General features: G+C 67.4%; 52 protein-coding genes (2 of these 52 cut by a window edge). 40 read left to right on the forward strand and 12 right to left on the reverse strand.

The window, feature by feature from the left end:
- Positions 1-1,650, reverse strand: the 5' portion of a protein-coding gene (gene pknB / locus ITJ61_RS01590; protein WP_194686674.1) for a Stk1 family PASTA domain-containing Ser/Thr kinase. 366 nt of this gene lie to the left of the window's left edge; only the first 1,650 of its 2,016 coding nucleotides appear in the window; it begins with the start codon at positions 1,648-1,650; its stop codon lies beyond the left edge, outside the window.
- Between the two features lie 134 nt (positions 1,651-1,784).
- Here pknB and ITJ61_RS20190 point away from each other — a divergent pair, with 134 nt between their 5' ends.
- Positions 1,785-2,129: an Rv2175c family DNA-binding protein gene (locus tag ITJ61_RS20190; RefSeq protein ID WP_104241128.1), complete on the forward strand. Its 345-nt coding sequence runs from the start codon at positions 1,785-1,787 to the stop codon at positions 2,127-2,129.
- A gap of 61 nt (positions 2,130-2,190) precedes the next feature.
- Here ITJ61_RS20190 and ITJ61_RS01600 read toward each other — a convergent pair whose 3' ends face one another.
- Positions 2,191-3,273 carry a polyprenyl synthetase family protein gene (locus ITJ61_RS01600; protein ID WP_194685293.1) on the reverse strand — a complete coding sequence of 361 codons (1,083 nt, stop codon included), beginning with the start codon at positions 3,271-3,273 and terminating at the stop codon, positions 2,191-2,193.
- Positions 3,274-3,360: 87 nt separating this feature from the next.
- On the opposite strand from ITJ61_RS01600, the gene ITJ61_RS01605 reads away from it, so the two are divergent.
- The 24 genes from ITJ61_RS01605 (at position 3,361) to ITJ61_RS01720 (ending at position 30,254) form a co-directional block, all read left to right on the forward strand.
- The gene (locus ITJ61_RS01605; RefSeq protein ID WP_104241130.1) at positions 3,361-3,744 is read left to right on the forward strand and encodes a DUF3040 domain-containing protein; all 384 of its coding nucleotides are present in this window, start codon (positions 3,361-3,363) and stop codon (positions 3,742-3,744) included.
- 269 nt (positions 3,745-4,013) lie between these two features.
- On the forward strand, positions 4,014-4,445 hold the full coding sequence (gene mraZ / locus ITJ61_RS01610) for a division/cell wall cluster transcriptional repressor MraZ (RefSeq protein WP_104241131.1): 432 nt from the start codon (positions 4,014-4,016) through the stop codon (positions 4,443-4,445).
- A 192-nt stretch (positions 4,446-4,637) separates the two neighbouring features.
- Entirely contained in the window at positions 4,638-5,639 is a 1,002-nt protein-coding gene (gene rsmH, locus ITJ61_RS01615; protein WP_228496552.1) for a 16S rRNA (cytosine(1402)-N(4))-methyltransferase RsmH, read from the forward strand.
- Positions 5,636-6,199: a hypothetical protein gene (locus ITJ61_RS01620; RefSeq protein WP_194685295.1), complete on the forward strand. Its 564-nt coding sequence runs from the start codon at positions 5,636-5,638 to the stop codon at positions 6,197-6,199. The genes rsmH and ITJ61_RS01620 overlap by 4 nt, the downstream gene beginning before the upstream one ends.
- Before the next feature lie 36 nt (positions 6,200-6,235).
- Positions 6,236-8,005 carry a peptidoglycan D,D-transpeptidase FtsI family protein gene (locus tag ITJ61_RS01625; RefSeq protein WP_194685296.1) on the forward strand — a complete coding sequence of 590 codons (1,770 nt, stop codon included), beginning with the start codon at positions 6,236-6,238 and terminating at the stop codon, positions 8,003-8,005.
- A 23-nt stretch (positions 8,006-8,028) separates the two neighbouring features.
- On the forward strand, positions 8,029-9,561 hold the full coding sequence (locus ITJ61_RS01630; RefSeq protein WP_194685297.1) for a Mur ligase family protein: 1,533 nt from the start codon (positions 8,029-8,031) through the stop codon (positions 9,559-9,561).
- 4 nt (positions 9,562-9,565) lie between these two features.
- A complete protein-coding gene (locus ITJ61_RS01635) occupies positions 9,566-10,984 on the forward strand; it encodes a UDP-N-acetylmuramoyl-tripeptide--D-alanyl-D-alanine ligase (RefSeq protein WP_104306576.1) in 1,419 nt (472 codons plus the stop codon).
- Complete coding sequence (gene mraY, locus ITJ61_RS01640; RefSeq protein WP_104241137.1) at positions 10,981-12,078, forward strand: phospho-N-acetylmuramoyl-pentapeptide-transferase; 1,098 nt, start codon at positions 10,981-10,983, stop codon at positions 12,076-12,078. Before ITJ61_RS01635 ends, mraY begins: the two co-directional genes overlap by 4 nt.
- Positions 12,075-13,586, forward strand: a complete 1,512-nt coding sequence (gene murD / locus ITJ61_RS01645; protein ID WP_104241138.1) for a UDP-N-acetylmuramoyl-L-alanine--D-glutamate ligase — start codon at positions 12,075-12,077, stop codon at positions 13,584-13,586. Before mraY ends, murD begins: the two co-directional genes overlap by 4 nt.
- On the forward strand, positions 13,546-14,775 hold the full coding sequence (gene ftsW / locus ITJ61_RS01650) for a putative lipid II flippase FtsW (RefSeq protein ID WP_104299063.1): 1,230 nt from the start codon (positions 13,546-13,548) through the stop codon (positions 14,773-14,775). Before murD ends, ftsW begins: the two co-directional genes overlap by 41 nt.
- Positions 14,772-15,857, forward strand: coding sequence for a UDP-N-acetylglucosamine--N-acetylmuramyl-(pentapeptide) pyrophosphoryl-undecaprenol N-acetylglucosamine transferase (locus ITJ61_RS01655; protein WP_104299062.1), 1,086 nt, complete (start codon positions 14,772-14,774; stop codon positions 15,855-15,857). The genes ftsW and ITJ61_RS01655 overlap by 4 nt, the downstream gene beginning before the upstream one ends.
- Positions 15,858-15,946: 89 nt before the next feature.
- A complete protein-coding gene (gene murC, locus ITJ61_RS01660; RefSeq protein ID WP_194685298.1) occupies positions 15,947-17,356 on the forward strand; it encodes a UDP-N-acetylmuramate--L-alanine ligase in 1,410 nt (469 codons plus the stop codon).
- On the forward strand, positions 17,353-18,075 hold the full coding sequence (locus tag ITJ61_RS01665) for an FtsQ-type POTRA domain-containing protein (protein ID WP_104299061.1): 723 nt from the start codon (positions 17,353-17,355) through the stop codon (positions 18,073-18,075). The genes murC and ITJ61_RS01665 overlap by 4 nt, the downstream gene beginning before the upstream one ends.
- 253 nt (positions 18,076-18,328) lie before the next feature.
- Positions 18,329-19,555, forward strand: coding sequence for a cell division protein FtsZ (gene ftsZ / locus ITJ61_RS01670; RefSeq protein ID WP_104241143.1), 1,227 nt, complete (start codon positions 18,329-18,331; stop codon positions 19,553-19,555).
- Between the two features lie 7 nt (positions 19,556-19,562).
- Positions 19,563-20,279, forward strand: coding sequence for a YggS family pyridoxal phosphate-dependent enzyme (locus tag ITJ61_RS01675; protein WP_104306583.1), 717 nt, complete (start codon positions 19,563-19,565; stop codon positions 20,277-20,279).
- 33 nt (positions 20,280-20,312) lie between these two features.
- Positions 20,313-20,819, forward strand: coding sequence for a cell division protein SepF (locus tag ITJ61_RS01680; protein WP_104241145.1), 507 nt, complete (start codon positions 20,313-20,315; stop codon positions 20,817-20,819).
- A 118-nt stretch (positions 20,820-20,937) separates the two neighbouring features.
- Positions 20,938-21,222: a YggT family protein gene (locus ITJ61_RS01685; protein ID WP_104241146.1), complete on the forward strand. Its 285-nt coding sequence runs from the start codon at positions 20,938-20,940 to the stop codon at positions 21,220-21,222.
- A 306-nt stretch (positions 21,223-21,528) separates the two neighbouring features.
- The gene (locus ITJ61_RS01690; protein ID WP_104241147.1) at positions 21,529-22,275 is read left to right on the forward strand and encodes a DivIVA domain-containing protein; all 747 of its coding nucleotides are present in this window, start codon (positions 21,529-21,531) and stop codon (positions 22,273-22,275) included.
- Positions 22,276-22,285: 10 nt separating this feature from the next.
- On the forward strand, positions 22,286-22,837 hold the full coding sequence (gene lspA, locus ITJ61_RS01695) for a signal peptidase II (protein WP_258063115.1): 552 nt from the start codon (positions 22,286-22,288) through the stop codon (positions 22,835-22,837).
- Positions 22,837-23,763 carry an RluA family pseudouridine synthase gene (locus ITJ61_RS01700; protein ID WP_104241148.1) on the forward strand — a complete coding sequence of 309 codons (927 nt, stop codon included), beginning with the start codon at positions 22,837-22,839 and terminating at the stop codon, positions 23,761-23,763. The genes lspA and ITJ61_RS01700 overlap by 1 nt, the downstream gene beginning before the upstream one ends.
- A 76-nt stretch (positions 23,764-23,839) precedes the next feature.
- Positions 23,840-27,349 carry a DNA polymerase III subunit alpha gene (gene dnaE / locus ITJ61_RS01705; RefSeq protein ID WP_104241149.1) on the forward strand — a complete coding sequence of 1,170 codons (3,510 nt, stop codon included), beginning with the start codon at positions 23,840-23,842 and terminating at the stop codon, positions 27,347-27,349.
- Positions 27,350-27,412: 63 nt separating this feature from the next.
- Positions 27,413-28,717, forward strand: coding sequence for a histidinol dehydrogenase (gene hisD / locus ITJ61_RS01710; RefSeq protein ID WP_194685299.1), 1,305 nt, complete (start codon positions 27,413-27,415; stop codon positions 28,715-28,717).
- Positions 28,717-29,226, forward strand: coding sequence for a transcriptional regulator NrdR (gene nrdR / locus ITJ61_RS01715; RefSeq protein WP_104241151.1), 510 nt, complete (start codon positions 28,717-28,719; stop codon positions 29,224-29,226). The genes hisD and nrdR overlap by 1 nt, the downstream gene beginning before the upstream one ends.
- Positions 29,223-30,254 (forward strand): quinone-dependent dihydroorotate dehydrogenase, encoded by a 1,032-nt coding sequence (locus tag ITJ61_RS01720; RefSeq protein WP_104241152.1) that lies wholly within the window; start codon positions 29,223-29,225, stop codon positions 30,252-30,254. The genes nrdR and ITJ61_RS01720 overlap by 4 nt, the downstream gene beginning before the upstream one ends.
- Positions 30,255-30,451: 197 nt before the next feature.
- Here the strand turns inward: ITJ61_RS01720 and ITJ61_RS01725 are convergent, their stop codons facing one another.
- Positions 30,452-31,036, reverse strand: a complete 585-nt coding sequence (locus ITJ61_RS01725) for a DUF3043 domain-containing protein (RefSeq protein WP_181059337.1) — start codon at positions 31,034-31,036, stop codon at positions 30,452-30,454.
- 40 nt (positions 31,037-31,076) lie between these two features.
- Here ITJ61_RS01725 and ITJ61_RS01730 point away from each other — a divergent pair, with 40 nt between their 5' ends.
- The 5 genes from ITJ61_RS01730 to ITJ61_RS01750 all read left to right on the forward strand — a co-directional run bounded on the left by ITJ61_RS01730 (position 31,077) and on the right by ITJ61_RS01750 (position 36,195).
- Positions 31,077-32,495, forward strand: coding sequence for a dipeptidase (locus ITJ61_RS01730; protein ID WP_194685300.1), 1,419 nt, complete (start codon positions 31,077-31,079; stop codon positions 32,493-32,495).
- A 100-nt stretch (positions 32,496-32,595) separates the two neighbouring features.
- Entirely contained in the window at positions 32,596-32,961 is a 366-nt protein-coding gene (locus tag ITJ61_RS01735; protein ID WP_104241155.1) for a HesB/IscA family protein, read from the forward strand.
- A 128-nt stretch (positions 32,962-33,089) separates the two neighbouring features.
- Positions 33,090-34,043, forward strand: coding sequence for a cytochrome c oxidase subunit II (coxB, locus tag ITJ61_RS01740; protein ID WP_104241156.1), 954 nt, complete (start codon positions 33,090-33,092; stop codon positions 34,041-34,043).
- Positions 34,044-34,054: 11 nt separating this feature from the next.
- On the forward strand, positions 34,055-35,776 hold the full coding sequence (ctaD, locus tag ITJ61_RS01745) for a cytochrome c oxidase subunit I (protein ID WP_104241157.1): 1,722 nt from the start codon (positions 34,055-34,057) through the stop codon (positions 35,774-35,776).
- Positions 35,773-36,195: a cytochrome c oxidase subunit 4 gene (locus tag ITJ61_RS01750; RefSeq protein ID WP_104241158.1), complete on the forward strand. Its 423-nt coding sequence runs from the start codon at positions 35,773-35,775 to the stop codon at positions 36,193-36,195. Before ctaD ends, ITJ61_RS01750 begins: the two co-directional genes overlap by 4 nt.
- An 805-nt stretch (positions 36,196-37,000) precedes the next feature.
- Here the strand turns inward: ITJ61_RS01750 and ITJ61_RS01755 are convergent.
- The 4 genes from ITJ61_RS01755 to ITJ61_RS01770 all read right to left on the reverse strand — a co-directional run bounded on the left by ITJ61_RS01755 (position 37,001) and on the right by ITJ61_RS01770 (position 41,229).
- Positions 37,001-38,605, reverse strand: coding sequence for a cytochrome b (locus tag ITJ61_RS01755; protein WP_104241160.1), 1,605 nt, complete (start codon positions 38,603-38,605; stop codon positions 37,001-37,003).
- On the reverse strand, positions 38,589-39,668 hold the full coding sequence (locus ITJ61_RS01760) for a ubiquinol-cytochrome c reductase iron-sulfur subunit (protein ID WP_104241161.1): 1,080 nt from the start codon (positions 39,666-39,668) through the stop codon (positions 38,589-38,591). Before ITJ61_RS01760 ends, ITJ61_RS01755 begins: the two co-directional genes overlap by 17 nt.
- 72 nt (positions 39,669-39,740) lie before the next feature.
- Complete coding sequence (locus ITJ61_RS01765) at positions 39,741-40,574, reverse strand: c-type cytochrome (protein WP_104241162.1); 834 nt, start codon at positions 40,572-40,574, stop codon at positions 39,741-39,743.
- A gap of 22 nt (positions 40,575-40,596) precedes the next feature.
- Complete coding sequence (locus ITJ61_RS01770) at positions 40,597-41,229, reverse strand: cytochrome c oxidase subunit 3 (protein ID WP_236558405.1); 633 nt, start codon at positions 41,227-41,229, stop codon at positions 40,597-40,599.
- Between the two features lie 106 nt (positions 41,230-41,335).
- Between ITJ61_RS01770 and trpD the strand changes: the two genes are divergently transcribed.
- Positions 41,336-42,394, forward strand: a complete 1,059-nt coding sequence (trpD, locus tag ITJ61_RS01775; protein ID WP_104241164.1) for an anthranilate phosphoribosyltransferase — start codon at positions 41,336-41,338, stop codon at positions 42,392-42,394.
- A 125-nt stretch (positions 42,395-42,519) separates the two neighbouring features.
- Here trpD and glpK read toward each other — a convergent pair whose 3' ends face one another.
- Complete coding sequence (glpK, locus tag ITJ61_RS01780) at positions 42,520-44,034, reverse strand: glycerol kinase GlpK (RefSeq protein ID WP_194685301.1); 1,515 nt, start codon at positions 44,032-44,034, stop codon at positions 42,520-42,522.
- 154 nt (positions 44,035-44,188) lie between these two features.
- Positions 44,189-44,986, reverse strand: a complete 798-nt coding sequence (locus ITJ61_RS01785) for an MIP/aquaporin family protein (RefSeq protein ID WP_104241166.1) — start codon at positions 44,984-44,986, stop codon at positions 44,189-44,191.
- A gap of 188 nt (positions 44,987-45,174) precedes the next feature.
- On the opposite strand from ITJ61_RS01785, the gene dhaK reads away from it, so the two are divergent.
- The 6 genes from dhaK (at position 45,175) to ITJ61_RS01815 (ending at position 50,277) form a co-directional block, all read left to right on the forward strand.
- Positions 45,175-46,176, forward strand: a complete 1,002-nt coding sequence (dhaK, locus tag ITJ61_RS01790; protein ID WP_104307257.1) for a dihydroxyacetone kinase subunit DhaK — start codon at positions 45,175-45,177, stop codon at positions 46,174-46,176.
- Between the two features lie 3 nt (positions 46,177-46,179).
- Positions 46,180-46,812, forward strand: coding sequence for a dihydroxyacetone kinase subunit DhaL (dhaL, locus tag ITJ61_RS01795; protein ID WP_104241167.1), 633 nt, complete (start codon positions 46,180-46,182; stop codon positions 46,810-46,812).
- Complete coding sequence (dhaM, locus tag ITJ61_RS01800) at positions 46,809-47,522, forward strand: dihydroxyacetone kinase phosphoryl donor subunit DhaM (RefSeq protein WP_194685302.1); 714 nt, start codon at positions 46,809-46,811, stop codon at positions 47,520-47,522. Before dhaL ends, dhaM begins: the two co-directional genes overlap by 4 nt.
- A gap of 133 nt (positions 47,523-47,655) precedes the next feature.
- Positions 47,656-48,123, forward strand: a complete 468-nt coding sequence (locus ITJ61_RS01805; protein WP_104241169.1) for an NfeD family protein — start codon at positions 47,656-47,658, stop codon at positions 48,121-48,123.
- A gap of 95 nt (positions 48,124-48,218) precedes the next feature.
- Positions 48,219-49,694, forward strand: a complete 1,476-nt coding sequence (locus ITJ61_RS01810; protein ID WP_104241170.1) for a flotillin family protein — start codon at positions 48,219-48,221, stop codon at positions 49,692-49,694.
- A 91-nt stretch (positions 49,695-49,785) separates the two neighbouring features.
- Positions 49,786-50,277 (forward strand): hypothetical protein, encoded by a 492-nt coding sequence (locus tag ITJ61_RS01815; protein WP_194685303.1) that lies wholly within the window; start codon positions 49,786-49,788, stop codon positions 50,275-50,277.
- On the opposite strand, the gene ITJ61_RS01820 is transcribed toward ITJ61_RS01815, so the two are convergent.
- Complete coding sequence (locus ITJ61_RS01820; RefSeq protein WP_104241172.1) at positions 50,274-52,217, reverse strand: potassium transporter Kup; 1,944 nt, start codon at positions 52,215-52,217, stop codon at positions 50,274-50,276. The two genes, ITJ61_RS01815 and ITJ61_RS01820, sit on opposite strands and share 4 nt — an antisense overlap.
- 87 nt (positions 52,218-52,304) lie before the next feature.
- Here ITJ61_RS01820 and ITJ61_RS01825 point away from each other — a divergent pair, with 87 nt between their 5' ends.
- The gene (locus ITJ61_RS01825; protein ID WP_258063116.1) at positions 52,305-53,762 is read left to right on the forward strand and encodes an amino acid permease; all 1,458 of its coding nucleotides are present in this window, start codon (positions 52,305-52,307) and stop codon (positions 53,760-53,762) included.
- On the opposite strand, the gene ITJ61_RS01830 is transcribed toward ITJ61_RS01825, so the two are convergent.
- Entirely contained in the window at positions 53,744-55,759 is a 2,016-nt protein-coding gene (locus ITJ61_RS01830) for an ABC1 kinase family protein (protein ID WP_194685304.1), read from the reverse strand. The two genes, ITJ61_RS01825 and ITJ61_RS01830, sit on opposite strands and share 19 nt — an antisense overlap.
- Positions 55,760-55,888: 129 nt before the next feature.
- Positions 55,889-56,995 carry an LLM class flavin-dependent oxidoreductase gene (locus tag ITJ61_RS01835; RefSeq protein ID WP_194685305.1) on the reverse strand — a complete coding sequence of 369 codons (1,107 nt, stop codon included), beginning with the start codon at positions 56,993-56,995 and terminating at the stop codon, positions 55,889-55,891.
- 235 nt (positions 56,996-57,230) lie between these two features.
- Here ITJ61_RS01835 and ITJ61_RS01840 point away from each other — a divergent pair, with 235 nt between their 5' ends.
- Positions 57,231-57,410: a hypothetical protein gene (locus ITJ61_RS01840; protein ID WP_160071711.1), complete on the forward strand. Its 180-nt coding sequence runs from the start codon at positions 57,231-57,233 to the stop codon at positions 57,408-57,410.
- 20 nt (positions 57,411-57,430) lie between these two features.
- A protein-coding gene (locus ITJ61_RS01845) for an SRPBCC family protein (RefSeq protein ID WP_181057882.1) crosses the window boundary here: on the forward strand, positions 57,431-57,671 show its 5' portion. Its footprint extends 224 nt past the window's final position; the window shows 241 of its 465 coding nt (coding positions 1-241); its start codon is at positions 57,431-57,433; the stop codon falls past the right edge of the window.

Below are 57,671 nucleotides of genomic sequence, written 5' to 3' on the forward strand. Positions count from 1 at the left end.
CTTCGTCGCGTTCGCTTCCGTCTCACCGGCGACGTCCGGCAGGATTCCGGCCGAGGCCACGAGGCGGATGGGCTGCCCCTCGGCGAGCGTGGAGGGGAGTGGAGCGCCGGTGGTGTCCGTCGCCGCGATCACGATGTCGGCTTCCTCGTCGGAGAACTGGCGCAGGGTCGTGGCCTGGTCGTAGGTGAAGCCTGCCTCGGTGATGGCGGATTCCGCCGCCTCGAGGGTCAGTCCCTCCAGGGCCGGCACCGTGAGCATCTCCGGCCCGGCGGACACGACGAGGGAGATCGGAGTCTCCGGGGCGAGCGACGTGCCGGCCTGCGGGTCCATGTCCATGACGGTGCCGGCAGCGACCTCGAGCGAGAACTCCTGCGTGACGTCGCCGACGGTGAAGCCGGCTGCGGTGATCGCCGACTCCGCGTCGGCCTGCGTGAGGGAGACCGCCTCGGGGACGGTGTTGTAGGAACCAGGTCCGAGTCCGAACCACCAGCCGATACCACCGGCCGCTGCGACGAGCGCGATGACCAGGATGGCGATGACCGCCCCGAAGGTGCGTCGCTTGCGGGCGCCCTGCTCGGCCGTCGAGGTGGCTTGCGGGAGCGATGGCTCGAGCTCCGCGGCGCTTGGCTCCGGGAAGATCGGGGCCCCGACCACGGTGGGGGCGTCTCCGGGTCTGAAGGGCTCGACGTGTCCTTCGGAGAACTCCGGAGGTGAGGACGCGGACGACACCTGGCTCGTGATGAGGGCGAGCTCCGTCGGGTCGGTGTCCTCGACGTCGCTCTGGCCCGCGGTGGACAGCACCGCCGTCGGGTCGATGGGCCGGGCCGACTGGCCGAGTTCGGCTTCTGCGCGACGCAGCGCTTCGAGCATCACGCCGGCGTCCGCTGGCCGAAGCTCGGGATCGCGTTCCGTCGACCAGGCGACGAGCTCGTCGAGTTCGTGCGGAACGCTGGCGTTGACCTCGCTGGGGGCGGGAACCGTCTCGTTGGCGTGGCGGTACGCGATGTTGACCGGCTGGTCGCCTCGGTACGGCTGCTCGCCCGTCAGCATCTCGAAGAGCATGATGCCCAGCGAGTAGATGTCGCTGCGCACGTCGGCCGTGCCCTTGGTCACGAGCTCGGGACTCAGGTAGGCGATGGTGCCGAGCAGGACCTGCCCGGTCGCCGTGTTCGCGCTCGCCGCACGGGCGAGACCGAAGTCGCTGAGCTTGATGCGGCCGTCGTCGGCGAGCAGGACGTTCTCGGGCTTGAGGTCGCGATGCACGATGCCGAGCTTGTGCGCTGCCTGGAGGCCCGCGAGCACGGCGTCCATGACGTCGATCGATTGCTCCGGGGTGAGTCGGTGATGGTCGTGGAGCAGGTCTCGGAGCGTGATGCCCGGGATGTACTCCATCACCATGTAGGCGAAGACCTCGTCGTCACCCTGGTCGTAGACGTTCACGACGTTCGGGTGGGTGATCTTCGCCGCAGCGCGCGCCTCGCGGATGAACCGCTCGCGGAAGCGCTCGTCGGCGGCGAGGTGGTCGTGCATCACCTTGACCGCCACCCTGCGCTCGAGGCGCAGATCAGTGGCGACATAGACCGTAGCCATGCCGCCCTTGGCGATCAGAGAGCGCACTTGATATCGGCCGTCGATCAGACGGCCGATCATGTCGTCGGGACCAACGGGACTCACGTCGTGCAGGATAGCCCGACAAGGCACGCGCCTCCGGGATGAAACACCGCACGGCATCGAGGAATCACTCGGGCTCGCATCGATGCGCCGAGTCTGCGACCATGTGAGGCGTGAGCGACGTCTTCAGTACCCGTGAGTGGTACACGATTCCCCAGGCAGCATCCGAGCTCGGTGTCTCGACGGGGCGCGTGTCGACCCTGATCGAGGACAAGCAGCTGCTGTCGTTCCGCATCGAGCGAGAGCCGCGGATCCCGCAGGAGTTCATCAAGGACGGCGAGCCGCTGGCGGGTCTCCGGGGAACGCTTTTCCTGCTCGGCGACGCGGGGCTCAGTGCGCACGACCAGATGGTGTGGCTCCTGAGCGTCGATGAGACCCTCGGCGTCGCGCCCCTCGACGCGCTCGTGCAGGGACGGAAGACGCAGGTGCGTCACGCCGTCCAGCTGCTCGCCATCTAGTCGACCAGCGCGGCTCGCCGCCGGCCAGCCGGCTGCTGGCACCGAGCGGGTTGCCAGCTGGTCAGTGCTCCCGGTGCGCCGTGCGCTCCGCGAGTTGCTCGAGCAGTCGCCGCGACCCGGGGTCGAGCTCGAGGCCCTGCAGTCCGGCGAGCGCCTCGACGAGCGAGGAGCTGATCAGCTCCTCCACGCGCTGCAATCCGCCGGACTCCGCGATGAGCGCCTGCATCCAGGCGATCTGCGTCTTATCGAGCCCCTGGTCTCCGAGGAGCTCGTCGAGCCGCGCCGAGTCCGAAGGCGACGCGAGCTCCTGGGCTGCGGCGATCATGAGGGTTCTCTTGCCCTCTCGGAGGTCGTCTCCGCTGGGCTTGCCGGTGACCGCCTCGTCCCCGAACACGCCGAGGACGTCATCCCGGAGCTGGAAGGCGAGGCCGAGGGGCAGCCCGAACGCGCGAATCTGCTGCACGAGGGCATCGGAGGCACCTCCGAGGAGCGCTCCGAGCACAAGAGGCTCCTCGACGCTGTACCTGGCGGACTTCGAGATCGCGATCGTCGTCGCCCGGGACGCGCGTGCGTCGATGGGCACGACCGGCCACGCCACCTCCTCGACGAGGTCGAGGTACTGGCCGATCGTCACCTCGCTGCGCATCTTGCTGAACTCGGCTCGTGCGCGAACGGCGTCCGCTGGGGGCACGAGGGCGCAGGCCTCCACGAAGAGCTGGTCGCTCCAGACGAGCAGCAGGTCGCCGAGCAGGATCGCGGCGCTGAGACCGAAGTGCTCCTCGTCGCCAGCCCAGCCGGAGGCGTGGTGGTGCTTCGAGAAGGCGCGGTGTGTGGAGGGTGCGCCCCTGCGCGTGTCGGAGCGATCGATGATGTCGTCGTGGACCAGGGCCGCGGCGTGGAAGAGCTCGATCGATGCCGCAGCGAGGATCACCGCCTCACTCTGCTCGGGCGTGCCGGCGGCGCTGCTGTATCCGGCGGCGCAGAACGACGCTCGGAGGCGCTTGCCGCCGGTCGTGAAGGCCCCGGCCTGCTCCAGGAAGGCGGGCACATCGACGCCGATCGGCCCCAGAACCTGAAGATTCTCGGCAATTGTGGCGTCCAGACGACGCTGGACTTTGGAGGACAGCGTAGAACTCTCAGACACGACACCACTCTACCCAGGTGCGCGCGCCTACAATGGGCGCAATACTTCGGAGCGGGGCTCCGATCGCCCCCTGAGCACGAGGTCAACATGGCACTATCTGAGCAAGAGCAGCGGCTGCTTGATGAGATGGAGCGCAGCTTCTACCAGAACGATGCGGACGTGGTGTCCACATCGCCGAGAAGCGGCGCTGCGGTCACCACGCGAGCCGTCGTGGTCGCGTTCCTTTCCGTCGCAGTCGGTATCGGCGTCGTCGTCGCGGGCGTCGCCACCAACATCCCGGTCCTGGGTGTCGTCGGGTTCGTCCTGATGCTGGCGGGAGTCGTCTACGCGTTCGCCGCCCCGAAGGGCGCGGCTTCGCAGTCCGACCCACTGCCGACCGGTCGCCCCTCACCGAAGAGCGGCGAGTCGTCCGACGGTTCGTTCATGGACAAGCTCGGCAACCGCTGGGACAAGCGGCAGCAGGGGGAGTAGCAACGGGGGAGTCTCCCACTGCCCTCCACTTCGCACCTTCCCCCACCCACCTCACTTCCTCACCTCGGGACCGGCCACCTGGCCGGTCCCTTTTTTTGTGCCCTTGTGAGATGAAAACAGCTCCACTTCCCTCCACCATTGAGAGGCCAGTAATTTACTGGCCTCTTTCTGCATTCACAGGCGAGAAAAGGCGCGTTTGCGTAGATGTGTGGTGGGTTGTGGAGTAAAGTGGAGCATGTGGGGATTCAGCGACAGGGAGGGAGGCGTGCATGTTCCTTGGCACGTACTCGCCCAAGCTCGACGAGAAAGGCCGGCTCATCCTTCCGGCCAAGTTCCGCGACGAGCTCGAAGAGGGTGTCGTGCTGACCCGAGGGCAGGACCGCTGCGTCTACGTCTTCTCCACGAGCGAGTTCGAGGAGCTCCACAACCGCATCCGCCAGGCCCCCGTCACCAGCAAGCAGGCCCGTGATTACCTGCGCCTCTTGCTCTCCGGAGCCCACGCGGAGACGCCTGACCGGCAGAACCGCGTGACCATCCCGCAGCAGCTCAGGCAGTACGCGGGGCTCGACCGCGAGCTCGCCGTGATCGGTGCGGGCAGTCGCGCCGAGATCTGGGATGCAGAGGCCTGGAACACCTACGTCGCGGCCAACGAGGCCGCCTTCTCCGAGACCGCGGAGGAGGTGATCCCGGGACTCTTCTGACCCTGACCGCCGATTCTCAGCCGTTCCGCTCTGAAGCGCCTTCCCTCGCAGCAGAGCTCAGCAGCACCGCGGAGCCCCATCTGAAGCCACTTCCCCGGCGGCAGAAGGAATCTCCACTTCGCTCCCCTCGCGCATCGCCGCGGGGAGAGAGAACGGATGGGAATCAGTGATCAGGGAGGAACCCGCATCGTCATGACAGAGAACAGCCAGAACACACAGCCGGAGAACAACAGCGAACGCGACCCGGCATCGCTGCACACGCCAGTGCTCCTCGAGCGCTGCGTGGAGCTCCTCGCGCCTGCGCTGCAGGCCCCAGGCAGCATCTACGTCGACGCGACGCTCGGCATGGGCGGCCACAGCGAGGCGGTCCTCGACCGCTGCCCGAACGCCCGCCTGGTCGGATTCGATCGCGACTCTGAGGCACTCGGCCTCGCCGGTCGGCGCCTCGCTCGCTTCGGCGATCGGGTCACGCTCGTGCACGCCGTCTACGACGAGTTCGAGTCCTCGCTCGACGAGCTCGGGATCGACACCGTCGACGCCGTCCTGTTCGACCTCGGCGTCTCGTCGCTCCAGCTCGATGAAGCGAGCCGAGGCTTCTCCTACAGCCAGGACGCGCCCCTCGACATGCGCATGGACGCCACGAAGGGCGTCACGGCGGCAGAGATCGTCGCCACGTACGGCGAGGAGGAGCTCAAGCAGCTGTTCTACCGGTACGGCGACGAAAAGCTCGCGCCGCGCTACGCGAGCTGGATCGTGCGCGAGCGGGCCCAGGGTCCGATCGCGACGACCGGACAGCTCGTCGACGTGCTCCAGCGAGCCACGCCAGCCGCGAAGCGCGATGCCGGTCACCCTGCGAAGCGCGTCTTCCAGGCCCTCCGCATCGAGGTCAACGCCGAGCTTGGCGCGCTCGAGCGTGCCCTCCCGCAGGCCCTCGATCGAGTCGCCCTCGGCGGGCGCGTCGTCGTCGAGGCCTACCAGTCCCTCGAGGACCGCTTCGTGAAGCGGCTGTTCGAGGCGAAGACCACGTCGACCGCGCCGAGCGGCCTCCCGGTCGAGCTGCCAGAGCACAAGCCCGAGTTCGAGCGTCTCGTCCGCGGAGCTGAGCGGGCCGGCGCCGACGAGGGCGAGATCAATCCACGAGCACTTCCCGTGCGCTTGCGCGCGGTGGCGAGAGTTAGGAGCCCACGGGCATGACTGCAGCAACAAGCCTCCTCCGCGGGTCCACCTCCACGCGTCGCCAGAAGTCGGCCCCGAGGGAGGCGACATCGTCGCCGCGGTTGCGACTCGTCGAGACGCCTGGCGCCCGGCGGCTCCCGAGCCTCCGCTCGATGCTCATCTCCCTCGTCGTCCTCGCCGGGGTCTTCGTCACGCAGCTGGCCCTGAGCATCGCGATCTCCCAGGGCGCCTACGAGGTCAGTGGGCTCGAGCAGACGCAGACGGAGCTCGCCCGCACCGAGTCAGCGGCGCTCGAGGAGCTCAGCGCCATGTCGTCGGCGCAGAACCTCGCCGTCGAGGCCACGAAGCTCGGCATGGTGCCGACCGACTCGCAGGCGTTCCTGCAGGTCGGCAGCGGCTCGCTCGCCACCGATGCGGCCTCCACCGGCACCGCCGCTCCCATCAACACGGGTCTCGTGACGAACGAGGTCACGCAGCCAGCGGCACCGGTCGCCGACCCCAACGGAGTTTCAGCGGAGCAGGCCGCCGCGCCTGCCGTACCCTCGTTCACCGAGCTGCGTTCTCCCTCCACGAGGTAGACCCACCAAGAGCAACGCCAGAGGGGGAGGACCACCGTGTCACCGAAAGTGTCCAGGCGCAGGGCCGGCCTCGTCATCATCCTGGTGACCGCGGTGCTCGTCGCCTTCGGAGTGCGTCTCATCGACGTGCAGCTGGTCTCCGCGTCGACCATCAACGCCGACGCCGAATCGAAGCGCGGCGTCTCCAGCACCATCTTCAGCGAGCGCGGCTCGATCATCGACCGCAACGGCGAGATCCTCGCCGACTCCGCCGACCGATTCGACCTGACGGTCGCCCCAGCGAATGTCGCAGAGTTCGATCGCACGGGCGACGACGGCAAGACCGCCACGGTCTCCAGGGACCAGGCGCTCGGCGAGATCGCAGCCATCACCGGGCAGCAGCAGGCCGAGCTCATCGGCGCCATCGACGGGGCGCTTGCCATCGACCCCGACAGCAACTTCGCGTACCTCAGCAGGGGGCTCGAGCTCGCCGCGTATCAGAAGGTGCGCGCGCTCGAGATCCCATGGATCTACCCGAAGCGGGAAGCGGCGCGCGTCTACCCCAACGGGCAGGTGGCCGGGAACCTCACCGGCTTCCTCGGCGCTGACGGCGAGCCCCTTGCGGGACTCGAGCTGTCGGAGAACACATGCCTCGCGGGCGTCGACGGCGAGGAGACCTACGAGCGAAGCGCGGACAACGTGCGCATCCCCGGCACCGAGGTCACGCTGACCGAGGCCAAGCAGGGTGGCACGCTCAAGCTCACGGTCGACGCCGACCTGCAGTACTACGCACTCCAGGTTCTCGCGCAGCAGGTCACGGCGATGGGTGGCCAATGGGGGCACATCATCGTCCAGGAGGTCGGCACCGGCAAGATCCTCGCCGCGGCGGACTTCCCGTCCGTCGACCCCAACGACCCCGGCGCCACGGCGACGGAGGACCGCGGCTCGCGCGCCTTCACAGCACCGTACGAGCCCGGCTCGACGATGAAGGCACTCACCGCAGCGATGGTCTTCGACAAGGGCCTCTCCACGCCCGCTGAGCAGTTCACGGTGCCCGGCCGCTTCGAGCAGACCGACGTCAGCTTCGGCGACGACTGGGCGCACGGCGACGAACGCTGGACCGCTGCTGGCATCATGACGCGCTCCTCCAACATCGGCATCGCCTTGATGGGGCAGCGATTGAGCGCGGGCGAGCGCTACGACTACATGCTCGACTTCGGCCTGAACGCCGACACCGAGGCCGACTTCCTCGGAGAGGAGGCCGGAACGGTCCGCCCGTACGACGAGTGGGACCCGCAGACCAACTACGCCACGATGTTCGGCCAGGGCCTGCAGGTCACGGCCCCGCAGATGGCGAGCGCCTACCAGACCATCGCCAACGGCGGTCAGCGGCTTCCCGTCCAGCTCGTCGAGGGCTGCGAGACCGAGGACGGCTTCGTGCCGAGCGAACCCGGTGAGCCGCGCCAGGTCGTCTCCGCGCAGGCCGCAACCGACACGCTGACGCTGCTCGAGGCCACGGCGCAGAGCGGGAGCCTCGCGAACGAGGTGGCGATCCCCGGCTACCGTGTCGGCATCAAGACGGGCACCGCCGAGGTCTCTGACGGGCAGGGCCAGTACGTCGACGGCAGCTTCATGACCTCGATGGCGGGAGTCGCTCCGATCGACGACCCCAAGTACGTCGTGACGGTCTCGATCATGAACCCAACTACGATGAGGGGCAGCGCCGCCACCGCGCCAGCATGGCACGATGTCATGGCCTACGTCCTCCAATCCAACCGGGTGGCACCATCGCCGAGCCCGTGGCCGACGATCCCGACCACGTTCTGATCCGCACTACTGCACAGGAAGTCATGCCCGCAGCAAGCATTCGTCCATCCCACCCAGTGCCGCGCTCGCTCTCCGAGCTGTGCGCGCACTTCGGACTCGACGCCCCAGAAGGCGTCGACCAGGTCGAGGTGACCGGCGTCTCCATCTCATCACTGGACGTCGAAGCCGGAGACCTGTACGTGGGGCTCCCCGGTGCTCGCGTGCACGGAGCCAGCTACGCCGCGAACGCGGCCGAGGCCGGCGCCGTCGCTGTCCTCACCGACGCCGCCGGGGCCGAGCTGGCCGGCGACCTCGGAGTACCGGTCCTCGTGACCGAGGAGCCGCGTCTCGCGCTCGGCGACGTCTCCGCGTGGATCTACCGCACCGACCCGGACCAGCCGAAGCTCTTCGGCGTCACGGGAACCAACGGGAAGACGTCCGTCGTCTACATCCTCGACGGCCTCCTGCTGCAGCTGGGGGTCGTCACCGGCCTCACCACGACGGTCGAGCGCCGCATCGGCGAAGAGCGCATCGAGGCGAGCCTGACGACGCCAGAAGCCAGCGAGCTGCACGCGCTGCTCGCCCGCATGCGCGAGGTCGGCGTCCACGCGGCCAGCATCGAGGTCTCCGCGCAGGCCATCACGAGGCACCGGGTCGACGGCATCGAGTTCGACGTCGTCGGCTTCATCAACCTCTCGCACGACCACCTCGACGACTACGTCGACTTCGACGCCTACTTCGGCGAGAAGCTCAAGCTCTTCACGCCGGAGCGCGCTCGACGCGGCGTCGTGTCGCTCGACTCCGAGTGGGGCGCGCGCGTCGTCGAGGACTCCCGCATCCCCGTCACGACCATCTCCTCCAAGCCAGGGACCGACGCCGACTGGAACCTGGTCGTCACCGACTCCAGCGGAGGCAACACGAGCTTCACGCTCACGAGCCCAGATGACCGGGTCCTGCACACGAGCATCCCGATGCCCGGCTGGTTCTCTGCGGCCAACGCGGGACTTGCGATCGCGATGCTCGTCGAGTCCGGCTACGACCTCGGCGAGATCGCCGAGGTGCTCGAGCGCGACGGCGGCATCGACGCCTTCGTGCCTGGGCGCCTCGAACTGGTCTCCGGTGAGCGAGGCCCTCGCCTGTACGTCGACTACGGGCACACCCCGGACGCGTTCGAGCAGACGCTCGGCGCGCTTCGCGCGATGACGACGGGACGCCTCTTCATGGTCTTCGGTGCCGACGGCGACCGCGACCGGACGAAGCGGCCCGAGATGGCGCGAGTCGCCGCCGCAGGCAGCGACGTCGTCATCATCACCGACTACAACCCCCGCACCGAGGACCCGGACGAGATCCGACGCGTCCTCGTCGAGAGCGCCAGGTCGAGCCACCCCGAACGCGAGCTCTACGAGATCGCCGACGCGAGCCTCGGTCTGCGCAAGGCGGTTTCGCTTGCGGGCGCAGAGGACACTATCCTCGTTGCCGGTCCGGGCCACGAGAGCTACACCGAGGTCGCGGGCAAGAAGATCCAGTATTCGGCACGAGAAGAGGCCAGAGCGGCGCTCAGGGAAGCAGGGTGGTGAGCGGATGATCGAACTCCGACTTCGCGAGATCGCAGAGATCACCGGGGGAGAAGCCCGACCGGCGGCAGGCGACACCCTCGAGAGCGTCTTCTCCGGGACCGTCGACACCGACTCTCGGCTCATCCGAACCGGCGATATCTTCGTCGCCAAGCCGGGCGAGTTCACCGACGGACACCTCTTCGCGCCGAAGGCGGTCGAGAACGGAGCCGCTCTCCTGCTCGTCGAGCGCATCCTCGACCTCCCCGTCACCCAGGTCGTCGTCGATGACGCCGTCCTCGCGCTCGGGCGTCTCGCCACAGCGGTCGTGACCCGCGTCAAGGCCCGCGGCGAGCTCACGACGATCGCCGTGACCGGATCCAACGGCAAGACGACGACCAAGAACCTCCTCCGCGAGATCTTCTCGGCTCGAGGGGAGACCGTCGCCCCCGTCGCCAGCTTCAACAACGAGGTCGGAGCCCCGCTCACCTTCCTCAAGCTGACCGAGGGCACGCAGACCCTCATCGCCGAGATGGGTGCGAGCGCACCCGGCGAGATCAGCCGGCTCATCGCGATGGCCAAGCCCGACGTCGGGATCGTGCTCACGGTCGGCCTCGCCCACGCCGGCGAGTTCGGCGGCATCGAGGTGACGCTGACCTCGAAGACCGAGATGGTGCAGGGCCTCGTCGCCGGCGACACCGCCGTGCTGAACGCCGACGACGGCCGGGTCGCCTCGATGGCCGACAAGACCGAGGCCGACGTCCTCTGGTTCGGCAGGGGAGCTCGAGCGGATGTGCGTGCGAGCGACGTCTCGACGAGCCTCGCCGGCACCCAGTTCACCTTGCACCTGCCCGAAGAGGACGCCGTCCTGGTGCGCTTCGGGGTCATCGGGGAGCATCACGTCACCAACGCGCTCGCCGCGGCAGCCGCAGCCCACACGCAGGGAGTTCCGGCGACCGAGATCCGCGACGCGCTCGAGCGCGTCACCCGCGCTGAACAGTGGCGCATGGAGCTCCAGCACTCTGGCCAGGTCAACCTGATCAACGACGCGTACAACGCGAGCCCGGACTCCATGGCCGCTGCGCTGAAGACCATCGCGCAGATCGCGCCGACGGGGTCGCGCACGGTCGCGGTGCTCGGCGCCATGAGCGAGCTCGGCGACGCGTCGATCGAGGAGCACGACCGCCTCGGACTCCTCGCGGTCCGCCTCGGCATCGATCAGCTCATCGTCGTCGGCCGTGACGCGCGCGCGCTCCACCTCGGCGCCATCGCCCAGGGTTCCTGGGACGGCGAGTCCATCTTCGTCGAGTCCATGGACGAGGCCTACGAGCTCCTCGTGCGGGAGACCCGCCCTGGTGACCTCGTGCTCGTCAAGTCTTCGAACTCAGCGGGCCTCCGACACCTTGGGGACCGTTTCGCCGAGCACCTCAGGGGGCACTTCGCGTGATAGCGATCCTTATTGCCGGGGGCGTCGGGCTGGCGTTCACGCTCTTCATGACGCCGCTCTTCATCCGGCTCTTCCATCGCCTCGAGTGGGGTCAGTTCATCCGAGAGGACGGGCCCCAGGCCCACCACTCGAAGCGGGGCACCGCGACGATGGGCGGCATCGTCTTCATCGTGGGGTCGGTGCTCGCGTACTTCGCGGCGACGCTCGCGACGGGCGACCAGGTCACGGCCGCGGGACTCCTCATCCTCGGCATGATGGTCGGCCTCGGCGTCATCGGCTTCATCGACGATTTCCTCAAGGTGCGCAAGCAGCAGTCGCTCGGCCTCGGCGGATGGTCGAAGATCGTCGGCCAGGTCGTCGTCGCCGGGCTCTTCGCGGTGGTCGGCCTCCAGTTCCGCAACAACGACGGCGTGCCGGTCATCTCCACGCACATCTCGTTCATCCGCGACCTGCCCATCGACTTCATGGCGCTCGGCGCCGTCGCGGGAACGATCGCGCTCATCATCTGGATCGTCGTCATCACGACGAGCACGTCGAACGCCGTCAACGTGACGGACGGCCTCGACGGCCTCGCCACGGGGGCCTCGATCATCTCGATCGGCTCGTACGGCATCATCGCCTACTGGCAGTTCAACCAGGCCTGCGGGACCGAGCGTCTCGCGGAGTCGCTCGAGTCGGCGTGCTACACGGCGTACGCGCCCCTCGACGTCGCGATCGTCGCGGCCGGCATCGCGGGAGCCCTCATCGGCTTCCTCTGGTGGAACACCTCGCCTGCGCAGATCTTCATGGGCGACACCGGCTCGCTCGGCTTGGGTGGTGCCATCGCCGCCTTCGCCATCATCACCCGGACCGAGCTGCTCCTCGTCCTCATCGGCGGGCTGTTCGTCATGACGACCGGATCCGTCATCGTGCAGCGCATCTACTTCAAGCTCACCAAGGGGAAGCGCATCTTCCTCATGAGCCCGATCCACCACCACTTCGAGTTGAAGGGCTGGGCTGAGACGACGGTGGTCGTCAGGTTCTGGATCATCGCGGGGCTGTGCGCCGCGCTCGGCATCGGCCTCTTCTACGCGGAGTGGGGGGTCACGACGTGACCCGCGACATCGAGGCGCTGCGAAGCTGGCACGACGACTGGAACGGCGTCGCCGTCGCAGTGCTCGGACTCGGCAAGACCGGGTTCTCGGTCGCCGACACCCTCACCGAACTCGGTGCGAGGCCGCACGTCATCGCCCAGTCCCACGACGAGGAGCGCGAGCGCATCCTCGACGTCCTCGACGTCCCCGTCACGATCGCCGAGAGCGACGACGTCGCGGTCGAGGCGCTGCGGGGCCTCGGCGCCGACCTCGTGGTCGCGTCTCCCGGCTTCGCGCCGAGCCACCCGCTCATCGCGGCGGCTGAAGCGCTCGGCGTTCCGCTCTGGGGGGACGTGGAGCTCGCCTGGCGGCTTCGCGACAAGTTCGGGGAGGCGGCGCCGTGGCTCGCCGTCACCGGCACGAACGGCAAGACGACGACCACCCAGCTCGCAGCGCACATGGGGCTCGCCGCTGGCATCCGCACCGCGCCGTGCGGCAACATCGGCGTGCCGGTCCTCGACGTGCTCAGGGACCCGGCAGAGTTCCAGCTGCTCGTCGTCGAGCTCTCGAGCTTCCAGCTGCACTCGCTGCACTCGATGTCGGCGCACGCGGCCGTCGTCCTCAACATCGCGGACGATCATCTCGACTGGCACGGCGGAGCCGAGGCCTATCGAGCAGCGAAGGGGCGCGTCTACGAGCGTGCCCAGATCGCCTGCGTCTACAACAAGGGCGACGAGGCCACGCTGGATCTCGTCGAGGCGGCCGACGTCATCGAGGGATGCCGTGCGATCGGCTTCGGCACGGATGTGCCCGGCCCCAGCGACTTCGGTGTCGTCGACGGCATCCTCGTCGACCGCGCGTTCCTCGATGATCGAGCGCGCACCGCGCTCGAGCTGACGACGCTGGATGAGCTGCGCCTGCGCGGGCTCTCCTCGAAGCACCTCGTCGAAGACGTGCTGGCGGCCGCCGCTCTCGTCCGCGCGGTCGGTGTTCCCGTCTCCGCCATCTCGGCTGCGCTCTCGACGTTCTCCGTCGACCGGCACCGCCACGAGGTCCTCGCCGAGCGCTCTGGCGTCCTGTGGGTCGATGATTCCAAGGCCACGAACGTGCACGCGGCCGATGCCTCCCTCGCCGCTCACCGCAGCGTCGTCTGGCTGGTCGGCGGGCTCCTGAAGGGTGTCGACATCGCACCCCTCGTCGCGAAGCATGCAGGGCGGCTGCGGGGCGCCGTCGTGCTCGGAGCCTCGCGCTCCGAGGTCGTCGACGCGTTCGCGCAACACGCGCCCCAGGTCACCTTCATCGAGATCGACGTGAGCGAAACTGACTCCATCATGAGTCGTGCCGTGGCGGAAGCCGCTCGGCTCGCGCAGGACGGGGACACCGTGCTGCTCGCACCGGCGGCCGCCTCCATGGATCAGTTCGTGAGTTACAGCGACCGTGGTCAGCGATTCGCGCTGGCCGTCGCGTCGCATCTTGAAGGGGGCCTGCATGCCGAGACAGAAGGCTCCCCGGACCGCACCCCCGAGTAGTCCTGGCGGCTCGAGCGCCCGCACCGCGCCCGCCCGCAAGAGCTCCTCGACCGCCGTCGTCGTCTCCCTCGGCAAGCGCATCCGCGGCGTCAACAGGAACTTCGTGCTCCTGCTGTCCATCACGCTGTTCCTCGTCGCCTTCGGCATCGTCATGGTGCTCTCGAGCTCCTCGGTCGAGGAATTCGCGGGAGGGAACGCGGTCTCGTCACGGTTCGTGAGCCAGGCGACGTTCGCGGCGCTCGGCATCCCGCTCATGCTCTTCGCATCCCGGATGCCCCTCAGCTTCTGGAAGAGGTCGGCGTGGGCCGCGCTCGCCGTCGCCATCATCCTCCAGGCGCTCGTCTTCACGCCCATCGGCGTGGACATCAACGGCAACCGGGCCTGGATCAACCTCGGCTTCACGACGATGCAGCCGGCGGAGGTCGTCAAGGTCGCCCTTGTGCTCTGGCTCGGTCTCATCATCGGCCGCAAGCAGGGCAAGCTCCACATCGGCAAGGAGGTCGCGGTCCCGATCGTGCCCGTCCTGCTCCTCTGCTTCGGGATCATGCTCCTGAGCAAGGACCTCGGCACCATCATCGTGGTCGGGGCGCTTGTGCTCGGTGCGCTGTACTTCGGGGGAGTTGCAACCAGATACCTCCTGCTGGCTCTCGCCGTCGCCGTGGCCGGGGCGGTGCTGATGTCGGTCTTCAGCGACAACCGCATGGCCCGCATCACCAACTTCTTCGGCGGCGACGTCGACTACGAGTCGTGGGGGTGGCAGAGCGCCCACGGCCTCTATGCGCTGGCCGCCGGTGGCCTCTTCGGCTCCGGCCTCGGGAACTCGAAGGCCAAGTGGTCGTGGCTGCCTGAGGCCGACAACGACTTCATCTTCGCGATCATCGGCGAAGAGCTCGGGCTCGTCGGCGCGATCGTGGTGATCGGGCTCTTCGTCCTGCTCGCCGTCGTGCTCGTGCGCATCTACCACGAGGCGAGCGACTGGACCGCGAAGACGATCGTCGGCGGAGTGCTGACCTGGATCGTCTTCCAGGCCTTCGTGAATATCGCCGTGGTCATCGGCTTCCTCCCCGTGCTCGGCGTGCCGCTCCCGCTCGTCTCCTCCGGTGGTTCCGCGCTCATCACGACACTCTTCGCGATTGGCATAGTCTTGTCGATCGCCCGCAACCCGAAGAGATCGGAGTCACGCACGTGACCAACTACCTGCTCGCCGGAGGCGGCACGGCCGGCCACGTCAACCCACTCCTCGCAGTCGCAGATGCGCTGCGCGCCCGTGACCCGGAATCCAAGATCTTCGTCCTCGGCACGAAGGAAGGGCTCGAAGCGCGCCTCGTGCCAGCCCGCGGATACGAGCTCCTGACCATCCCGAAGCTGCCGTTCCCGCGACGCCCGAACGCGCAGGTGCTCACGTTCCTGCCGCGGCTTCGCGAAACCGTCTCCTCCGTCCGGCGCATGCTCGTCGAGCACGACATCGATGCGGTCGCAGGGTTCGGCGGCTACGCGGCCGCTCCCGCCTACCTGGCCGCCCGGGGGCGAGTGCCGATCGTCGTGCACGAGGCGAACGCGCTCCCCGGCATGGCGAACAAGCTCGGCGCGCGCTGGGCGAAGCGGGTCGGCGTGGCTTTCGACGGCACCCCGCTCCGTGGGGCCGTGACCGTCGGCATGCCCCTGCGCGCCGAGATCGAGCACCTCGATCGTGCGGCGAAGCGGAGCGAGGCCGTCGAATTCTTCGGACTCGACCCGGCACGCCGCACCCTCCTCGTCACCGGTGGCTCGCTCGGTGCGAGGCGCGTCAACGAGACGGTGAGGGCCGTGGTGCCCGAGCTGATCGCGGAGGGGTGGCAGGTCCTTCACCTCGTCGGCGGGCTATCCAAGTTCGAGCACGACGAGCTCGACGGCTACCACGTCCTCGAGTACTGCGACCGAATGGATCTGGCCTTCGCGGCCGCCGACCTGGTCGTCGCCCGCGCTGGCGCCTCGACGGTCAGCGAACTCGGCGTCGTCGGACTCCCAGCCGTCTACGTGCCGTACCCCGCGGCCACGGGTGATCACCAGACGATCAACATCCGCTCGGTGCTCGCTGCCGGCGGCGCCCTCCGCGTGACCGACGGCGACTTCTCCCCGGAGTGGGCGTCGAAAGAGCTCCTCGCGCTCGCTCGCGACGACGAGCGCCGCGCTCGCATGGAGGCCGCGACCCTCGCGTCCGCGCAGCGGGACGGCGCTGCTCGCGTCGTCACGCTCCTCGACGAGGCGCTGCGGAGCCCTCAGGGGCGCTAGATTTCCCACCTCGGTCAGGCGGAGTACCCTCGACCATCGACGTGGCATACGCCGCGCAGCTCGAAGACCGAGCGAACCCAGGAGCAGAGATGATCAATCCAGACGCCACCGCGCAGATCCCCGATGAGATCGGCGCGGTGCACTTCATCGGCATCGGCGGCTCGGGCATGAGCGGCATCGCACGCATGATGCTCGACCGTGGCCTCACCGTCTCCGGCAGCGATCGCACCGAGAACTACGCGACCAGGGAGCTTCGCGAACGCGGAGCCCGGGTGGAGATCGGGCACGCCGCCGAGCACCTCGGCGACGCCGACACCATCGTCGTGACGAGCGCCCTCTGGCCAGACAACCCGGAGCTCGTCCTGGCGAAGCAGCGCGGACTCAACGTCCTGCACCGCTCGCAGGCACTCGTCTGGCTGACGCGCGGAAGCCGTCTCGTCTCGGTCGCAGGCGCACACGGTAAGACCACGTCGACCGGCATGGTCGTCACGGCGTTGGACGCGCTCGATGCCTCCCCGAGCTTCGTGAACGGCGGCATCATCTCGGCGCTCGGCACGAGCTCCGCGGTGGGCTCCGGTGAGGCGTTCGTCGTCGAGGCGGACGAGTCCGACGGGTCCTTCCTGTTCTACGACACGGCGATCGCGCTCATCACGAACGTCGACAACGACCACCTCGACCATTACGGCACCGTCGAGGCCTTCGAGGCCGCGTTCGTCCAGTTCGCAGACGCCGCCACCGAGGCCGTCGTCATCTCGAGCGACGACTTGCTCGCCGTCGAGCTGACCGGGAAGCTCTCCCACGACCGCATCCTGACCTTCGGCCAGGCTCCGTCGGCCGACGCGCGCGTCTCCGACATCGCGTCCGAGGGCGGGGAGACCCGGTTCACCGTCACCTGGCAGGGCGTCGACTACCCGGCGCTCCTGCACGTGCCCGGCGTCCACAACGCGCTGAACGCGACCGGCGCGTTCGTCGTCCTCGTGCAGCTCGGCTTCGAGCCCGCCGCCGTCCTCGACGCGCTCTCGGAGTTCGGAGGCACCAAGCGCCGTTTCGAGCTGCACGGCACGGTGAACGGTGTCAGCGTCTACGACGACTACGCCCACCACCCGGCCGAAGTCGAGGCAGCGCTCTCCGCGGCTCGCACCGTCGTCGGCTCCGGCCGCCTCATCGCCGTCCACCAGCCCCACCTCTACTCGCGCACGCTGGCGATGAGCGACGTGTTCGCCGAGGTCTACGAGCGCCTCGCCGACGAGACCGTCGTGCTCGACGTGTGCGGGGCTCGGGAGGACCCGATCGAGGGCGTCACCGGGGCCCTGGTGGAGAACGCCTTCGTCGACCAGAGCAAGGTCGCCTATCGCCCCGACTGGCAGGATGCTGCCGACACTGTGGCCCAGATCTCCCGCGACGGCGACTTCGTGATCACCTTCGGCTGCGGCGACGTCAACCTCATCGTGCCCCAGCTCCTCGACGCGCTCGGCGCGAAGGAGCAAGGCCAGTCGTGAGCGTGCTCGGCGACGAGGCGCGCCGATTCACCTGGCGCGCGCGACGGCGTCGTCGCATCCTGCTCTGGATCGCGGCGGCCCTCGCCGCCCTCGTGGCGTTCGTGGCGGTCGCCGTCTACAGCCCCATCATGTCCGTGCGGGAGATCGTCGTGTCCGGCGCCGAGCGCGTCGACAAGGCGCAGGTCGACGCATCCCTCGCCGATCTCAACGGCCAGCCGCTCGCCCTCGTCACGAACGAGGACGTTGAGACCCGGTTGCAGTCCTACGTGCTGGTGCAGAGCTACTCGATTCGAGTCGAACCTCCGAGCAGGCTCGTCGTGACGATCGTCGAGCGCTCCCCGATCGGTACCGTCCAGGTGCCGGCAGGCTACGACGTCATGGACGCAGCGGGAGTCGTGCTGTGGACGCAGCCGGAACCCGCCGCCGACATTCCCACCCTCGAGCTCGACGGGCAGGGAGTCGACTCCGAGGCGTTCGCGTCGGCAGCCGCGGTCTCGCTCGCGCTTCCCGTCGAGTTCCGCTCCGGAGTGGCTGCGGTCACGGCCAAGAGCATCGACGACGTCCGCCTCACGATGCGAAGCGGCGCGGAGGTCGTCTGGGGGAGCGCCGAGGAGTCCGACCGCAAGGCCGAGGTGCTCGCGGCTCTCGTCGCGGCGACAGCCGAGCAGTCCATCTCGAGCTACGACGTGTCGAGTCCGGAGACACCCGTCACCCGCTGATGCGAGCCCGCGGTGGCGGTCACGGGGAAACCTTCAAGTGGGGGTTGAAGCGACTCACGGTCATTCGCCGCGCAAAACGCAACACACCTGCGGACTGCACGGATCGTGCGGGCTTCGCGACCTAGCGTCGAAGCAAGCAATCAGGAAACCGCATATCTCTGAGCTTCAAGTAGAGGTTGAAGCTCTCGGGCTTCTCGCCGAGGTGTGCACTCCGTACTTCATCCACACCACACGCCAACGAGGGGCCGGACACGTGTCGAACACCAACAACTACCTCGCCGTCATCAAGGTCGTCGGCATCGGCGGCGGCGGCGTCAATGCAGTCAACCGCATGATCGAGCTCGGCCTCCGTGGCGTCGAGTTCATCGCGATCAACACCGATGCTCAGGCGCTGCTCATGAGCGACGCCGACGTCAAGCTGGACGTTGGCCGCGAGCTCACCCGTGGGCTCGGAGCGGGAGCCGACCCAGAGGTCGGACGCCGTGCCGCCGAGGACCACGCCGAGGAGATCGAGCAGGCGCTCGCCGGCGCCGACATGGTCTTCGTGACCGCGGGAGAAGGCGGAGGCACCGGAACGGGTGGCGCTCCGGTCGTCGCCCGCATCGCCAAGTCGATCGGCGCCCTCACGATCGGTGTCGTCACGAAGCCCTTCAGCTTCGAGGGTCGCCGCCGCATGCAGCAGGCCGAGCAGGGCGTTGCGACACTGAAGGAAGAGGTCGACACCCTCATCGTCGTGCCCAACGACCGTCTCCTGGAGATCAGCGACCGCGGAATCTCGATGATCGAGGCGTTCTCCACGGCAGACCAGGTGCTGCTCGCCGGTGTGCAGGGCATCACCGACCTCATCACGACTCCTGGCCTCATCAACCTCGACTTCGCCGACGTGAAGTCGGTCATGCAGGGTGCCGGCTCCGCCCTCATGGGCATCGGCTCCTCCCGAGGCGCGGACCGTGCCATCAAGGCCGCAGAGCTCGCCGTGGCCTCACCTCTGCTCGAGGCGAGCATCGAGGGTGCCCACGGCGTCCTGCTGTCGATCCAGGGTGGCTCCAACCTCGGCATCTTCGAGATCAACGACGCCGCCAAGCTCGTGCAGGAGGCCGTCCACCAGGAGGCCAACATCATCTTCGGTGCCGTCATCGACGACACCCTCGGCGATGAGGTGCGCGTGACGGTCATCGCCGCAGGCTTCGCCGGTGGCGAGCCCAAGACGATCCAGGAGCAGCAGGCGGCCCCGGCGGTCGCCGCGGCTCCCGTGCAGCAGGCGAATACCGGAGCGATCGGGCTCGGCGCTGCTGCTGCCGCAGTCGCATCGGCCCCCGCGGCGCCCATCGAACGGGAGCCCGTCCAGGCCCCGGTCCCCGTAGCGCAGGCCCCGTCCTGGTCGACGGCTGAGGCTCCCACGATCGCTCCGCGCCGCGAGCCAGAGGCGGCGTACGACGACGCCGAGGACATCCTCGACGTCCCGGACTTCCTCAAGTAGGGCGCACATGCCAGAGCACGCAGTGGAGGCGCTCGGCCAGGGTCATTCGACGCTGGCCGAGCGCCTCTCGGCGATCCAGGCGGCCATCGGCGAGAGCTGCAGTGCCGCGGGCCGGGACGTCGCCGAGGTCACCCTCATCCCGGTCACCAAGTTCCACGGTCCAGAGCTCGTGGCCCAGCTCATCGACCTCGGACTGCGCCGCTTCGCGGAGAGCAGGCATCCGGAGGCGAGAGACAAGGCCGAGGCGCTCGCCGGCCGCGCCGAGCTCGAGTGGCACTTCGTCGGTCAGATCCAGACGAAGAAGGCCAGGCAGATCGCCCAGTACGCGGATGCCGTGCACTCGATCGACCGCGCGGGCCTCGTCGACGCCCTGTCGACGATCGAGCGCGAGCGGCCGCTGCCCGTCTTCGTGCAGGTCAACATGACGCCAGACGCCACCCGGGGTGGCGTCCAGCCCGACGAGCTCGACGCGCTCGTCGAGCACGTGCTCCGCACTCCGACCCTCGAGCTGCAGGGCCTCATGTGCGTCGCCCCGCTGGGGGAGGAGCCGCGCGCATCCTTCGGCGAGCTCAGGGAACTGGGCCAGCGCATCCAGGCGCTTGCGCCAGCTGCCACCGCACTCTCGATGGGCATGTCGAACGATTTCAGGGAAGCCATCGAAAACGGTGCGACACACCTAAGGATCGGCGCGGCAATCACGGGAAAGCGCCCCGACCGGACGTAGCGTGGACGCACGCCGAACACACGGAGGAGCACAATGGCCAACCCGCTGCGCAATGCCATGGTCTACCTGGGCCTTGCTGACGAAGACGAGCAGAATCTGCACGACGAGACGCCCCAGGCGCAGCAGCAGCAGAGGCAGTCGCCAACGGCGGCCCCCTCGCCGCAGCTCTCCCCGGTGGTCACCGAGCGCCCCAAGCCGGCGCCAGTGACTCCGATCACCAAAGCTCCCAAGCACACTTCGACCCCGGCGATGGCGGAAATGAACGAGATCCTCACGGTCCACCCGAAGGCCTACAACAAAGACGCGCAGGTCATCGCCGAGAACTTCCGCGATGGCGTCCCGGTCATCATGAACCTCTCGGAGATGGACGAGGCTGAAGCCCGTCGCCTCATCGACTTCGCGAGCGGACTTTCTCAGGGCCTGTATGGCAAGATCGAGCGCGTGACGAGCCGGGTCTTCCTGCTCTCTCCGCAGCACATCGCCGTCCACGGCGAGTCGAGCAAGCTCGAGGCGGAGAAGGAAGCCTCGTTCTTCCAGTAGCCCCATCCAGTCAGGCTCTGCCGCCAGGCGGACCGGCCCGCATTCGCGCGAACGGTGAGACGGTGCATCCAGTGGGTGCACCGTCGCCGTGTCTGCGCGACAACATCTCAGGAAACGAATGAACATCCTCGGCGCGATCCTCGGCTTCATCATCGGCCTCTACATCATGGTGATGTGGGGGCGGCTGATCCTCGACTACGCGCGCATGTTCGCCCCGCGCTGGAAGCCGAAGGGCTTCGTCCTCGTGCTCTGCGAAGGCGTGTACTCGCTGACCGACCCGCCCCTCCGTGCGGTTCGGAAGGTCGTCCCGCCGCTCCGCATCGGCAACATCGCGCTCGACCTCGCCTGGATCATCGTGATGTTCGCCCTCGTCATCACGTCGAATCTCGTCCGTCTCCTCTGAGCGCGGCTGCCGTCCGGTCCCGGTTCTGCCCCGTGGATGGCCGGAATCGGCGTATTCCACGAGGTCAATGCCGACTTTCCCGGCAGAATGTGACGCGCGGGACCCAAGTGCCGTAATGTGACCTATGTGCTGTGCAGCACAGCAACGTTCTGCGCGCACACCTGTGCAACGCTAGTGTTGTCAAGTCAGACCCAGTGTCTTGAAGCAAGATCCAATGTCTTGAAGTCAGGCCCAGAGTCTTGAAGTAAAACTCAGTGTCTATACCAGATACAGACCAATCGCAGAGAGAGTCGAAAGGTGGCCGACATGGCACTCACTCCTGAGGACGTCATCAACAAACGCTTCCAGCAGACCAAGTTCCGCGAGGGGTACGACCAAGATGAGGTCGACGACTTCCTCGACGAGGTCGTTGCAGAGATGCGCCGCCTCGTGGGGGAGAACGAGCAGCTTCGTCAGCAGCTCGAAGAGGCACAGGCCCGCGCCGATCACGCGCCGGCCGCAGCCGCTCCCGCCCCGGTCGAGGAGCCCAGCGTCGAGGTCGAGGCAGCGCCCGAGCCCGAGCCGGAGCCCATCGCTCCGCTCGCTCAGCCCGCAGCTCCCGCACCCGTCGTCGCGCAGGGCGAAGACGAGGCCGAGACGAGCAGCTCGCTCATCGCGCTCGCCCGTCGCCTCCACGACGAGCACGTCGAAGAGGGAACCCGCAAGCGCGACGAGATCATCGCAACGGGCGAGACCCGTGCACGAGAGATCGTCGCCGAGTCCGAGACCCGCGCCCGTCAGATCGAGGGCGACAGCGAGAAGCGTGCCCGCGAGATCACGGCCGAGTCCGAGGGTCGTGCCCGCACGATCGTCACCGAGGCCGAGGCCAAGGAACGCGAGACCCTCGGTCGCCTCGAGGAGACCAAGACGAAGCTCGAGGCTCGCATCGAGGAACTCCGCATCTTCGAGCGCGAGTACCGCAACAACCTGCGCTCCTACATCGAGGGACAGCTCAACGACCTGAACCGTCAGGCCAGCGACGTCCTCGAAGGCTCCGCACCAGCGGGCCAGTAGCAACCGGAACGTGGAGGACACACCTCTGCAGACCACCGAACGGCGATCGCGACCGAGCATCCGCATTCTTGCGATGCTCGCCGCGGTCGCCGTCGGCGCGTTTGCGCTCGACCAGATCAGCAAGGCCGCCGTCGTCGGATCGATGACCGAGGGCCAGACCATCGAAGTGCTCGGGGGATTCCTCCAATGGCATTTCGTCAGGAACCCCGGCGCGGCCTTCTCCTTCGCCGCAGGCTCGACGTGGATCTTCACGGGCGTCTCGACCATCATGGTGATCGTCATCGTCGTCGTGGCCAGGAAGCTGGGTTCGAAGCTGTGGGCCGCCGTCTTCGGGCTCGTGCTCGGCGGGGCGCTCGGCAACCTCTGGGACCGGCTCTTCCGCGAGCCGGGCTTCGGTGTCGGTCACGTCATCGACTTCATCTACACGCCCTGGATGCTGCCGGCGATCTACAACGTCGCGGACATGTGCATCGTCGTGGGGATGTCGGCGTTCGTGCTGCTCACCCTGTTCGACATCGGATTCGACGGCAAGCGCCGACCAAAGGCGAAGAAGGACGCGTGATGCAATCCAGGACGATCCCGATCCCAGACGGCCTCGAGGGGGCCCGCGTCGACGCGGGAGTCTCGAAGCTGCTCGGGCTCAGCAGGACGCAGGTGGCCGACATCGCCGCAGCCGGCGGCATCACGATCGACGGCAAGCAGGTCGGCAAGTCCGACCGGATGATGGCGGGTTCCGTCATCTCCGTCGAATGGCAGCAGGCTGGGCCGGTCGAAGTCGTGCCCATCGCGGTGCCCGACCTCAAGATCGTGCACGATGAGGACGACTTCGTCGTGATCGACAAGCCCGTCGGCGTGGCAGCCCATCCATCGATCGGATGGGATGGGCCGACGGTCCTTGGTGCGCTCGCAGCGGCGGGCTTCACGATCTCGACGTCCGGGCAATCCGAGCGCCAGGGCATCGTGCATCGCCTCGACGCGGGCACCAGCGGACTCATGGTCGTCGCGAAGAGCGAGCTGGCATACGCGCAGCTCAAGAAGGCCTTCCACGACCGCGAGGTCGACAAGGTCTACCACGCGGTCGTCCAGGGCCACCCTGATCCGCTCTCCGGAACGATCGATGCCCCCATCGGGCGCCACCCAGGGTCCTCGTGGAAGTTCGCCGTGACGAGCGAGGGCAAGCCCTCCGTCACGCACTACGAGACCACGGAGGCGTTCCGTCGTGGAGCCCTCCTCGAGGTGCACCTCGAGACGGGGCGCACACATCAGATCCGCGTGCACATGGCCGCACAGCGCCATCCCTGCATCGGCGACCCGCTCTACGGATCCGACCCGATCCTCGCCGCGAAGCTCGGCCTCAAGCGCCAGTGGCTGCACGCGAAGGAGCTCGGGTTCGCGCACCCCAGAACAGGTGAGCCCGTGCGGTTCACGACCGAGTACCCCGACGACCTGGCGCACTCGCTCGAGGTGCTGCGCGAGGGCGAGCTGTAGTCCACAGGCACGCTCGCGGACCCGCTCCGGCGATCTAAGATGGGTGCGCCGATCCACCCTTCTTCCCGGAGAGACATTGCCTTCAGCAGACTCGTTCGCCCACCTCCACGTCCACAGCGAGTACTCGATGCTCGACGGGGCAGCCCGGATCGGCGAGCTCATGAAGGCCGCTGTCGAGCAGGGCATGCCCGCGGTGGCGATGACCGACCACGGCAACGTGTTCGGCGCCTACGAGTTCGCGAAGGCAGCCAAGGAGCACGGCATCAAGCCGATCATCGGCACGGAGGCCTATCTGACGCCGGGGACGCACCGCGGCGACCGGACTCGGGTGAAGTGGGGCAACGGCGGGGGAGACGACGTCTCCGGTTCCGGTGCCTACACGCACATCACGATGCTCAGCGAGACGACGCAGGGCATGCACAACCTCTTCCGGCTCTCGAGCCGCGCGTCCATGGAGGGGTACTACTTCAAGCCGCGCATGGACCGCGAGCTGCTCAACACGTACTCGAAGGGCCTCATCGCGACGACCGGATGCCCCTCCGGCGAGGTGCAGACGAGGCTGCGTCTCGGGCAGTACAACGAAGCTCGCGCCGCAGCCGCGGAGTTCCGAGACATCTTCGGCGCGGAGAACTACTTCTGCGAGATCATGGACCACGGCATCGACATCGAGCGCCGTGTCATGCCCGACCTGCTCAAGCTCGCGAAGGACCTCGGCCTTCCGCTGGTCGCGACGAACGACCTCCACTACACGCACTCGCACGATGCCGACAGCCACTCTGCGCTCCTCTGCGTCCAGTCCGGGTCGACCATGGACGACCCGAACCGCTTCCAGTTCTCCGGCACGGGGTACTACCTCAAGTCGGCCGCCGAGATGCGCGCCATCTTCCGCGACCACCCTGAGGCGTGCGACAACACGCTGCTCATCGCCGAGCGCTGCTCCGCGGAGTTCGACGAGAGCGCCAACTACATGCCGCGCTTCCCCGTGCCAGAGGGCGAGACGGAGAGCAGCTGGTTCATCAAGGAGGTCGACACCGGCCTCGGCAAGCGCTACCCGGGTGGGATCCCGAGCGACGTGCGCAAGCAGGCCGACTACGAGATCGGCGTCATCAACCAGATGGGCTTCCCCGGCTACTTCCTCGTCGTCGCCGACTTCATCAACTGGGCGAAGGACAACGGCATCCGCGTCGGCCCCGGCCGTGGATCCGGTGCTGGGTCCATGGCCGCCTACGCTATGGGCATCACCGACCTCGACCCGCTGCGCCACGGCCTCATCTTCGAGCGCTTCCTCAACCCTGACCGCGTCTCCATGCCCGACTTCGACGTCGACTTCGATGATCGCCGCAGGTCCGAGGTCATCAAGTACGTCACCGAGAAGTACGGCTCGGAGCGCGTCGCGCAGATCGTGACGTACGGCACCATCAAGGCGAAGCAGGCCCTGAAGGACGCGTCGCGCGTGCTCGGCTACCCGTTCTCCATGGGCGACCAGCTCACGAAGGCGATGCCGGCGGCCGTCATGGGCAAGGACATCCCGCTCAGCGGCATCTTCGACAAGGAGCACAAGCGCTACTCGGAGGCTTCCGAGATGCGCGCCTTCATCGAGAGCAACCCGGACGCGAAGAAGGTCTTCGACACGGCGAGTGGCCTCGAGAACCTCAAGCGCCAGTGGGGCGTGCACGCGGCTGGCGTGATCATGTCGAGCGATCCGCTGATCGACATCATCCCGATCATGAAGCGGGAGCAGGACGGCCAGATCGTCACGCAGTTCGACTACCCGGCGAGCGAGTCCCTCGGTCTGATCAAGATGGACTTCCTCGGCCTGCGCAACCTCACGATCGTGAGCGACGCGCTGGTCAACATCAAGGCGAACCGCGACATCGACCTCGTTCTGGAAGATCTCGAACTCGACGACGTCGGCGCCTACGAGCTGCTGACCCGCGGAGACACGCTCGGCGTGTTCCAGCTCGACGGTGGCCCGATGCGATCGCTCCTGCGTCTGCTCAAGCCCGACAACTTCGAGGACATCTCGGCCGTCATCGCGCTGTACCGCCCGGGCCCCATGGGCGCGAACTCGCACATCAACTACGCGCTGCGCAAGAACGGCGAGCAGGAGATCACGCCGATCCACCCGCAGCTCGAGGAGCCCCTCAAGGAGATCCTCTCCACCAGCTACGGCCTGATCATCTATCAGGAGCAGGTCATGGCCATCGCGCAGAAGGTCGCGGGGTTCTCCCTCGGCCAGGCAGACATCCTGCGTCGAGCGATGGGCAAGAAGAAGAAGTCGGAGCTGGACAAGCAGTTCGCTGGCTTCCAGGGCGGCATGCACGCGAACGGCTTCTCCGACGAAGCGGTCAAGATGCTCTGGGACATCCTGCTGCCCTTCTCCGACTACGCCTTCAACAAGGCGCACTCCGCGGCCTACGGGGTGGTCTCCTATTGGACCGCCTACCTCAAGGCGCACTACCCGGCTGAGTACATGGCCGCCCTCCTCACCAGCGTCGGCGACTCCCGCGACAAGCTCGCCATGTACCTCAACGAATGCCGCCGCATGGGCATCACCGTGCTCGCACCGGACGTCAACGAGTCCTTCGTCAACTTCTCGGCGGTCGGCGAGGACATCCGCTTCGGCCTCGGCGCCGTCCGCAACGTGGGCGCGAACGTGGTCGAGGAGATCCAGAAGGCCAGGGAGTCGAAGACGGCGTTCACGTCCTTCCACGACTTCCTGAAGAAGGTGCCGACGACGGTGGCGAACAAGCGCACCGTCGAGTCGCTCATCAAGGCGGGCGCGTTCGACTCGCTCGGCAACACCCGCCGCGCGCTCGTCGAGGTCCACGAGAACGCCATCGACGTCGCGGTCTCGCGGAAGCGGAACGAGGCGCACGGCCAGGTCGACCTGTTCGCGGGACTCGACGAGTTCGAGGCGGAGGAGGACGACGTTCCCGTCCGCCCCGAGTTTAACCGCAGAGACAAGCTCGCCTTCGAGCGCGACATGCTCGGGCTCTACGTGTCCGACCATCCGCTCGCGGGTCTCGAGCGCGACCTCGCGAAGCTCGCGACGACGAGCATCCTCGACCTCACGCAGGCCGAGAACCTCGAAGACGGCTCCCAGGTGACGATCGCTGGCCTCATCACGAGCGTGCAGCACCGGGTCGCCCGCAACTCGGGCAACCCATACGGCATGATCGAGGTCGAGGACTTCGGCGGCACCATGACCGTGATGTTCATGGGCAAGACCTACCAGGAGTTCCAGACGCAGCTCCAGGGCGACGTGATCGTGGCCGTCAAGGGCCGTGTCTCGAAGAGAGACGACGGCATGAACCTCCACGCGCAGGGTCTGACCCTGCCGAAGATCTCCGCGGCCGAGGACGCCGGCACCCTGACGCTCACGATCCCGGACACGCGCGCCACCGAGCCCGTCGTGGATGCGCTCGGCAAGGTGCTGCGGCGGCACTCGGGCGAGAGCGAGGTACGGCTCAGGCTGCGAACTCCCGGTGTCATCCGCCGCTTCGAGCTGCCGCACCGCGTGCGCATCACGCAGGACCTCTACGGGGAGCTCAAGGCGCTCCTCGGGCCGAGCTGCCTGGAGTAGCGCCCACCTCGGCCGTTGCTGTCGCGACGGCACTTCCTCCTGCCTGACTACGATGGAGAAACCATGATGCAACTCATCGATCTGCGTGGTTCTGCGCTCAGCGCCTCCGAGCTTCGGAACATCCTCCCTCGTGCCGAGCTCGACGTGACGCGCGCCCTCGGCACCGCAGCGGAGCTCATCTCCGCGGTCCGTGACGAAGGCGGTGCCGCCCTGCGGGAGCAGGCCCTTCGCCTCGACGGCGTCGAGCCGCCCCATCTGCGGGTCCCCCAGGAGGACATCGACGAAGCGACGGCTGGCCTCGACCCTCGGGTTCGCGCCGGTCTGGAGGCCATGATCGAGCGGGTGCGGGCCGGATCCGCGGCTCAGGTCCCCGCGCCGCGTGTGACGGCGCTCGGCGATGGCGCCATCGTCGAGCTCCGCTGGCACCCCGTCGCCCGAGTGGGCCTGTACGTGCCAGGCGGCAAGGCCGTGTATCCGTCGAGCGTCGTCATGAACGTCTGCGCGGCCGCGGCCGCCGGGGTGAGATCCATCGCCATCGCGTCGCCGCCTCAGCGCGAATTCGGCGGGAGCGTCCACCCGACGATTCTCGGTGCGGCTGGCCTGCTCGGCATCACGGAGGTCTACGCCATGGGCGGGGCCGGCGCGATCGGTGCGCTGGCACACGGCGTCCCGGACATCGGCCTCGAGCCCGTCGAGGTCATCACGGGCCCTGGCAACGTCTACGTGGCGGCTGCGAAGCGCATCGTGCAGTCGTTCGTGGGCATCGACTCCGAGGCCGGACCCACCGAGATCCTCGTGCTCGCGGACGACTCGGCGGATCCCGACCACGTCGCCGCCGACCTCGTCAGCCAGGCCGAGCACGACGAACTCGCCTCGGCCCTCCTCGTCACGCCGGACCCCGAGTGGGCCGAACGAGTGCTCGAGCGTGTCGCCGCCAGAGCCGCGTCCACGAAGCACGCCGAACGGGTCCGCACCTCGCTCGGCGGACGCCAGTCCGCGCTCATCCTCGTCGACGACCTCGCCGCTGGGGCCGTGGTCTCGAACGCGTACGCACCCGAGCACCTCGAAGTGCAGACCCGTGAGCCGGAGGCCGTGCTCGCGACGCTCCACAACGCCGGTGCGATCTTCATGGGGGCGAACTCGCCCGTGAGCCTCGGCGACTACCTCGCTGGTTCGAACCACGTGCTCCCGACGGGAGGGCAGGCCGCCCACACGCCCGGCCTCGGGGCACACACGTTCCTGCGGCCGCAGCAGGTCATCCGCTATGACCGAGAAGCCCTGCGGACGGTGAGCGGCCACGTCGTGGCGCTCGCCGAAGCTGAGGACCTGCCCGCGCACGGCGAAGCAGTGACGGCGAGGTTCAGCTGATGCACTGCCCATTCTGCCGGCACCCCGACTCGAGGGTCATCGACTCGCGGACCAGCGACGACGGCTTCGCGATCCGTCGCAGGCGGCAGTGCCCCGAATGCGGTCGCCGTTTCTCGACGACCGAGACGGCGAGCCTCGCGGTGATCAAGCGCAATGGCGTCGTCGAGTCCTTCTCGAGAGACAAGGTTGTCGCCGGCGTGCGCAAGGCATGCCAGGGGAGGCCCGTCACCGACACCGATCTCGCTCTGCTGGCCCAGCGGGTCGAGGAGAGCATCAGGTCGACGGGGGCTTCCCAGATCGAGGCCAACGACATCGGGCTCGCGATCCTGCCACCGCTGCGCGAGCTCGACGATGTCGCGTACCTGAGGTTCGCGAGCGTCTACCAGGGCTTCGCTAGCCTCGATGACTTCCGAGCCGCCATCGAGCAGATGCACGAGGACGGCATCAGGGCGCAGTACGCCACGGAGTCTGCCGACGGCGAGCCCACCATCGAGGAAGAGGTCAGATGAACGCCGCGTACCGCCTGCTCTTCACCCACGTGCTGTCGAAGATGGACACGGAGCGTGCCCACGCCCTCGCGTCGGGCGTCATCAGGACTCTCGGGCGTCGCATCCCGGCCAGGGTGACGTCGACGTTCACGGCCCCCGGCGAGTCACTGGCGGTCGAGACGATGGGACTTCGCTTCGCATCGCCGTTCGGTCTCGCAGCAGGATTCGACAAGGACGCGGAAGACATCGACGGGCTTGCGGCCCTCGGTTTCGGGCACGTCGAGGTCGGCACGGTCACGCCGCGCCCACAGCCGGGGAATCCCGGCCCACGCCTCTTCAGGCTCGTCGCAGATGGCGCGCTCATCAACCGCATGGGCTTCAACAACCGGGGCGCCGAGCTCGCGGCGGCGAACATCGCGGCTCGCCGAAACCGCACCGTCATCGTCGGCGTCAACATCGGCAAGAACAAGACCACCGAAGCAGAGGATGCGCACCTCGACTACGCCGCAGCCGCATCGGCGGTGAAGGACGTCGCCGACTACCTGGTCGTCAACGTCTCATCGCCGAACACGCCAGGCCTGCGCAGCCTGCAGTCGCTCGAGTCCCTCACGCCCATCCTGCGGGCAGCCCGTGAGGCTGCGCCAGACGTGCCGCTGCTGGTCAAGATCGCACCAGACCTCACGGACGGCGAGATCCGCGAAGTGACGCAGCTGGCCATCGACGAGGGGCTCGCTGGCGTCATCGCCGCGAACACGACGATCTCGAGGTCGGGGCTGCGCACATCCTCGCGGGTCGTCGAGGCGTTCGGCGCAGGAGGCCTCTCTGGACGCCCGCTCACGGAACGCTCCTTCGAGGTGCTGCGCACCGTCAAAGAGACGGCGGGGGACCGCCTCTGCATCATCTCCGTCGGAGGTGTCGCCGACGCCGCCGAAGTGCAGCGGCGTCTCGACGCCGGCGCGACGCTCGTGCAGGGGTACACGGAGTTCCTCTATGCCGGCCCCGGCTGGGCAGCCAGCATCAACAGGGGGCTCGCGCGCCTGAGGCGCTGAGCCCGGGCCTCGCTGCTCGCAGATCGTGCCGTCTTCGCGATTCTCAGGCAGCTGACACCTGCTGGGCCCCGAGCAGGTCTAGATTGTGAAACAGCGAAGGCCCGAGCGGAATACCGTTCGGGCCTTCGAGTTTTTTGCGGTGTCGAGTTCCTGTGGTTTCTGAGTCCTGCAGACGAGCAGGCCCGTCCCGGCGAGGGCTACTTGCCCGTGAACTCGATCTTCGCGCCGCGCTTGACCTGCGACTTCGGCATGCGCATGACGCGAAGCTGCAGGCTCCGGGCGATCGTGCCGATCATGATGCCCTTCTCGACCTTGTCCTTGCCGACGACCGCGGCGATGCGTCGCTTGATGATGTTCGCGATCATGACGGCCTCGAGCACGCAGACGGCGAGGAAGGCCCAGATGAAGCTCATGGCCCAGATGCCGACGGACTGGCTCGGGATGAAGGTGGCGAAGATGACGAGGAACATCATCGGGAGCAGGAGCTCGCCGATCGAGTACCGCGCATCGATGTAGTTGCGCATGAAGCGCTTCTGCGGGCCGCGCTCGGTGGGACGGAGGTAGCGGTCGTCGCCCTTGGCGAGCCCCTCACGTGCCTTGGCCTGCTCGATGCGCACCTTCGCCTGCATCTCGCGCTTGGCCTGTTTGCGGTCTTCGGGGACGAGGGGACGCAGGTTCTGCGCCTCGCGCTCGCGCCTCGTGGGGGTCGGCTGCTGCTTCTTGGCCGGACTCTTCGCGGGAAGCGACACTGTCTCGGCGCTCTTGGACTCGTGCTTCGACATGATGCCTCTCAAGAACTCTGGGTGATTTAGCCTAACCGCTATGACACTCTCCGATGCCCCACTCGATGCACATGACCAGGAACAGGCCCTCCTCCGAGCTGTGGAGGACCGCTTTCCGACAACGATCGCGCGGCTCGCCGGGCTCGTCCGCATTCCATCGGTGTCCTGGGATGCGTTCGATCGAGTCCACGTGCGACGCAGTGCCGAGCGCACCGCCGAGCTGCTCCGCGAGACGGGGGTGTTCGAATCCGTGGACATCGACGGCGTCGAGACCGCCGACGGTTATGCAGGGCAGCCCGCGGTGATCGCAACGCGGGCGGCGGAGCCCGGCCAGCCGACGGTTCTCCTCTACGCGCACCACGACGTGCAGCCGCAGGGCAGCGCCGACGACTGGCGGACCCCGCCGTTCGAGCCCACGCTGCGGGACGGCCGCCTCTACGGCCGTGGCGCAAGCGACGACAAGGCAGGGGTCATGGCCCACATCGCGGCTGTCGAGGCGCTCAGCGCGGCGACAGCCGGCCGACCCAAGATCGGCATCTCGGTGTTCATCGAGGGCGAGGAGGAGAACGGCTCGCGGAGCTTCGCCGACTTCCTCGAGAAGCACAAGGCGGCTCTCGGCGCTGACGCCATCATCGTCGCGGACAGCGACAACCCGTCCACGAGCATCCCCGGCCTGACCGTCTCGCTGCGCGGCAACGTGACGATGAAGGTGACCGTGAGAACGCTCGGCCACGCCTCGCACTCCGGCATGCTGGGGGGGGCGGTGCCGGATGCGATGCTCGCGACCGTCCGGCTCCTCGACTCCCTCTGGGACGAGCGCGGAGCCGTCGCGGTCACCGGGCTCGGCTCGCGTGCCGACGGACCCTCCGGGGGCGATGAGGCCGACGTGCGCCGTGACGCGGAACTGCTCGAGGGCGTCACCACGATCGGCACCGGCACGGTCCACGACCGGCTCTGGAACCAGCCAGCGATCACGATCACGGGCATCGACGCGCCGAGCGTCGACGAGGCCTCGAACACGCTCCTCCCAGCGGTCTCGGTGCGCCTGTCCGCCCGCATCGCGCCTGGGGACGACGCCGCGCGCGCGTTCGAGGCCATCGAGAGCCACCTTCGCGAGCATGCGCCGTTCGGGGCGCACATCGAGATCACCCAGCCGGACCTGGGGCAGCCGTTCCTCGTCGACACGGCCGGACCAGCCGTCGGTCTCATGAAGACCGCGATGGAGGACGGATGGGGCGCCCAGCCGGCGGAGACGGGGATCGGGGGATCGATCCCCTTCATCGCCGCGCTCGCCGAGGTGTACCCGGAGGCGGAGATCCTGGTGACCGGAGTCGAGGATCCGGCGACGATGGCGCACAGCCCGAACGAGTCGCAGGACCTCGGGGTGCTCCGCCGGGCGATCTCGGCTGAGGCGCTGTTCCTGCACCGCTTCGCGCGCCCTGACGCGGACATCCGGTGATGCGATTCGTGCGTGGGAGGAATATCCTTGGCTCACACGCCGTTATCGACGTGAAGAGCGCGGGAGCACGTCGTCCCGCCGAGCAGCACGAGGAGAATCAATGAGCGCAGTTCTTGAAGGCATCACCGTGAGCGAGGCCACGCACTCCGTGACCCTCACGCAGGCGGCCCTCGACAAGATCAAGAACCTCATCGGCCAGGAGAGCGAGGGCGGACTCCGCCTCCGCATCGCCGTGCAGCCTGGTGGCTGCTCCGGGCTGATCTACCAGCTGTTCTTCGACGAGCGCATCCTCGACGGCGACGCGACCGTCGACTTCGACGGAGTGGAAGTCATCGTCGATCCGATGAGCGTCCCCTACCTTGACAGCGCGAAGATCGACTTCGAAGACACGATCCAGAAGCAGGGCTTCACGATCGATAACCCGAGCGCGCAGGGATCCTGTGCCTGTGGCGATTCGTTCCACTGACCCGACACGCGGGGCAGCGCCCCGCGACACACCCGAAACGGCGTGGTCTTTGACCGCGCCGTTTCGTCGTCTCCGCGCGCCCCGAGTCGTTCGCCCGCGAGATTCCCACTAGACTGACAGCAACCTGTATGCGTCACCTCGAAAGGTTTGCCGTGCGAGACACCCGCCGCGTGAAGTGGTTCGCCGCTCCGATTGCAGCAGCCCTGATTCTGATTCTGGCTGGCTGCACGTCGCAAGAACTACGGGGCTACATGCCCGGTGACCCCGGCGTCACCAACCATTCCGACGCCTTTACGAACTTCTGGGTCAACTCCTGGATCATTCTGCTTGTCGTGGGCGGCATCACGTGGGGGCTCATCATCTGGGCATCCGTGATGTACCGCCGCCGCAAGGGCGAAAAGGGCCTGCCAGCTCAGCTGCGCTACCACATGCCCATCGAGATCCTCTTCACCGTGGTCCCGATCATCCTCGTCGCCGGCTTCTTCGCCTTCACGGTGCGAGAAGAGGCTCCTGTCGTCTCGAACTTCGCCGAAGAAGAGCAGGACGTGAAGATCGAGGTCTACGGCAAGCAGTGGGCATGGGACTTCAACTACCTGCCGACCAGCAACACCGCGTATGACTCGGGCGTCTACTACGAGGGCATCCAGGCGCAGGAAGACCGCGAGCCGTCTGTCGACGGAGAGCGCGGAGCTGCCACCGGAACCATCGACGAGGCAGCGCTGCCCAAGCTCGTCCTCCCGGTCGGCGCGAACGTCACGCTCGACATCAAGTCGCGCGACGTCATCCATTCCTTCTGGGTCGTCGACTTCCACTACAAGATCGACAACATCCCCGGCCACACCAACACCATGTCGTTCGTGCCAGAACGCGAAGGCACCTACATGGGCAAGTGCGCCGAGCTGTGCGGCGAGTACCACTCGATGATGCTCTTCCAGGTCGAGGTCGTCTCGCAGGCCGAGTACAACGCCTACATCGCCGAGCTGCGCGCGGCGGGCAACGTCGGCGCCCACGGCGACGACTACAACCGCAACCAGAACCTTCCGGGCACTGATGTTCCCGAGTTCAACCACGAGTCGGAATAGGGGCGACGAAAATGACGTCAACGCTGAACCGTCCAGGCATCACCCCGGTCTCTGAGGCGACCACGGCTCCGAGCCGCTCTGTCGAGCGCAAGGGCAACGTCCTCGTCACCTGGATCACCTCGACGGACCACAAGACCATCGGGTACATGTACCTGATCTCGAGCTTTGTCTGGTTCTGCATCGGCGGAGTCATGGCACTGGTCATCCGCACCCAGCTCTTCGAGCCGGGTATGGAGATCATCGACACCAAAGAGCAGTACAACCAGCTGTTCACGATGCACGGCACGATCATGCTGCTCATGTTCGGAACGCCGCTCTTCTCCGGCTTCGCGAACGTGCTCGTGCCCCTGCAGATCGGCACGGCCGACGTCGCGTTCCCACGACTGAACGCGTTCGCCTTCTGGCTCTTCACCTTCGGCGCGCTCATCGCGGTCGGTGGCTTCCTCACGCCGGGAGGTGCGGCATCCTTCGGCTGGACGGCCTACGTCCCCTTGTCGACGATGACCTACTCTCCGGGAGTCGGAGGCAACCTCTGGGTTGCCGGGCTCGCGGCGACAGGATTCGCGACGATCTTCGGCGCCGTGAACTTCATCACGACGATCATCACGATGCGTGCACCTGGCATGACGATGTGGCGCATGCCGATCTTCACCTGGAACGCGATGATCACGTCGATCCTCGTGCTGTTCGCGTTCCCAGTTCTCGCGGCTGCCTGGTTCGGCCTGCTCATGGACCGCGTGTTCCTGACGCACATCTACGACGTCGAGGCCGGGGGAGCGATCCTCTACCAGCACCTGTTCTGGTTCTTCGGCCACCCGGAGGTCTACGTCCTCGCGCTGCCGTTCTTCGGGATCGTGTCCGAGATCTTCCCGGCCTTCAGCCGAAAACCGATCTTCGGCTACAAGACCCTCGTGTACGCGACGATCGCCATCGCGGCGCTCTCCGCCTCCGTGTGGGCTCACCACATGTACGTGACGGGCACCGTGCTCCTCCCGTTCTTCGCGCTCATGACGATGCTCATCGCGGTGCCGACCGGTGTGAAGATCTTCAACTGGCTGGGAACGCTCTGGCGTGGCTCGGTCACGTTCGAGACGCCCATGCTGTTCTCGCTCGGCTTCCTCGTCACCTTCGTCTTCGGTGGCTTGACGGGTGTCATCCTGGCCTCGCCGATGCTCGACTTCCACGTGTCTGACACGTACTTCGTCGTGGCTCACTTCCACTACGTCATCTTCGGAACGATCGTCTTCGCAATGTTCGCCGGCTTCTTCTTCTGGTGGCCGAAGTGGACGGGGAAGATGCTCAACGAGCGCCTCGGCAAGATCCAGTTCTGGTTGCTGTTCATCGGCTTCCACATGACGTTCCTCATCCAGCACTGGCTCGGCGTCATGGGCATGCCGCGTCGTTACGCGACGTACCAGCCCGAAGACAACTTCACGTGGATGAACCAGCTCTCGACGTTCGGCGCCTTCGTGCTCGCGATCTCGCTGCTGCCGTTCTTCCTGAACGTCTTCATCACGGCCCGCAACGCACCGAAGGTGACCGTCGACGACCCGTGGGGCTACGGCTCCTCGCTCGAGTGGGCGACCAGCTGCCCGCCGCCGCGTCACAACTTCACGTCCATCCCGCGCATCCGCTCGGAGCGTCCGGCGTTCGACCTCAACCACCCAGAGGTCGCACCGCACGGCTACCGCGACCTGACGCCAGTCAACGACAAGATCGGAGAACGAGAGTGAAGACTTCAGCACGCCTCCTCTGGGTCCTCGCCGTCTTCTACGCGGTCGTGACCGTCGTCTACACCCTCTGGACTCATGCGGCCCTCGGCCACTACGAGTGGGTTGGCATCGTCGCACTGGCGCTGTCCGGCATCTTCGTCGCCTTCGTCGCGTTCTATCTCGGCAGCTCGGCGAAGCCGTTCCGAGTGCACGTCCTTCCCGAGGACAGGCTCGACGGCGAGATCGCTGACGCTGATCCTGAGCTCGGCTTCTTCCCGCCGCAGAGCTGGTGGCCGTTCGTGCTGGCCCTTGCCGTCGGGCTGATCTTCCTCGGCCTGTCGATCGGCGGATGGTGGTTCGCGTACTTCGCGGCGCCGCTGTTCATCATCGCCATCGTCGGCTGGGTGTTCGAGTACTACCGCGGACGCTACGCCCACTAGGCGTCGTCTGCAGGCTTCCGGCCCGTCCCTCGCAAGAGGGGCGGGCCTTTTGCCGTTCTCCGCCGACGAGGCTCGGCGCCACTCTGGTAGCCCCCACGTGCCCCTGTGGCGCTCCCTGAGTCGAGGGTGCGTGTTCGTACACCCGGAGAGGACCTGAGGGTCCCAGAGCGCGCTGAGGGAGCACGCGCACCTCGGGCCGTGAGGACTCTGCCTCTGCCTCTACCGGATGCCCGCACGTTCGGAGCCCGCTCGGACGCGGGCGGAGCACGAGCGCCGCTTTCTTGAGTCCGACCCCTACCCGCCTGCATTCGGTGCGCGCCAAGCGTGGGCAGTGCAGTGGAAACGGCGAGCTCCCTCCCGTCTCACGTCCATGGGGCCGCGACCGTGGGCTGTGGAGCCCGTGCGGGAGTCTCTGTGCCGTTGGCACCGTGACCGGACACCACGTCGACTGGTGGTGGACCTCGCGGGGGTCGGCAACGCTGCCGCCCCCTGCTCGTGCCGGTGGCTCCTGGGGTCTCTGTGCCCTCGCGCGACTCCGCGTGCCGGCCAATCACGTGTGGGCTCCCGAGGGCGAGAAGCCACTGCGCTCGGCGAGATCCCGTCTCGGCCGAGCGTCCTCGGCAGGCGGGCTGGCGGGCTGGGGGACTGGCTGCGCGGTCTCCGCTCCTGACTCCACGGGGAGCCGGTCGCCGCTGCCCCCGCCCCCTCGCAGGAGGGACCGCCTACGACAAGAGGGGCTGTCAGTCCGCTGATGCGGAATGACAGCCCCTCTTGTGTGCCCGAAGGCTCAGGGAGTTGCTACGGCCTAGTGGTGGCCGTGGTGTGCCTGTTCGATCTCCGTCTTCGTGACGGGCTCGACGCGGTCCTCGAAGAACCAGCGCGACAGAGCGGCGCGCAGGCGCATGGGAGCCGTGATCTTTCCGTCCTCGTTCGGACGGAGCATGATCGGCGCCTGCTCGTTGTAGGAGACGAGCTCCCATCGGTCGTACTTGTCGAGCGGAACCTCGACCTCGACGAACTCGCCGTGGGGGAGTCGAAGAACACGTCCCGACTCGACACCGTGCAGCGCAAGCGAACGATCGCGCTTCTGGAGTCCGAGGCAGATCCGCTTCGTGGCGATGTACGCGATGACCGGTCCGAGGATCAGCATCACCTGCAGGAAGTGGATGACGTGCTCCATGGCGAGGTGGAAGTGCGTTGCCATGAGGTCGGAGCTTGCTGCAGCCCACATGACGGCGTAGAACGTGACGCCGGCTGCGCCGATCGCGGTGCGGGTGGGTGCGTTGCGCGGGCGGTCGAGCAGGTGGTGCTCGCGCTTGTCACCCGTGATCCATGCCTCGATGAAGGGGTAGACGACAACCAGCACGATGAAGATTCCGATGAGGATCAGCGGGGTCAGGATCGCGAACGACCACGTGTGGTTGAACCAGTACACCTCCCAGCCGGGCGGGATGAGTCGCAGCATGCCGTCGGCGAAGCCGATGTACCAGTCGGGCTGGGTTCCTGCGGAGACGGGGGAGGGGTCGTACGGGCCGTAGTTCCAGACCGGGTTGATCGAGAAGAACGACGCGATGAGGAAGATGAGGCCGAAGATCAGGAAGAAGAATCCGCCTGCCTTGCCGGCGAACACCGGGAGGACCGGGTTTCCCACGACGTTGCCGTTCGTGCGGCCGGGTCCGGGCCACTGCGTGTGCTTGTTGATCACCATGAGGGCCAAGTGCAACGCGATGAACAGGATGACCATCGCGGGCAGGATCATGATGTGCAGCGAGTAGAGGCGCCCGACGATCTCGGTACCGGGGAACTCGCCGCCGAAGAACAGGAAGGAGACCCAGGTTCCGACGAGCGGGATGCCCTTCATGATTCCGTCGATGATGCGCAGGCCGTTGCCGGAGAGCAGGTCATCGGGGAGCGAGTAGCCGGTGAAGCCCTCTGCCATCGCGAGGATGAAGAGCACGAAGCCGACGACCCAGTTGAGCTCGCGGGGCTTGCGGAACGCTCCGGTGAAGAAGACGCGCAGCATGTGGAGCCCGATGGACGCCACGAACAGCAGCGCTGCCCAGTGGTGCACCTGGCGCATGAGCAGTCCGCCCCGGATGTCGAAGGAGATGTCGAGCGTCGACGCCATAGCGGCCGACATGCCCATGCCCTTGAGCGGGAGGTAGGAGCCTTCGTACTCGACGTGGGCCATCGACGGGTCGAAGAAGAACGTCAGGAAGGTTCCGGAGAGCAGGATGACGACGAAGCTGTAGAGCGCGATCTCTCCGAGCATGAAGGACCAGTGGTCCGGGAAGATCTTGCGTCCGAACTCCTTGACCGCACCGGAGATGGTGGTGCGCTCGTCGAGGTAGTTGGCGGCGCCGGCGATGAACCCGCCCTCGCGTACCGGAGCTTTATACGTTGTAGTCATGGCGTCGCTCCCAGAAGCTCGGTCCGACAGGTTCGGTGAAGTCGCTCTGCGCGATGAGGTAGCCCTCGTCGTCGACAGCGATCGGCAGCTGCGGGAGCGGGCGTCCCGCCGGTCCGAAGATGACCTCGCAGTGGTTCTTGACGTCGAACTGCGACTGGTGGCACGGGCAGAGCAGGTGGTGCGTCTGCTGCTCGTAGAGAGCGACAGGGCAACCGACGTGCGTGCAGACCTTGGAGTAGGCGACGATTCCGTCGTAGGACCATCCGGCACGGTCCTCGCGCTCGTTGAGCTGGTCAGCGGGCAAGCGCATGAGCAGGACAACTGCCTTGGCCTTCTCCTCGAGCAGGTGGTGCTCAAGGTCGATCAGGCCGTCGGGGATGACGTGGAAGGCAGAACCGTAGGTGACGTCCGCGGCGCGGATCGGCGTTCCCGTGGGGTCGCGGACGAGGCGAGTTCCCTCTTCCCACATGGTGTGGGAGAGCGACTCGACCGGGTCCGGGTTGTTGCCGTTGTAGAGGTCGCGGAAGAGGACGATGCCGGGAAGCGGCATGGCGACGAGGGCTCCGATGAGGGAGTTGCGGAACAGCTTGCGGCGGCTGAAGCCCGACTCCTCGTTCGCCTGCGCGAAGACCTCGACCGCTCGCGAACGAGTGGCGGGGGAGCCCTTGCCCGGGTGGCGGGCCTCGGCCATCTCGTGGTCGGCCATGAGGTACTTGGACCAGGCGACCGTGCCGATGCCGATGGCGAGCATCGCGAGCGCGATGCCGATGCCGAGGAACATGTTGTTCAGGCGGACGGTCGAGATGTCCTCGCGGCTGATCGGCCACACGAAGTAGGCCACGACAGCGAAGATGCTGGCGAGTGCCGAGAACACGAACAGCGCGACGAGGAGGCGCTCAGTGCGCTTCGCCTGCGCGGGGTCCGCGTCCGTGATCCGGTCGCGGTGCGCCGGCATGCCAGGGTTCTCGAAGCCGTCCTTGGGAAGGATCGCGGTCCCGATGTGAGGCGCCCGCTCCGACGAAGGAGCAGTGCGAAGCTCTCCGCCGTGTTCGCCATCAGCCATGGTGATCCCTTTCTGGGTGTGTCTGTTCAGCTGCAGTAAGTCGTTTGGACCCGGGCCGGGTTGCTTCCGGCACTAGTTCGGTCGAGTGGCGATCCAGACCGCCATCGCGACGCCTGCGCCGATTCCGAAGATCCAGATGAAGAGGCCCTCGGAGACTGGACCGAGCGATCCGAGGCTGTTGCCGCCGATCGTGCCGGTGACCTCGGTCTGCCAGCGAATCGCCGTGATGATGTCGGCCTTGTCCTGGGGGGTGAGGTTCGCGTCGTTGAAGACGGGCATGTTCTGCGGGCCCGTGATCATCGCCTCGTAGAGGTGGACGGGTTCGACCGTCATGAGCTCGGGTGCGAACTTTCCCTCGGTGAGGGCACCGCCAGCACCTGCGACGTTGTGGCACATGGCGCAGTTGATGCGGAACAGCTCTGCTCCACGTGCTGCGTCGCCATCGGCCTGCAGGTACTTCTCGTCGGGGACGGCGGGACCGGGGGCCAGCGAAGCGATGTAGTCGCCGAGGTCCGAGATGCCCTGCTCGTCGAACTGGACGGGCTTGGCGGGGGCCTGGGCGGCGTTGGCCTGCATGGGCATGCGGCCGGTGCCGACCTGGAAGTCGACGGCGGCGGCACCGACACCGATGAGGCTCGGGCCGTTCTCGGTGCCCGCTGCGTTCATGCCGTGGCAGGTGGCGCAGTTGGCGCCGAAGAGCGCGGCGCCGTTCTCGATGTCTGCGGCGCTGGCGGGGGCCACGTCCTCGGCTGCAGCAGCCGTGGTTGCGGTGTCGATCGCGGTGTACGCGCCGCCGGTCAGCAGGAGGCCTGCGCCGAGGAGAGCCGCGGTGGCGAGGGGGGTGCGGCGGCGAGCCGTCTTGCGGGTCGCCGTCTTCGCAGTCCGTGGTTTGGTCGTTCGGAACATTGGTGTGTTCTCCAGGATCGGGCTACGAGAAGTAGGGCAGCAGGTAGATGACGAAGAAGAGCGCAACCCAGACCACGTCGACGAAGTGCCAGTAGTAGGAGATGCCCAGCGCGCTGCTGACCTCGCGAGTTCCCATGCGGCGGGCAGAGTACATGCGGCCGATCACGAGGAGGAACGTGACGAGTCCGCCGGTCACGTGCAGGCCGTGGAAGCCGGTCGTCATGTAGAAGGCGCTTGTGAACGCGTTCAGGTTGAGGACGTAGCCCTCGCTGACGAACGTGGCGTACTCCCAGACCTGGCCGGCGACGAAGATGCCTCCGAGCAGGACGGTGAGGTAGAACCACTCGATCGCGCCCCAGTTCTTGGGGCTCTTGCCGGTGGCGCGGGCCTGCTCGCGCTCAGCCGCGAACGTGCCGAACTGGCACGTGAACGACGAGCTGACGAGGATCAGCGTGTTGATGGTGGCGAAGGGCACGTTCAGCGCACTGTGGCCTTCGGCGAACTGCTCTGGCGCCATAGAGCGCAGAGTGAAGAAGATCGCGAAGAGCCCAGCGAAGAACATCACCTCACTACCGAGCCAAACGATGACGCCGATGGCAGTCGTATTGGGGCGATGGACCGTGTGCACGGCCTGAGCGGTGGTTGCAGCAGTCACCTGACCATTATGACCGATTTCCCAGGTTCCCGAGACAACGCACGGCTGACCGGCGGGTCGCGTCCGATTAGGTGTGCCTGGGTGGTGGACGGCTATCGTTTCCTGCATGACATCGACCGAGACCTGGCCCGGATTGCTCGAGAAGCTCCTTGGCGGTGATGACCTCAGCGTCGCGCAGGCCACGTGGGCCATGCGTCAGGTCATGAGCGGCGACGTCAGCGAAGCACGTCTGGCCGCCTTCCTGGTCGCCCTCCGCGCGAAGGGCGAGACTGTCGAGGAGGTTGTCGGGTTCCGCGACGCGATCCTCGAGCACGCTGTGCCGCTTGAGGTGCCGCCCCTGGCGCTGGACATCGTCGGTACCGGCGGCGACATGGTCGGGACCGTGAACGTCTCGACGATGGCGTCGATGGTCTGCGCCGGTGCGGGGGTCCCCGTCGTGAAGCACGGGGGCGGGGCGTCGAGCGCGAAGTCCGGGTCCAGCGACGTTCTCTCGGCTCTTGGCGCAGTCCACACGGCCGACCCTGTTCGAGTGGGACGCATCTTCGAAGAGGTCGGACTCACCTTCGTCTACGCCGCGCAGTTCCACCCGGGGTTCCGCCACGCCAAGAAGGTGCGCGGTGAGCTCGGGGTCCCCACGGTCTTCAACCTGCTCGGCCCCCTCACGAATCCCGCTCGCCCCGAGGCATCGGCCGTCGGGGTCGCCCGCCAGGCCGCCATTCCGCTGATCACCGGGGTCTTCCGCACCCGCGGTGCCACCGCTCTGGTCTTCCGGGGTGACGACGGGCTCGACGAGCTGAGCGTCACCGGCTACAGCCACATCTGGGAGGTGTCGAACGGTGCGATCACCGAACACGATCTCCACCCACGGGACGTGGGCCTCGGCACCTACGACATGCAGGAGCTCCTCGGCGGTCTGCCGGAGGAGAACGCGGCCATCGCCCGCGCCGTGCTCTCCGGGAAGCAGCATGGCGCCGTTCGAGACATCGTGCTGCTCAACGCGGCCGCAGGCCTTGTCGCCTACGACCTCGCGGTGACGCCGGAAGCGGCAGAGCGGCCGCTGCGAGAGCGCCTCGCGGCGCGCATCGCTGACGCAGCGTCCAGCATCGACTCCGGCCGCGCGATCGAGACGCTGGATGCGTGGGTGGCAGCGACTCGCTCCGCGTGAAGCCAGTCGCAGATCGGCGCAGCGGGACGGCAGAGTGAGCAACGCGACGACGCCGCACCAGGACAGACCGAGGCCCTCAGCAGCAAGCTGCTGAGGGCCTCGGTCGTCGGGAAGCGCGCAGCGCGCTACTTGACGTCCTCGTCAACCCAGTCGAGGGTCTTCGAGACGGCCTTCTTCCAGTTCCGGTAGAGACGCTCGCGCTCTTCCTCCGGCATCTGCGGCGTCCAGCGCTTGTCCTCCTGCCAGTTGGCGGACACCTCGTCCAGGTCCTTCCAGAATCCGACTGCGAGCCCGGCGGCGTAGGCCGCACCGAGCGCGGTCGTCTCCGTGACGACGGGGCGCACCACGTCCGTGTTCAGAATGTCTGCCTGGAACTGCATGAGCGTGTCGTTCGCGACCATGCCGCCATCGACCTTCAGCTCCGCGAGGGGCACGCCGGAGTCCGCGTTGGATGCCTCGAGGACATCGCGGGTCTGGTATGCCGTGGATTCGAGGGCCGCACGAGCGATGTGGTTCTTGTTGACGAAGCGCGTGAGGCCGACGATGGCGCCGCGTGCATCCGGTCGCCAATACGGGGCGAAGAGCCCGGAGAAGGCCGGGACGATGTAGGTGCCTCCGTTGTCCTCGACCTTGCTGGCCAGCTCTTCGATCTCCGGAGCCGAGTTGATGAGGCCCAGGTTGTCGCGCAGCCACTGCACGAGCGACCCGGTCACGGCGATCGAGCCCTCGAGCGCGTAGACGGGAGCCGCGTCGCCGAGCTTGTAGCAGAGCGTCGTGAGGAGTCCGTTCTCGGACTTCACGATCTTCTCGCCGGTGTTGTAGATGAGGAACGATCCCGTGCCGTACGTGTTCTTCGCCTCGCCCGAGGAGAAGGCCGTCTGGCCGAAGGTGGCCGCCTGCTGGTCGCCGAGGATGCCGGAGATGGGAACCTCGCGCAGCAGTGACTGCGTGCTGGCGTGGCCGTACACCTCGGAGGAGGACTTGATCTCCGGGAGCATCGATGCCGGCACCCCGAACGCGTCGAGGATCGACTGATCCCAGGCGAGCGTCTCGAGGTCCATGAAGAGCGTGCGGGAGGCATTCGTGACGTCGGTGACATGGACGCCTCCGTCGACGCCGCCGGTGAGGTTCCAGAGCACCCAGCTGTCAGTCGTGCCGAAGATGAGGTCGCCGGCCTCGGCGCGCTCCCGCGCACCCTCGACGTTCTCCAGAATCCAGACGATCTTCGTTCCGGAGAAGTAGGTGGCGAGGGGGAGCCCGACGGTGTCCTTGAAGCGCTCGACGCCGCCCTCGGCCGCGAGTCGGTCGACGATGGGCTGCGTGCGCGTGTCCTGCCACACGATGGCGTTGTAGACGGGTTCCCCGGTGGTCTTGTCCCAGACGACGGCGGTCTCGCGCTGGTTCGTGATGCCGATCGTCGCGATGTCGTGCCTGGTGATGTTCGCCTTCGAGAGCGCCTGGCCGATGACCTCTCGCGTGTTGTTCCAGATCTCCTTGGGGTCGTGCTCGACCCAGCCGGCCTTGGGGAAGATCTGCTCGTGCTCGAGCTGCCCGGTCGACACGATCGACCCGGAGTGGTCGAAGACGATGGCTCGCGAGGAGGTGGTTCCCTGGTCGATGGCGATGACGTACTTGCTCACGGAGTGACTCCCTTGTCAGAGGTGCTGATGTGCCAGCGGTGAAAAACGCGATGCTGGACTGGCGCGAGCATCGCTGGTGGTGTCCTGCAGACAGTTTCGGGGCCGGAACTGTGAAGACTCCGGCCCTGAAAGCGTCGAGGTTGCCCTGTGGGTGCTAGGCGCCGAAGGCGGAAGCTGCGGCGGGCAGGATCGCCGTGCCGACGAGGCCGGCGAGGACACCGCCGATGATCGGTCCGACGATCGGAACCCAGGAGTAGCTCCAGTCGCTGCCGCCCTTGCCCTTGATGGGGAGGAAGGCGTGCGCGAGGCGCGGTCCGAGGTCACGCGCTGGGTTGATGGCGTAGCCGGTCGGCCCACCGAGGCTCGCGCCGATGGCCACCACGACGATCGCGACGGCGAGCGGCGCGAGGTTTCCGAGGCTGCCCATGTCGGGCGCGGTCGAGTCCGTGTTCGCCATCGAGAAGGCCGGGAAGTTCTGGAACGCGATGACGGCAAGCACCAGGACGAACGTCGCGATGATCTCGGTCACGGTGTTCCAGCCGAGGCTGCGCTTGGCCGGACCCGTCGCGAAGACCGCGAGCTTCGAACCCGCATCCGGTTCGTCGTCGAAGTGGAGCTTGTAGGCGAGCCAGACGACGACGGCACCGAGGATGGCGCCGATGAGCTGAGCGACGATGCGCAGCCCCACCTCGGCGACGTCCACAGAGCCGCCGGTGACGACGGTGTTGGCCGCGAGTCCCAGCGTCACTGCTGGGTTGAGGTGGCCGCCTGACGCCGCTGACGAGAGCACGCCGATGAAGACGGCGAAGCCCCAGCCGAAGTTGATGAGCAGCCAGCCGCCGCCGTTGCCCTTCGTGTCCTTGAGGACGACGTTGGCGACGACACCGCAACCGAGGAGGACGAGCACTGCGGTGCCCACCAGCTCGGCCAAGAAGATCGATCCTAGATCCACGGGATTGCCTTTCTGGGAAGTTCGATACGGGGCGAGCCCGTGCCGCGATTGAGCGGTTCCTCACCATAGGCACAGGAACAACTCCGACGCGCGTGTTACGGGCGAGTTTCCCGAATTGTGACCCGCCATCGGCACTAGGCTGAGCGTGGCTGCAATGCTGCTGCCGAAATCTCGTCGAGAGGATGATCGTGAAGAAGCTGATCAACGATCCGAAGGACGTTGTCAAGGAAGCGCTCGAGGGTATGGCGCTCGCCCATGCGGATATTCTCCGGGTCGCCCCCGAGCCCGCATTCCTCGTGCGAAACGATGCACCGGTGGAGGGCAAGGTCGGGATCGTCTCCGGCGGCGGCTCAGGGCACGAACCCATGCACGGCGGGCTGGTCGGCTACGGGATGCTCGACGCGGCAGTCCCAGGGCCGGTCTTCACCTCACCGACGCCTGACCCCATCCTCGAGGCCACGAAGGCTGTGGACGCCGGTCGGGGTGTGCTCCACATCGTCAAGAACTACACCGGCGACGTCCTCAACTTCGAGACGGCCTCCGACCTTGCGCTGGCTGAGGACATCGAGGTGCGAACGGTGCTCGTCGACGACGACGTCGCCGTGAAGGACTCGCTCTACACGGCCGGTCGGCGGGGAGTTGCCGGCACGGTGCTCGTGGAGAAGATCGCCGGAGCAGCGGCAGAGCGTGGAGACGACCTCGACGCCGTCGCCGAACTCGCGACCAGGGTCAACGCGAACACGAGGTCCATGGGCGTCGCCCTCTCGGCCTGCACCGTGCCGCACGCTGGCGAGCCGAGTTTCGATCTCGCCGAGGACGAGATCGAGATCGGGATCGGCATTCACGGAGAGCCGGGTCGCGCGCGAATCGCGATCGAGCCTGCTGATGCGATTGTCGACCGGCTGCTCACCCCGATTCTCGAGGATCTGCCATTTGCCTCCGGCGATAATGTGCTGCTGTTTGTCAATGGAATGGGCGGCACCCCCGAAATCGAGCTCTACATCGTGTTCCGTCGCGCCGCGCAGGTGCTGAAGGAACACGGAATTACAGTAACCAGGCACCTCGTCGGGAATTTCACGACATCGCTCGAGATGCAGGGCTGCTCGATCACCGTTCTCAGGCTCGACGACGAACTCACGGCATTGTGGGATGCACCGGTGCACACAGCGGCACTTCGGTGGGGAAGGTAGAACATGACACTCGACGGAAACTGGGCGAGGCGTTGGGTGGAGCTCTCTGCCACCTCGATGGCCGAGAACCGCACTGAGCTCATCCACCTGGATCGCAACATCGGCGATGGCGACCACGGGGAGAACATGGATCGCGGATTCCAGGCCGCGCTCGGGAAGCTCTCCTCACTGGAGGCTGATGCGACGCCGGCCGACGTGCTGAAGCTGCTCGCGACGACGTTGATCTCCACGGTCGGCGGAGCGGCGGGCCCGCTGTATGGGACGGCGTTCCTGAAGGGCGCCGTCGCGCTCAAGGGCAAGCCCGAGCTGGAGCCCGCGGACGTGGCGGCCTTCGTGGAGGCGGCCTCGGCAGGGCTGCAGCAGCGTGGCAAGGCGCAGCCGGGCGACAAGACCATGGTCGACGCCTGGGCTCCCGCGGCTTCCGCCGCGAGCAAGGCGGCCGCCGCTGGCGACGACGGCGCCGCTGTGCTCCGGGCCGCGGCGTTCGCGGCAGTGGAGGGCGCGGCTGCGACGGAGCCGCTCATCGCCAGGAAGGGCCGAGCGAGCTACCTGGGCGAGCGCAGCGCCGGGCACCGGGATCCGGGCGCGCAGTCGACCGCCTACCTCCTTGGTGCCGCTGTCGAGGCGGCTTCATGACGGTCGGCATCGTCGTCGTATCGCACTCTGCACGGATCGCGGAGGGTCTCGTCGAGCTCGCGGGTCAGATGGCGGAGGACGTGACGATCGTCCCTGCTGGCGGCACCGAGGACGGCCGAATCGGCACGAGCTTCGAGCTCATCGAGCGCGCCGTCGCGACGGCGCAGTCCGGCGAGGGAGTCGCCGTCTTCACCGACCTCGGCTCCGCCGTCCTCACTGCCGAGACCGTGCTCGAGATGCTCGACGATGACGCCGGGGACGTGCGCCTCGTGGACGCGCCGCTCGTCGAGGGCACGGTGGCTGCCGCTGTCGCGGCGGCCGGAGGGGCGTCGCTGGACGCTGTGTCACGGGCGGGGGAGTCGGCGTGGCACAGGGACGGTGGCGCGCAGGACGCGTCAGGAGCCGAGCAGTCGGCAGCGTCGGCACCGTCGGCAGCGGATGAGGCCGCGGCTCCCCGCGCGAGCACCAAGGTCGAGATCGTCAACGAGCAGGGGCTGCACGCACGGCCGGCGGCCCAGCTGGTCTCGGTGGCAGGGAAGTTCGATGCGCAGATCACGATCGGCGGGGCCGACGCGGAGAGCCTGCTCCGGATCATCTCCCTCGGGGCCTCGAAGGGGCAGGAGATCGAGGTCTCGGCAACGGGCGCGGAGGCCGAGCAGGCCGTCACCGAGATCGCGGCGCTCATCAGCTCCGGCTTCGGAGAAGCCTGATCTCCGTCAGAATTCAGGCTGAGGCGCCGCCGCGCCGGAGAGGTCTCCGCGCCGCGGTGTCTCAGCCTTCGGTAGAATCAACGCGAGGCGGCGGGACACCCCGCCGCACGCGGCCACCAGGGAGCTCACCGTCATGACCGTCTTCATCATCATCGGAGCGATCGGCCTGGGGCTTCTGGTCTTCTCGCTCTTCTTCGGGGAAGTCCTCGACGTCGATGCTGGCGGGCTGCTCTCCGTTCCCGGCCTGGCCGTCGCGCTCGTCGTCTTCGGCGCCTCGGGCGCCATCACCGACAGCATGGGCCTGCCGCAGTTCTGGGCCTACATCGTCGCGATCGTCATCGGCCTCATCGCCTACGTCGGTTCGTCGCTGCTCGTGCGCAACCTGTCGAGAAGCAGCGACGGCGTGCCCCGGGACGTCACGGGAGACACCGGCACGGCGATGTCCAAGATCACGATCTCAAGCGGAGAGGTCGCGCTCGATGGGTCCCACGAGATCGAGCGGCGCCTCGCGTTCGCCGACGGTGAGATCGAGCAGGGCGCGCGCATCCGCGTCGTGCAGCACCTCGGTTCGCGCGTCAAAGTCGAACGCGAATCCATCTGATCGGGAGACGCCCAGCTGGCCGACTCCCTGCGCCGTCGGGCGCCTCATGACCACAGCATGACCACCCACGACCTCCACGACAGGAAATCGACCATATGGACTTGATAACTGCCAACGTCACTGTGATCGGCGTCATCGCGATCATCATCGCGCTGCTCGCCCTCGGAGTGTTCATCGCGTCGCGCATCCGACGCGTCCCGCCGAACGAGGCGCTCATCATCGTCGGTCGCGGCGCCGGCCAGAAGGCGCAGAGCGACATGACGGGGCAGCGCGTCGTCATCGGCGGCCGCACCTTCGTGTGGCCCATCCTCCAGCAGGGCTTCGCCCTCTCGCTCGAGCAGCGTCAGATCGGCATCCAGGTCGAGGGCGTCGACAAGAACCGAATCAAGATCGCCATCAAGGCCTCCATCAACTTCAAGGTGTCCGGCACCGAGGAAGGCGTTCGCCGCGCGGCCCAGCGCTTCCTCGACCAGCAGGAGGCCCTCACGGACATCATCCGCGAGTCGCTCGAGGGCTCGCTGCGCTCCATCGTCGGAGACATGACGATCGAGCAGATCATCTCCGACCGCAAGAGCCTCTCCGACCGAGTCGTGTCGGAGACGAAAGCCGACCTCATCGAGCAGGGCCTGCAGGTCGACCTCCTCAACATCTCCGACATCTCGACCCCAGGCAGCGACTACCTGCAGAACCTCGGGCGTTCCGAGTCCGCTCGTGCGCGCCAGGTCGCTGAGGTCAGCGAGGCGGAGGCCGCTCGGGTCTCCGAGTTCGCCAAGATCGAGGCGTCCGAGCGCATCGCGGAACGCGAGAAGGAACTCCGACTGCGCCAGGCATCGATCAAGGCCGAGACCGACCGAGCGAACGCAGAGGCTGAAGCGGCCGGTCAGTTCGCTCGCGCCGAGCAGGACCGACTCGTCGCCCAGCAGGAGCGCGAGGCGCTCATCGAACAGGCCCTCGTGACCCAGGAGCGACTCGACATCGAGATCCGCAAGCCTGCCGAGGCCGACGCCTACGCGAAGGTCCAGCAGGCCAACGCCATCCGCGACACCGAGAACGCGGCGACCGACGCTGAGGTCTACAAGCGCACGCGCACGGCAGAGGCCAACAAGGTCGCCGCCGTCCAGGACGCCGAGGCAGCCGCCGCTGCCGTGCGGTACTCCGGTGAAGCCGACCGTGACCGCCAGATCGCGCTCGCAGCAGGTATCCGCGCCGAGGGTGACGCTCGCGCCGCTGCGATCCAGGCTGAGGGTCTCGCCGAGGCTGCAGCGACTGACGCCAAGGCGCAGGCGCTGCAGAAGTACGGCGAGGCTGCCATCGCGCAGGAGATCATCTCCCGCCTCCCGGAGATCGTCCGCGCCGCGGCCGACCCCATCAGCAACATCGAGAAGCTCACCGTCATCTCGACGGACGGCGCCAGCGCCGTCACGAAGACGGTCGGCTCCGTGCTTGGCGAGGGCACCGAGGTGCTCAAGACCCTCACGGGCATCGACCTGCAGCAGCTGGTCGGCTCGTTCTCGAAGCAGGGCGGCATGAACCCGACCGGCGCGACGAGCGACACGACTCCCGGGGTCTGATCGACCGCGAGACACGCAGCACCGTTCCCGAGACGGGGCGGCCCCGACGGGCCGCCCCGTCTCGTCGTCTGCGGCGGATACACTGACCGGCGTGAGCGCCGCCCCCCTCGAAGATTCCCCGTCGATCTCCCTCGCCGCGTTCCGGCCCAGCCAGCGCGAGGTGCTCAGCCGACTCGTCCCGACCCTCGGGGCTGTTGGTCTCGTCATGTTCTTCGGCTATGCGCTGCTGACCGAGGTCGGTCGAGTGCAGCTCGATCAGCGCGGCTTCCTGCCGCTGCTCCTCGGCTGGCTGGCGATGCTCCTGCTGTGCAGCCTGGGGGCAGTCGCGGCGCTCGCCGCTGAGCGGGGAGTGTCGACCGGGCTGCGTTCGTACACGCGCCGGAGGGTGCTGCCGCTCGCGATCGGCCATTCGATCCTCGCCGCAGCCGGTGCGACGTTCTGCAGCTTCTGGATTTCCGGTGGCGCCTACGACCTGCTCACGGTCATGACGTGCACCTTCGTGCTCACTCTCCTGTTCACGGCGTCCGTGCTGGTGCCCGCATACCTGACCGGCTTCGCGAAGGCGGAGGCCGACCGCTCCTAGAGCAGCACCTGCGGGGAGATCTCGACCGTCTGCTCGGGGGGAAGCCCGAACTGCGCGGCAGGCGAAGAGGCTCCGCGGGACATGAGTACGAAGAGCTTGGCGCGCCACGTGGCCATGCCGCTCGCGTGCCCCGGCCTGAGGGCGATCCGCGACAGGAAGAAGATCGCGCTCTCGTTGTCGAACTGCGAGACGGTGCCCGCGAGGCGGGCGTCCCGGAGGGAGAGGGGGACATCGCGCCGGTCGAGGAACCCGTACGTCAGCGTGATGTGCACGAGGCCCTCCGGGGCCGGCCCGATGTCGTCGATGGTGCAGCGCCGGCGCTCCGGGATGTGGGGCACGTCCGCGGTCGCGACTCGCACGAGCAGCACGTGCTCGTGGAGGGCGTGGTTGACGCGGGTATTGAGCCGAAGCGCCAGGGGAGCCGTGCGCGCCCCGCCGTGCGGATAGACGGCCCATCCCGGCACGCGGGTCGGCTGGTCCAGGAGCAGGCGGCGCATGAGCTCCTGCAGGGTCCCCTCGAGGCGCTCCCGTCGTCCGGTGACGATCTCGCGACCGCGTTTCCAGGTGAGCATGGTCAGGATGAGGGCGCCGGCAAGGACGAGCGGCAACCAGCCGCCTGCGAAGAACTTTACGAGCCCCGACACGAAGAAGGCGAGCTCGAGGACGACGATGGGGACCGTCACGAGGAGCACTCGGTACCAGGGCCACTCCCACACGAGGCGCAGGTACACGATGAACAGCGAGGAGGTGAGCAGGAACGTCGTGGTGACCGCCAGGCCGTAGGCGGCCGCCAGGTTCTCCGAGTTCCGGAACCCGAGGACGACGCCGATGATCAGCACGAGCAGGAGCAGTGAGACGACCGGGATGTAGATCTGGCCGATGGACGCTCGGGACGTGTGCTTGACCGTGAGATTCGGGAGGAAGCCGAGCCGCATGGCCTGCCTCGCGACCGAGAAGGTGCCGGAGATGACGGACTGCGACGCGATGACCGTCGCGAGCGTCGCGAGGCCGATGAGCGGGAACACGGCCCAGGTGGGCGCCATCCGGAAGAACGGGTTGTCGATGGCCGACGGATCCTCGATCACGAGGGCGCCCTGCCCGAGATAGCAGATCGTCAGGGCCGGGAAGACGACGAAGAGCCAGGCCTTCGAGATGGGGGAGCGGCCGAAGTGGCCGAGGTCCGCGTACAGCGCCTCCGCTCCGGTGACGGCCAGCACGACAGCGCCGAGGGCGACGCCGGCGATGAGCGGTTCGCCGATGATGAAGGCGATGGCGTGGTGCGGGGAGAACGCCGCCAGGATCTCGGGATGCGCCAGGATGTGGGGGATGCCGAGGCACGCGAGGGTGATGAACCAGATCAGCATGATCGGCCCGAAGAGGCGACCGATGCCGCCCGTGCCGAACCGCTGCAGCGCGAAGAGCCCGACGAGCACGACGAGCGCGATGGGAACGACGAGCGCCTCGGTGCCGGGAAGCGCGATCTCGAGTCCTTCGACTGCGGAGAGGACAGAGACGGCCGGGGTGATGACGCTGTCCCCGAAGAACAGGGCGGCGCCGATGATGCCGACGAGGGTCGTCGCGGCCATGGCTCGCCTGGACCCACGGAGCCGGCGCCCGATCAGGGTCGAGAGGGCGAGGATGCCGCCCTCGCCCTCGTGATCGGCCCGGAGCACGAAGAGCACGTACTTGACGGTCACGAGCAGCGTCACGGCCCAGATGATGAGCGAGATGAGTCCGTACACGTGCGCGATGCTGGGCTGCACGACGCCGTCGTGCTCCGAGAACACCGCCCGCAGTGCGTACAAGGGGCTCGTGCCGATGTCGCCGAAGACGATGCCGATGGCGGCGACGCCGACCGCCGAGCGGGCGAGGAGGGTGCCGCTTGTGCGGGGGTGAGAGGCGGCGGCGGCCTCGGGTCGCGCAGTGCGCAGATCGTGCATGCGACCAATGTAGACCCGGGAGTCGAGCTTCCTGAGCCACCACTAGAATTCGTGGGTTCGGCATCGACCAGTATCGAGGGGGTTCCGGTGACCAGCAGGGCTATCCAGACCGAAGCGCAGCATCCACGTGGCGATGAGACGGGCGACGGCGGCCTCCGGCGTGGGCTCAAGTCCCGCCACCTGCAGCTGCTCGCCATCGGCGGGGCGATCGGAACGGGGCTCTTCCTCGGCTCGGGGACGACGATCAGTCTCGCGGGCCCCTCGATCATCTTCGTGTACGCGATCGTCGGGTTCGCGCTCTTCTTCGTGATGCGCGCGCTGGGGGAGCTGCTGCTCTCCAACCTCGGCTACAAGACCTTCGGGGATGTCGCGGCTGACCTCATCGGGCCCTGGGCCGGGTACGTGGTCGCCTGGACGTACTGGCTGGCGTGGGTCATCACGGTCATCGCGGACATCGTGGCGATCACCGGGTACGTGGCGTTCTTCAACGACGGCATCCCCGCCTGGGTGCCGGCGATCGCGACGGCCATCGGCCTGCTCCTCCTCAACCTGCAGCCCGTGAAGGCGTTCGGCGAGACGGAGTTCTGGTTCGCGATCATCAAAGTCGTCGCGATCCTCGCCCTGATCGCCGTCGGCATCGTCCTGCTCGTGACCGGGTTCACGAGCGCGGACGGCGTGACGGCGTCCGTCTCCCACCTCTGGGATCAGGGCGGCATGTTCCCGTTCGGGATCAGCGGCTTCATCCTGGGGTTCCAGATGGGGGTCTTCGCCTTCGTCGGCATCGAGCTCGTCGGAACGGCATCAGCCGAGGCTGAGGACCCGGAGAAGAACCTGCCGAAGGCCATCAACTCGGTGGTCGTTCGCATCCTCGTCTTCTACGTCGGCGCCCTGGTCATCATCATGTCGGTCACTCCGTGGAACCTGATCGAGCCCGGGGTGAGTCCCTTCACCTCCATGTTCGAGCTCATCGGCTTCCCGGCCGCGGCGATCGTCGTGAACCTGGTGGTGCTCACGTCTGCCGCCTCGAGCGCCAACTCCGGCTTCTACTCGTCCACGCGGATGCTCTACGGCCTCGCGAAGGACGGCCAGGCCACGAGGCGCTTCGGGCTCCTGAACGCACGCGGCGTGCCGACGCAGGGCGTCTTCTTCACGACGGCGTTCCTGTTCGCGGCCCTCCCGGTGCTGGCTCTCGGCGACAACGTCATGGCGGCGTTCACCGTGGTGACCTCGGTGAGCTCGCTGAACTTCATCGCGACCTGGACGTTCATCCTGGTCAGCTACCTCATGTTCCGGAAGAAGCGTCCCGAGCTCCATGAGGCCTCGAAGTTCAAGATGCCGGGTGGACGCTTCATGCCGTGGGTCGTGCTGGCCTTCTTCGTCTTCATCCTGGTCGCGCTGTTCCTGGGGGAGGACACACGTGCGGGCCTCATCGTCCTGCCCTTCTGGTTCCTCGGCCTCGGGCTGATGTGGCGGTTCGTGATCAGCAAGCGGGTCGAGCGCGCCAGAGCGGAGGAGCGCTCACCGTCTCAGTCGGAGAAGGCCTGACCGCGCGCGCCGACGATGGACCTCAGCATCGAGCGGAGGATCCCGAAGAACCCGAGGAGGCCGATCACTGCGCCGAGGAGGTTGAAGAGCTCCAGGCCAGGAGCCAGGGTCGGGCCGCCTCCGGCGACCACGAGCACGATCGCGAGGATCACCGCAGTCAGCGCGACCGCGGTGTCGATTCCCCGGCTCACCAGCCCGCCGAGCCAGCTGCGGTCCTGGCGGTCGGAGAACGGGCTCACTCGCACGCTCAACTCGCCGTCCTCGAGCTTCGAGACGATCGTGTCGATGCGGTTCGGCATGCGCGCCGCGTACGCGGCAGCGACCGCGGACTTCGCCTGAGCGGTGCCGATGACCCGATTGAGGGCGAGCAGCTGCTTCAGCAGCTCCGGCACGAACGGCAGCGCCCGCTGCACGAAGTCGAAGTCGGGCTCGATCACTCGAAGGCACCCCTCGAGCGTCGCGAAGCTGCGGAAGGCGGATGCCAGGGTGGAGGGGAGCGCCAGGTGGTGCTTCCGGATGACGTCGAGCATCATCGTGAAGATCGACCCCTCTCCGCGCGGCCAGTGCTGGACCGAGGTGAGCGCTATCCCGATGTCGTGACGGAACGCGTCGACGTCGAGGTCCTCCGGCGCGTCCACGATGAGCAGGAGGGCGTCGGCCGCGGAGACGTCGTCGTCGCTCGCCGCTGAGAGGAGGAACGCCGCAAGATGTTCGCGCTGGCTTCGCTGGACGATCCCGATCGCCCCGAAGTCGATCAGGCCGAGCGAGCCGTCGTCCCGGATGAATACGTTCCCAGGATGCAGATCCGCGTGGAACACGCCGTAGACGAGGATCTGTTCGATCACCGTCTCCATGAGCGTCTGCGCGAGGTCGTGTCGTGCTTCCGGGCCGAGCGCTCCGAGGCGCTCGTCCGCCGAGCTCAGCGGGCTGCCGTCCATGACATCCATCGTCAGCACCCTGCGGGTGCTCGCCGCGGAGTAGACGGACGGGATGGCGATCTTCTGGAGCCTCGGCGACCCCGCGTGGATGTCGCGCATCGTGCTCTCGATCATGTGCACGTTGCGGGCCTCGACCCGGTAGTCCAGCTCCTCCGCGAGCGTGGTCGTGAAGCCGGCGGCCATCGCGGAGAGGCGCATCTCCCTGCCGAGTGCCGTGTGGGTCTCCGCCCGGTCCGCGAGGCGCCCGATGATGTCGACGTCCGCCTCGACCTGCGCCCGCGCGTCAGGTCGCTGGACCTTGACGACCACGGGTGTGCCGTCGACCAGCCGGGCGCGGTGCACCTGGGCGACGGAGGCCGCGGCCAGGGGAGTGGAGTCGATCTCCCCGAACACGGTGTCCAGCGGCACCCCGAGTTCGCTCTTGAGCACCGCTTCGATCTCGGGCCATGGCACGGTCGTGGCGTTCGACTGCAGCCGTGCGAGGGCGGACAGGTAGGGCTCGGGCACGAGGTCTCGCCTCGTCGAGAGCACCTGGCCGAGCTTGACGAAGGTGACGCCGGCGTTGTTGATCGTCGTGACCAGCGCGTCCGCTCGCTGCTGGGCGGTCGTGCGCCCCTCGTTGGCGGGGCTCCGGCGTCCGTGCAGGAGCCACCCTGCGCCGTCGCGCGAGGCGATCGTGAGGATCTGCAGGTACCGCCTCGTGCGGCTCCGGCGGCGAATCGCGGAGCGCACGAGCTCGATCGGGTTGGGGAAGGCCCTCGTCGGGATCGTCGCCTCGAGGGCCACGAGGATCAGCACGCCAAGCGCGAAGATCCACGAGACGGCGAGGAGGACGACGACGACCACGACCGTGAAGTTGGTCTCCCCGTCTTCGAGCTGGTCGACGCCCGTCTCGCGGATGATCCAGTTGCCGAACGGGATCGAGGCGACCACGACGAGCGCGCCGACGATGATCGAGCGGATGTAGCCGATCGGCACACCGAGCACCCGGCGGGCGACGAGCCCAACGAGGATGGCGGCGAGGATGGCGACGGCGATCAGCAGGGCGTTGGCGAACACGGCGCTCCTCGTGGTGTGGGGTCCCGCCCAGGCTAGCGGCAAGGCCGATCGCCGGGCCATGCCCGGGTCCGACCCGAGCTTCTCCTGCCGCTCGGCCGCAACGCCGTAGTGCCCAGGCAGGGACTCCCGTCAGCGCAGGTAGGGGAGGTGGGGCGCGGCGTCCTCCGCGAACTGACGCAGGATGCGCCGCTGCGTTTCGGCCGGGTAGTCGAAGGGGAGTGCGATGACCAGCTCGTCGGCCGCGTGGATGCCGGCATCGTCGATGAGCGCCTCGGCGATCTGCTCGCCAGATCCGTGCGCGACCCGCCCGAATTGGAAGGGCAGCGGCCCCTCGCCGACACTCGCTGCGCGCTCGGCGTCGCGCTCGAGCAGCCACTCCAGCTCAGCACGTTCGGTTGCCGAGTCGAAGGGCGCGATGGCGCGACTCACGGATGCGAAGGAGGGGGAGGCGGGGGATGAGCGCACCTTGGCGTGTTCGTCGCGGTACGTGCGAATCGACTGGGCCTGGGCGTCCTCGAAGCCGAGCTCGCCGATTTCCGTGTTGAGCGTCGACAGCTGGAGCCGGAGGCCGCGGGCGCCGGCCTTCTGCGCGCTGGTGCCGCCACCGGCGCCGTAGGCCACGCGGCCTCGCAGGCCCGGGCTGTGCGGCTGCACGGTGAGCTCGGCACCCGCCTTGGCAAACGAGAGATCCGACTCGGCCGTCGCGACCGTGCGCCCCTCGAGCGCGGCGAGGAAGCTCGAGAGTCGAGCGTCGACGAGCGCCCTGATGTCATCGCCCTCGATCTCACCGAATGCCTGCGAGAACGTCGACTCCGTGGCCGCGTACCCGGAACTGAGCCCGAGCTCGAGCCGGCCCTCCGAGAGCAGGTCGAGCGTCGCCGCGTCCTCGGCGAGCCTCACGGGCTGCTCGAATCGCAGGGGAGTGACGCTCGTTCCGATCCTGATGCGCTTCGCACGCTGCGAGACCGCCGCGAGGAACGTGAACGGCGAGGAGAGGTACGTCTCGAGGTGACGGTGGCGCACGTAGCCGGTGTCGTAGCCGAGGTCTTCCGCGTACTCGAAGAGCTCGAGGCCCTCCTGGAGTCCGAGCGAGGCGTTCGAGGACACTCGTGTGTGCTCGACGAAGGCCAGGAAGGAGAGGCGCTTGCGGGTGGTGGCTACGGGGTGGGTGTCTGGCTCGCTCATGATGTCCTCAGCATCCCGCTGGCCGGGGAGCTCGAATGGCGCCTGGGTCACGCGGCGTAAAGACCGGTAAGGCGGCGAAAGGCCTCGTCTCGCGGGCGCAGGGCACCAGCAGGAGCCCGGTGTCTGATCGTAATGTCATAATGTGCATTATCGGATGTCGTGAAACTCGGCCTGGCCTGCGCGGGTTCTGCCTCGGTCATCAAGTAGGCTGTGAGTGCACGGTGAGTACTTCGCCGTGGCAGACTTCGTGGCCTGAGCCACATCGAGATCCTGGGAGCCGACACTCGTGAGCGTTCTGATTGCCATCGGTTGCATCATCATCTTCGGCGCCGGACTCTGGTGCTACGGCCTGGCGTTCCAGGTCGACGGCGACACGCTTCGCCTTCTCGTGTTCCTCGCCGGCATCCTGCTGAACTCGCTGGCGCTCTTCATTCCGTGGCAGCTCGTGGGACAAAGCCGCAAGTAGCGACCGAAGCCTCCCGCGCGGTGTTCACCCCCAGCATCGACATCAGCGTCCGGATCAAGGCTCCAGCTGAGCTCATCTGGCAGGCGCTGGTCGATGAAGACCTGCGCGAGCTCTGGTGGGCCGATTCTGAGTTCAAGATCAAGCGCGGTGCGAAGATCACGGCTCGATCGCTCCGGCCAGGCAAGAAGAAACCCCGTATCACCACGGGAAACATTACCAAGATCGACGCGCCAGAGGAACTCCACTTCACGTGGAAGACGA

This window comes from Pseudoclavibacter sp. VKM Ac-2888, assembly GCF_015351285.1.
Lineage (GTDB): Bacteria > Actinomycetota > Actinomycetes > Actinomycetales > Microbacteriaceae > Pseudoclavibacter.

Bases quoted from the DNA above. Each gene is read 5' to 3' on its own strand.
- ITJ61_RS01605 (WP_104241130.1), top strand. From the start codon at position 3,361: ATGGCACTATCTGAGCAAGAGCAGCGGCTGCTTGATGAGATGGAGCGC.
- mraZ (WP_104241131.1), top strand. From the start codon at position 4,014: ATGTTCCTTGGCACGTACTCGCCCAAGCTCGACGAGAAAGGCCGGCTC.
- rsmH (WP_228496552.1), top strand. From the start codon at position 4,638: ATGACAGAGAACAGCCAGAACACACAGCCGGAGAACAACAGCGAACGC.
- ITJ61_RS01620 (WP_194685295.1), top strand. From the start codon at position 5,636: ATGACTGCAGCAACAAGCCTCCTCCGCGGGTCCACCTCCACGCGTCGC.
- ITJ61_RS01630 (WP_194685297.1), top strand. From the start codon at position 8,029: ATGCCCGCAGCAAGCATTCGTCCATCCCACCCAGTGCCGCGCTCGCTC.
- ITJ61_RS01635 (WP_104306576.1), top strand. From the start codon at position 9,566: ATGATCGAACTCCGACTTCGCGAGATCGCAGAGATCACCGGGGGAGAA.
- ftsW (WP_104299063.1), top strand. From the start codon at position 13,546: ATGCCGAGACAGAAGGCTCCCCGGACCGCACCCCCGAGTAGTCCTGGC.
- murC (WP_194685298.1), top strand. From the start codon at position 15,947: ATGATCAATCCAGACGCCACCGCGCAGATCCCCGATGAGATCGGCGCG.
- ITJ61_RS01675 (WP_104306583.1), top strand. From the start codon at position 19,563: ATGCCAGAGCACGCAGTGGAGGCGCTCGGCCAGGGTCATTCGACGCTG.
- ITJ61_RS01680 (WP_104241145.1), top strand. From the start codon at position 20,313: ATGGCCAACCCGCTGCGCAATGCCATGGTCTACCTGGGCCTTGCTGAC.
- ITJ61_RS01685 (WP_104241146.1), top strand. From the start codon at position 20,938: ATGAACATCCTCGGCGCGATCCTCGGCTTCATCATCGGCCTCTACATC.
- ITJ61_RS01690 (WP_104241147.1), top strand. From the start codon at position 21,529: ATGGCACTCACTCCTGAGGACGTCATCAACAAACGCTTCCAGCAGACC.
- ITJ61_RS01700 (WP_104241148.1), top strand. From the start codon at position 22,837: ATGCAATCCAGGACGATCCCGATCCCAGACGGCCTCGAGGGGGCCCGC.
- hisD (WP_194685299.1), top strand. From the start codon at position 27,413: ATGATGCAACTCATCGATCTGCGTGGTTCTGCGCTCAGCGCCTCCGAG.
- nrdR (WP_104241151.1), top strand. From the start codon at position 28,717: ATGCACTGCCCATTCTGCCGGCACCCCGACTCGAGGGTCATCGACTCG.
- ITJ61_RS01720 (WP_104241152.1), top strand. From the start codon at position 29,223: ATGAACGCCGCGTACCGCCTGCTCTTCACCCACGTGCTGTCGAAGATG.
- ITJ61_RS01725 (WP_181059337.1), bottom strand. From the start codon at position 31,036: ATGTCGAAGCACGAGTCCAAGAGCGCCGAGACAGTGTCGCTTCCCGCG.
- ITJ61_RS01730 (WP_194685300.1), top strand. From the start codon at position 31,077: ATGACACTCTCCGATGCCCCACTCGATGCACATGACCAGGAACAGGCC.
- ITJ61_RS01735 (WP_104241155.1), top strand. From the start codon at position 32,596: ATGAGCGCAGTTCTTGAAGGCATCACCGTGAGCGAGGCCACGCACTCC.
- coxB (WP_104241156.1), top strand. From the start codon at position 33,090: ATGCGTCACCTCGAAAGGTTTGCCGTGCGAGACACCCGCCGCGTGAAG.
- ctaD (WP_104241157.1), top strand. From the start codon at position 34,055: ATGACGTCAACGCTGAACCGTCCAGGCATCACCCCGGTCTCTGAGGCG.
- ITJ61_RS01755 (WP_104241160.1), bottom strand. From the start codon at position 38,605: ATGACTACAACGTATAAAGCTCCGGTACGCGAGGGCGGGTTCATCGCC.
- ITJ61_RS01760 (WP_104241161.1), bottom strand. From the start codon at position 39,668: ATGGCTGATGGCGAACACGGCGGAGAGCTTCGCACTGCTCCTTCGTCG.
- ITJ61_RS01765 (WP_104241162.1), bottom strand. From the start codon at position 40,574: ATGTTCCGAACGACCAAACCACGGACTGCGAAGACGGCGACCCGCAAG.
- trpD (WP_104241164.1), top strand. From the start codon at position 41,336: ATGACATCGACCGAGACCTGGCCCGGATTGCTCGAGAAGCTCCTTGGC.
- dhaL (WP_104241167.1), top strand. From the start codon at position 46,180: ATGACACTCGACGGAAACTGGGCGAGGCGTTGGGTGGAGCTCTCTGCC.
- dhaM (WP_194685302.1), top strand. From the start codon at position 46,809: ATGACGGTCGGCATCGTCGTCGTATCGCACTCTGCACGGATCGCGGAG.
- ITJ61_RS01805 (WP_104241169.1), top strand. From the start codon at position 47,656: ATGACCGTCTTCATCATCATCGGAGCGATCGGCCTGGGGCTTCTGGTC.
- ITJ61_RS01810 (WP_104241170.1), top strand. From the start codon at position 48,219: ATGGACTTGATAACTGCCAACGTCACTGTGATCGGCGTCATCGCGATC.
- ITJ61_RS01820 (WP_104241172.1), bottom strand. From the start codon at position 52,217: ATGCACGATCTGCGCACTGCGCGACCCGAGGCCGCCGCCGCCTCTCAC.